Annotated in this window: 53 protein-coding genes, 1 pseudogene and 2 riboswitches (1 of these 56 running past the window's edge); of the genes and pseudogenes, 19 read left to right on the forward strand and 35 right to left on the reverse strand. The window is 70.9% G+C overall.

From position 1 onward, the window contains the following. Positions 1 to 68: the start of a hypothetical protein gene (locus tag ACIBAF_RS00780; RefSeq protein WP_399460932.1), read on the reverse strand. 283 nt of this gene lie to the left of the window's left edge; 68 of the gene's 351 nt are visible here — the first part of the coding sequence; its start codon is at positions 66 to 68; its stop codon lies off the left edge, out of view. Between the two features lie 52 nt (positions 69 to 120). Then, positions 121 to 232: riboswitch (TPP riboswitch) on the forward strand. Here ACIBAF_RS00780 and thiO point away from each other — a divergent pair. The 5 genes from thiO (at position 230) to ACIBAF_RS00805 (ending at position 5,436) form a co-directional block, all read left to right on the forward strand. Further along, the gene (gene thiO, locus ACIBAF_RS00785; protein WP_399460933.1) at positions 230 to 1,396 is read left to right on the forward strand and encodes a glycine oxidase ThiO; all 1,167 of its coding nucleotides are present in this window, start codon (positions 230 to 232) and stop codon (positions 1,394 to 1,396) included. (Overlaps the previous riboswitch by 3 nt.) After that, positions 1,393 to 1,593: a sulfur carrier protein ThiS gene (gene thiS, locus ACIBAF_RS00790; RefSeq protein WP_399460934.1), complete on the forward strand. Its 201-nt coding sequence runs from the start codon at positions 1,393 to 1,395 to the stop codon at positions 1,591 to 1,593. Before thiO ends, thiS begins: the two co-directional genes overlap by 4 nt. A 5-nt stretch (positions 1,594 to 1,598) precedes the next feature. Beyond that, the gene (locus tag ACIBAF_RS00795) at positions 1,599 to 2,393 is read left to right on the forward strand and encodes a thiazole synthase (RefSeq protein ID WP_399460935.1); all 795 of its coding nucleotides are present in this window, start codon (positions 1,599 to 1,601) and stop codon (positions 2,391 to 2,393) included. Positions 2,394 to 2,552: 159 nt separating this feature from the next. Further along, on the forward strand, positions 2,553 to 4,496 hold the full coding sequence (gene pknB / locus ACIBAF_RS00800; protein ID WP_399460936.1) for a Stk1 family PASTA domain-containing Ser/Thr kinase: 1,944 nt from the start codon (positions 2,553 to 2,555) through the stop codon (positions 4,494 to 4,496). 34 nt (positions 4,497 to 4,530) lie between these two features. Then, positions 4,531 to 5,436, forward strand: a complete 906-nt coding sequence (locus tag ACIBAF_RS00805) for a deoxyribonuclease IV (RefSeq protein ID WP_399460937.1) — start codon at positions 4,531 to 4,533, stop codon at positions 5,434 to 5,436. A 71-nt stretch (positions 5,437 to 5,507) separates the two neighbouring features. Here the strand turns inward: ACIBAF_RS00805 and ACIBAF_RS00810 are convergent, their stop codons facing one another. After that, the gene (locus ACIBAF_RS00810; RefSeq protein WP_399460938.1) at positions 5,508 to 6,140 is read right to left on the reverse strand and encodes a sulfite oxidase-like oxidoreductase; all 633 of its coding nucleotides are present in this window, start codon (positions 6,138 to 6,140) and stop codon (positions 5,508 to 5,510) included. A 185-nt stretch (positions 6,141 to 6,325) separates the two neighbouring features. Between ACIBAF_RS00810 and bfr the strand changes: the two genes are divergently transcribed. Further along, a complete protein-coding gene (bfr, locus tag ACIBAF_RS00815; protein WP_399460939.1) occupies positions 6,326 to 6,805 on the forward strand; it encodes a bacterioferritin in 480 nt (159 codons plus the stop codon). 8 nt (positions 6,806 to 6,813) lie between these two features. Here bfr and ACIBAF_RS00820 read toward each other — a convergent pair whose 3' ends face one another. Then, positions 6,814 to 7,068 (reverse strand): bacterioferritin-associated ferredoxin, encoded by a 255-nt coding sequence (locus ACIBAF_RS00820; protein ID WP_399460940.1) that lies wholly within the window; start codon positions 7,066 to 7,068, stop codon positions 6,814 to 6,816. A gap of 122 nt (positions 7,069 to 7,190) precedes the next feature. Next, a complete protein-coding gene (locus tag ACIBAF_RS00825) occupies positions 7,191 to 8,543 on the reverse strand; it encodes a class II 3-deoxy-7-phosphoheptulonate synthase (RefSeq protein WP_399460941.1) in 1,353 nt (450 codons plus the stop codon). 96 nt (positions 8,544 to 8,639) lie between these two features. On the opposite strand from ACIBAF_RS00825, the gene ACIBAF_RS00830 reads away from it, so the two are divergent. Next, positions 8,640 to 8,696, forward strand: coding sequence for a trp operon leader peptide (locus ACIBAF_RS00830; RefSeq protein ID WP_071528813.1), 57 nt, complete (start codon positions 8,640 to 8,642; stop codon positions 8,694 to 8,696). Between the two features lie 102 nt (positions 8,697 to 8,798). After that, positions 8,799 to 10,679 carry an anthranilate synthase family protein gene (locus tag ACIBAF_RS00835; RefSeq protein ID WP_399460942.1) on the forward strand — a complete coding sequence of 627 codons (1,881 nt, stop codon included), beginning with the start codon at positions 8,799 to 8,801 and terminating at the stop codon, positions 10,677 to 10,679. A 1-nt stretch (position 10,680) separates the two neighbouring features. On the opposite strand, the gene ACIBAF_RS00840 is transcribed toward ACIBAF_RS00835, so the two are convergent. The 4 genes from ACIBAF_RS00840 to ACIBAF_RS00855 form a co-directional block, all read right to left on the reverse strand. Beyond that, complete coding sequence (locus ACIBAF_RS00840; protein WP_399460943.1) at positions 10,681 to 11,709, reverse strand: 6-phosphofructokinase; 1,029 nt, start codon at positions 11,707 to 11,709, stop codon at positions 10,681 to 10,683. Between the two features lie 73 nt (positions 11,710 to 11,782). Then, positions 11,783 to 12,469 carry a response regulator gene (locus tag ACIBAF_RS00845; protein ID WP_399460944.1) on the reverse strand — a complete coding sequence of 229 codons (687 nt, stop codon included), beginning with the start codon at positions 12,467 to 12,469 and terminating at the stop codon, positions 11,783 to 11,785. Beyond that, positions 12,466 to 13,698, reverse strand: coding sequence for a MacS family sensor histidine kinase (gene macS / locus ACIBAF_RS00850; RefSeq protein WP_399460945.1), 1,233 nt, complete (start codon positions 13,696 to 13,698; stop codon positions 12,466 to 12,468). Before macS ends, ACIBAF_RS00845 begins: the two co-directional genes overlap by 4 nt. A 31-nt stretch (positions 13,699 to 13,729) precedes the next feature. Continuing rightward, positions 13,730 to 14,593 carry a lysophospholipid acyltransferase family protein gene (locus ACIBAF_RS00855; RefSeq protein WP_399461320.1) on the reverse strand — a complete coding sequence of 288 codons (864 nt, stop codon included), beginning with the start codon at positions 14,591 to 14,593 and terminating at the stop codon, positions 13,730 to 13,732. Between the two features lie 159 nt (positions 14,594 to 14,752). On the opposite strand from ACIBAF_RS00855, the gene ACIBAF_RS00860 reads away from it, so the two are divergent. Together ACIBAF_RS00860 and ACIBAF_RS00865 are read left to right on the forward strand one after the other, a co-directional pair. Next, on the forward strand, positions 14,753 to 15,541 hold the full coding sequence (locus tag ACIBAF_RS00860) for an alpha/beta hydrolase (protein ID WP_399460946.1): 789 nt from the start codon (positions 14,753 to 14,755) through the stop codon (positions 15,539 to 15,541). Then, positions 15,534 to 16,205 carry a hypothetical protein gene (locus ACIBAF_RS00865; RefSeq protein WP_399460947.1) on the forward strand — a complete coding sequence of 224 codons (672 nt, stop codon included), beginning with the start codon at positions 15,534 to 15,536 and terminating at the stop codon, positions 16,203 to 16,205. The genes ACIBAF_RS00860 and ACIBAF_RS00865 overlap by 8 nt, the downstream gene beginning before the upstream one ends. Before the next feature lie 330 nt (positions 16,206 to 16,535). Here the strand turns inward: ACIBAF_RS00865 and ACIBAF_RS00870 are convergent, their stop codons facing one another. The 6 genes from ACIBAF_RS00870 to ACIBAF_RS00895 form a co-directional block, all read right to left on the reverse strand. Further along, positions 16,536 to 17,282 (reverse strand): endonuclease/exonuclease/phosphatase family protein, encoded by a 747-nt coding sequence (locus tag ACIBAF_RS00870; RefSeq protein ID WP_399460948.1) that lies wholly within the window; start codon positions 17,280 to 17,282, stop codon positions 16,536 to 16,538. 87 nt (positions 17,283 to 17,369) lie between these two features. Continuing rightward, positions 17,370 to 18,323 carry an ROK family glucokinase gene (locus ACIBAF_RS00875; RefSeq protein WP_319671897.1) on the reverse strand — a complete coding sequence of 318 codons (954 nt, stop codon included), beginning with the start codon at positions 18,321 to 18,323 and terminating at the stop codon, positions 17,370 to 17,372. 67 nt (positions 18,324 to 18,390) lie between these two features. Continuing rightward, positions 18,391 to 18,897 carry a DUF5304 domain-containing protein gene (locus ACIBAF_RS00880; protein WP_399460949.1) on the reverse strand — a complete coding sequence of 169 codons (507 nt, stop codon included), beginning with the start codon at positions 18,895 to 18,897 and terminating at the stop codon, positions 18,391 to 18,393. 81 nt (positions 18,898 to 18,978) lie between these two features. Further along, the gene (locus tag ACIBAF_RS00885; RefSeq protein WP_399460950.1) at positions 18,979 to 20,169 is read right to left on the reverse strand and encodes an ArsA family ATPase; all 1,191 of its coding nucleotides are present in this window, start codon (positions 20,167 to 20,169) and stop codon (positions 18,979 to 18,981) included. A gap of 170 nt (positions 20,170 to 20,339) precedes the next feature. Then, the gene (locus ACIBAF_RS00890) at positions 20,340 to 20,783 is read right to left on the reverse strand and encodes an SRPBCC family protein (protein WP_334580846.1); all 444 of its coding nucleotides are present in this window, start codon (positions 20,781 to 20,783) and stop codon (positions 20,340 to 20,342) included. A 92-nt stretch (positions 20,784 to 20,875) separates the two neighbouring features. Continuing rightward, on the reverse strand, positions 20,876 to 21,631 hold the full coding sequence (locus ACIBAF_RS00895) for a metallophosphoesterase (RefSeq protein ID WP_399461321.1): 756 nt from the start codon (positions 21,629 to 21,631) through the stop codon (positions 20,876 to 20,878). A 346-nt stretch (positions 21,632 to 21,977) separates the two neighbouring features. On the opposite strand from ACIBAF_RS00895, the gene ACIBAF_RS00900 reads away from it, so the two are divergent. Then, entirely contained in the window at positions 21,978 to 23,774 is a 1,797-nt protein-coding gene (locus tag ACIBAF_RS00900; RefSeq protein WP_399460951.1) for an AMP-dependent synthetase/ligase, read from the forward strand. Between the two features lie 28 nt (positions 23,775 to 23,802). Here the strand turns inward: ACIBAF_RS00900 and ACIBAF_RS00905 are convergent, their stop codons facing one another. Together ACIBAF_RS00905 and ACIBAF_RS00910 are read right to left on the reverse strand one after the other, a co-directional pair. Further along, entirely contained in the window at positions 23,803 to 25,389 is a 1,587-nt protein-coding gene (locus ACIBAF_RS00905; RefSeq protein WP_399461322.1) for a GMC oxidoreductase, read from the reverse strand. Between the two features lie 104 nt (positions 25,390 to 25,493). Further along, entirely contained in the window at positions 25,494 to 26,636 is a 1,143-nt protein-coding gene (locus ACIBAF_RS00910; protein WP_399460952.1) for a glycosyltransferase family 4 protein, read from the reverse strand. A 78-nt stretch (positions 26,637 to 26,714) separates the two neighbouring features. On the opposite strand from ACIBAF_RS00910, the gene ACIBAF_RS00915 reads away from it, so the two are divergent. Beyond that, on the forward strand, positions 26,715 to 27,989 hold the full coding sequence (locus tag ACIBAF_RS00915; protein WP_399460953.1) for a glycosyltransferase 87 family protein: 1,275 nt from the start codon (positions 26,715 to 26,717) through the stop codon (positions 27,987 to 27,989). Positions 27,990 to 28,004: 15 nt separating this feature from the next. On the opposite strand, the pseudogene ACIBAF_RS00920 reads toward ACIBAF_RS00915, so the two are convergent. The 6 genes and pseudogenes from ACIBAF_RS00920 to ACIBAF_RS00945 all read right to left on the reverse strand — a co-directional run. Further along, positions 28,005 to 28,190, reverse strand: a pseudogene (locus ACIBAF_RS00920) (MATE family efflux transporter); the annotation flags it as partial. 52 nt (positions 28,191 to 28,242) lie between these two features. Continuing rightward, positions 28,243 to 29,433, reverse strand: coding sequence for a hypothetical protein (locus tag ACIBAF_RS00925; RefSeq protein WP_399460954.1), 1,191 nt, complete (start codon positions 29,431 to 29,433; stop codon positions 28,243 to 28,245). Between the two features lie 39 nt (positions 29,434 to 29,472). After that, positions 29,473 to 30,495 (reverse strand): NlpC/P60 family protein, encoded by a 1,023-nt coding sequence (locus ACIBAF_RS00930; protein WP_399460955.1) that lies wholly within the window; start codon positions 30,493 to 30,495, stop codon positions 29,473 to 29,475. Positions 30,496 to 30,741: 246 nt separating this feature from the next. Then, positions 30,742 to 31,782, reverse strand: coding sequence for an NlpC/P60 family protein (locus tag ACIBAF_RS00935; RefSeq protein WP_399460956.1), 1,041 nt, complete (start codon positions 31,780 to 31,782; stop codon positions 30,742 to 30,744). A 212-nt stretch (positions 31,783 to 31,994) separates the two neighbouring features. Then, a complete protein-coding gene (locus tag ACIBAF_RS00940; RefSeq protein WP_399460957.1) occupies positions 31,995 to 33,338 on the reverse strand; it encodes an NYN domain-containing protein in 1,344 nt (447 codons plus the stop codon). A gap of 37 nt (positions 33,339 to 33,375) precedes the next feature. After that, on the reverse strand, positions 33,376 to 33,615 hold the full coding sequence (locus ACIBAF_RS00945; RefSeq protein WP_319671884.1) for a hypothetical protein: 240 nt from the start codon (positions 33,613 to 33,615) through the stop codon (positions 33,376 to 33,378). Between the two features lie 315 nt (positions 33,616 to 33,930). Between ACIBAF_RS00945 and ACIBAF_RS00950 the strand changes: the two genes are divergently transcribed. Next, complete coding sequence (locus ACIBAF_RS00950; RefSeq protein WP_399460958.1) at positions 33,931 to 34,677, forward strand: rhomboid family intramembrane serine protease; 747 nt, start codon at positions 33,931 to 33,933, stop codon at positions 34,675 to 34,677. A 144-nt stretch (positions 34,678 to 34,821) separates the two neighbouring features. On the opposite strand, the gene ACIBAF_RS00955 is transcribed toward ACIBAF_RS00950, so the two are convergent. After that, complete coding sequence (locus tag ACIBAF_RS00955; protein ID WP_399460959.1) at positions 34,822 to 35,679, reverse strand: acyl-CoA dehydrogenase family protein; 858 nt, start codon at positions 35,677 to 35,679, stop codon at positions 34,822 to 34,824. 197 nt (positions 35,680 to 35,876) lie between these two features. On the opposite strand from ACIBAF_RS00955, the gene ACIBAF_RS00960 reads away from it, so the two are divergent. Further along, entirely contained in the window at positions 35,877 to 36,158 is a 282-nt protein-coding gene (locus ACIBAF_RS00960) for an Lrp/AsnC family transcriptional regulator (RefSeq protein WP_079662851.1), read from the forward strand. A gap of 232 nt (positions 36,159 to 36,390) precedes the next feature. Here ACIBAF_RS00960 and ACIBAF_RS00965 read toward each other — a convergent pair whose 3' ends face one another. The 6 genes from ACIBAF_RS00965 to ACIBAF_RS00990 all read right to left on the reverse strand — a co-directional run bounded on the left by ACIBAF_RS00965 (position 36,391) and on the right by ACIBAF_RS00990 (position 43,549). Continuing rightward, complete coding sequence (locus tag ACIBAF_RS00965; RefSeq protein WP_399460960.1) at positions 36,391 to 37,779, reverse strand: aminotransferase class V-fold PLP-dependent enzyme; 1,389 nt, start codon at positions 37,777 to 37,779, stop codon at positions 36,391 to 36,393. A gap of 182 nt (positions 37,780 to 37,961) precedes the next feature. Further along, positions 37,962 to 38,078, reverse strand: a riboswitch (SAM riboswitch). A gap of 74 nt (positions 38,079 to 38,152) precedes the next feature. Beyond that, positions 38,153 to 39,217, reverse strand: a complete 1,065-nt coding sequence (gene trpD / locus ACIBAF_RS00970; RefSeq protein ID WP_399460961.1) for an anthranilate phosphoribosyltransferase — start codon at positions 39,215 to 39,217, stop codon at positions 38,153 to 38,155. 142 nt (positions 39,218 to 39,359) lie between these two features. Next, the gene (locus tag ACIBAF_RS00975; protein ID WP_399460962.1) at positions 39,360 to 40,997 is read right to left on the reverse strand and encodes a cytochrome bc complex cytochrome b subunit; all 1,638 of its coding nucleotides are present in this window, start codon (positions 40,995 to 40,997) and stop codon (positions 39,360 to 39,362) included. After that, complete coding sequence (locus ACIBAF_RS00980; protein ID WP_399460964.1) at positions 40,994 to 42,055, reverse strand: Rieske 2Fe-2S domain-containing protein; 1,062 nt, start codon at positions 42,053 to 42,055, stop codon at positions 40,994 to 40,996. Before ACIBAF_RS00980 ends, ACIBAF_RS00975 begins: the two co-directional genes overlap by 4 nt. Then, entirely contained in the window at positions 42,052 to 42,864 is an 813-nt protein-coding gene (locus tag ACIBAF_RS00985; RefSeq protein WP_399460965.1) for a c-type cytochrome, read from the reverse strand. Before ACIBAF_RS00985 ends, ACIBAF_RS00980 begins: the two co-directional genes overlap by 4 nt. Positions 42,865 to 42,928: 64 nt before the next feature. Next, a complete protein-coding gene (locus ACIBAF_RS00990) occupies positions 42,929 to 43,549 on the reverse strand; it encodes a heme-copper oxidase subunit III (protein ID WP_327314500.1) in 621 nt (206 codons plus the stop codon). Positions 43,550 to 43,736: 187 nt separating this feature from the next. Here ACIBAF_RS00990 and ACIBAF_RS00995 point away from each other — a divergent pair, with 187 nt between their 5' ends. Next, entirely contained in the window at positions 43,737 to 44,141 is a 405-nt protein-coding gene (locus ACIBAF_RS00995) for a hypothetical protein (protein ID WP_399460966.1), read from the forward strand. A gap of 55 nt (positions 44,142 to 44,196) precedes the next feature. On the opposite strand, the gene ACIBAF_RS01000 is transcribed toward ACIBAF_RS00995, so the two are convergent. From ACIBAF_RS01000 to coxB, 4 genes are all read right to left on the reverse strand, one after another. Further along, on the reverse strand, positions 44,197 to 45,450 hold the full coding sequence (locus ACIBAF_RS01000; RefSeq protein ID WP_399460967.1) for an Ig-like domain-containing protein: 1,254 nt from the start codon (positions 45,448 to 45,450) through the stop codon (positions 44,197 to 44,199). Positions 45,451 to 45,581: 131 nt separating this feature from the next. Further along, entirely contained in the window at positions 45,582 to 45,980 is a 399-nt protein-coding gene (locus tag ACIBAF_RS01005; protein WP_099937520.1) for a cytochrome c oxidase subunit 4, read from the reverse strand. After that, entirely contained in the window at positions 45,977 to 47,713 is a 1,737-nt protein-coding gene (gene ctaD, locus ACIBAF_RS01010; protein ID WP_399460968.1) for a cytochrome c oxidase subunit I, read from the reverse strand. The genes ACIBAF_RS01005 and ctaD overlap by 4 nt, the downstream gene beginning before the upstream one ends. Continuing rightward, entirely contained in the window at positions 47,710 to 48,669 is a 960-nt protein-coding gene (coxB, locus tag ACIBAF_RS01015) for a cytochrome c oxidase subunit II (protein WP_399460969.1), read from the reverse strand. Before coxB ends, ctaD begins: the two co-directional genes overlap by 4 nt. Positions 48,670 to 49,001: 332 nt before the next feature. Between coxB and ACIBAF_RS01020 the strand changes: the two genes are divergently transcribed. Then, the gene (locus tag ACIBAF_RS01020) at positions 49,002 to 50,384 is read left to right on the forward strand and encodes a cysteine desulfurase/sulfurtransferase TusA family protein (protein WP_399460970.1); all 1,383 of its coding nucleotides are present in this window, start codon (positions 49,002 to 49,004) and stop codon (positions 50,382 to 50,384) included. A 1-nt stretch (position 50,385) separates the two neighbouring features. Here the strand turns inward: ACIBAF_RS01020 and ACIBAF_RS01025 are convergent, their stop codons facing one another. Next, a complete protein-coding gene (locus ACIBAF_RS01025; RefSeq protein ID WP_399460971.1) occupies positions 50,386 to 51,360 on the reverse strand; it encodes a carbohydrate kinase family protein in 975 nt (324 codons plus the stop codon). A 146-nt stretch (positions 51,361 to 51,506) separates the two neighbouring features. On the opposite strand from ACIBAF_RS01025, the gene ACIBAF_RS01030 reads away from it, so the two are divergent. Next, positions 51,507 to 51,731 carry a hypothetical protein gene (locus tag ACIBAF_RS01030; RefSeq protein WP_399460972.1) on the forward strand — a complete coding sequence of 75 codons (225 nt, stop codon included), beginning with the start codon at positions 51,507 to 51,509 and terminating at the stop codon, positions 51,729 to 51,731. A gap of 299 nt (positions 51,732 to 52,030) precedes the next feature. Next, positions 52,031 to 53,989, forward strand: coding sequence for a hypothetical protein (locus tag ACIBAF_RS01035; RefSeq protein ID WP_399461323.1), 1,959 nt, complete (start codon positions 52,031 to 52,033; stop codon positions 53,987 to 53,989). Positions 53,990 to 54,079: 90 nt separating this feature from the next. Here the strand turns inward: ACIBAF_RS01035 and ACIBAF_RS01040 are convergent, their stop codons facing one another. Next, positions 54,080 to 54,436 (reverse strand): iron-sulfur cluster assembly accessory protein, encoded by a 357-nt coding sequence (locus ACIBAF_RS01040; protein ID WP_030794551.1) that lies wholly within the window; start codon positions 54,434 to 54,436, stop codon positions 54,080 to 54,082. 244 nt (positions 54,437 to 54,680) lie between these two features. Between ACIBAF_RS01040 and nadA the strand changes: the two genes are divergently transcribed. Further along, positions 54,681 to 55,865, forward strand: a complete 1,185-nt coding sequence (gene nadA / locus ACIBAF_RS01045; protein WP_334580813.1) for a quinolinate synthase NadA — start codon at positions 54,681 to 54,683, stop codon at positions 55,863 to 55,865.

The following is a 55,865-nucleotide window of genomic DNA, read 5'->3' on the forward strand; positions in this document are numbered from 1 at the left end:
GTGCCGACCTGGCCCGGGGCCTGGTCGGCGACGGGGGCGAGGACGAGACCGTCGAGCGAACGGGGCACGGGCGGAGGCTCCCTTACTGAGACATACGGCATCGGGCTAGGGTGGCCAACCTAGAGCACTCGCGGGAGCCCGGACGCACCGGGCTGAGAGGGAGGCTGGCGGCCTCCGACCGTACGAACCTGATCCGGGTCATGCCGGCGAAGGGAGGGGCTGGACGCCCATGTCGTCTCCACGTACGTCAGACGTCCTCGTCATCGGGGGCGGGATCATCGGGCTGGTCACGGCCTGGCGGGCCGCGCAGCGCGGCCTCGCCACGGCGGTGGTCGACCCGGAGCCGGGCGGCGGGGCCGCCCAGGTGGCGGCCGGGATGCTGGCCGCCGTCACGGAACTGCACCACGGCGAGCAGACCCTGCTCGGCCTGAATCTCGCGTCGGCCCGCCGCTATCCCGACTTCGTGGCGGAGTTGACGGAGCTGACCGGCCACGACCTCGGCTACCGGCGCTGCGGCACCCTCGCGGTCGCGCTGGACGCCGACGACCGCGCCCATCTGCGCGAACTGCACGCCCTGCAACGCCAGTCGGGGCTGGAGTCGGAGTGGCTGTCGGGGCGCGAGTGCCGGCGTCTGGAGCCGATGCTCGCGCCGGGGGTGCGCGGCGGGCTGCGGGTGGACGGCGACCACCAGGTCGATCCGCGGCGGCTGGCCGCGGCGCTGGTGGCCGCGTGCGAGCGGGCGGGCGTGGTGTTCCACCGCGCGTGGGCCGAGCGGCTGTCCGTGGCAGGCGAGCGGGCCGCGGGGATCGTGACGCGGGAGGGTACGGCGCTGGGGGCGGGGCAGGTGGTCCTCGCCGGCGGCAGTCTGAGCGGGCGGCTGGCCGGGGTCCCGCAGGACGTGCTGCCGCCCGTGCGGCCGGTGAAGGGGCAGGTGCTGCGGCTGACCGTGCCGCAGCGGTACGCGCCGTTCCTGAGCCGGACCGTGCGGGCCGTGGTGCGCGGCAGCCAGGTCTATCTGGTGCCGCGGGAGAACGGCGAGCTGGTCGTGGGCGCGACCAGCGAGGAACTGGGCTGGGACACGACGGTGACGGCGGGGGGCGTGTACGAGCTGCTGCGCGACGCCCATGAACTGGTGCCGGGGATCACCGAACTGCCGCTGACGGAGACGCGCGCGGGGCTGCGCCCCGGGTCCCCGGACAACGCGCCGCTCCTCGGGCCGACCGGTCTTGAGGGGCTGCTGCTGGCCACCGGGCACTACCGCAACGGCGTGCTGCTGACGCCGGTGACCGGCGATGCGATGGCGCACGTCCTGGCCACCGGGGAGCTCCCGGACGAGGCCCGACCCTTCACCCCCCGGCGTTTCGGCGCCGCCGCACTCTCGGAGCAGCCCGCATGAACATCTCGGTGAACGGCGAGCGGCGGGAGCTCGCTCCCGGTACCGCTCTCGACAGCGTCGTACGGTCTCTGACGGCGGCGCCCTCCGGGGTGGCAGCCGCGCTCAACGAAACGGTCGTCCCGCGCGCGCGGTGGTCCGCGACGGCGCTCAGCGACGGCGACCGGGTGGAAGTCCTGACCGCCGTGCAGGGAGGCTGAGCGCCATGGCCGACGATTCCTTCGTCCTCGGGGGCACGTCCTTCTCGTCCCGGCTGATCATGGGCACGGGGGGCGCGCCCAGCCTGGAGGGGCTGGAGCGGGCGCTGGTCGCCTCCGGGACCGAGCTGACGACGGTCGCGATGCGGCGCGTCGACCCCTCTGTGCACGGTTCGGTGCTGTCGGTGCTCGAACGGCTGGGCATCCGGGTGCTGCCGAACACGGCGGGGTGTTACACGGCCGGTGAGGCGGTGCTGACGGCGCGACTGGCGCGGGAGGCGCTGGGGACCGATCTGATCAAACTGGAGGTCATCGCCGACGAGCGGACGTTGCTGCCGGATCCGGTCGAGTTGCTGGAGGCGGCGGAGACGCTGGTGGACGACGGGTTCACGGTGCTGCCGTACACGAACGACGATCCGGTGCTGGCGCGGAAGCTGGAGGATGCGGGGTGTGCGGCGGTGATGCCGCTGGGCTCGCCGATCGGCTCCGGGCTCGGCATCCGCAACCCGCACAACTTCCAGCTGATCGTCGAGCACGCGCGCGTGCCGGTGATTCTGGACGCGGGGGCCGGTACGGCGTCGGATGTGGCGTTGGCGATGGAGTTGGGGTGCGCGGGGGTGATGCTGGCGTCGGCGGTGACGCGGGCGAGGGATCCCGAGCTGATGGCGTCGGCGATGCGGGCCGGTGTCGAGGCGGGACGGCTGGCCCACCTGGCGGGGCGGATCCCCCGCCGCTACTTCGCCGAGGCGTCGTCCCCCACGGCGGGCCGGGCGGCGCTGGACCCCGAGCGCCCCGCCTTCTGACCGCCGGCCCACTCGCCCACGAAATCCGGCCACTCCGGCCCGCCCCAGGGGGATTCGGCCCGCTGCGCCTTCTCGCTCGCGTCACAGGTCGGCTGCAGTCAGGAGGCGATCGTGATGGAGGCTGCGGCGGTGTCAGTCCTGGCTCGTACACTCGCCTGCGTGGACACGACCCTTCAGGACCCTCTGGTCGGGCAGGTGCTCGACGGCCGGTATCGCGTCGAGGCGCGGATCGCGGTCGGCGGGATGGCCACGGTCTACCGGGCCGTGGACACCCGCCTGGACCGCGTGCTCGCGCTCAAGGTGATGCACCCGGCGCTCGCCGCCGACGGGGTGTTCGTCGAGCGGTTCATCCGGGAGGCGAAGTCCGTCGCGCGACTCGCGCACCCGAATGTCGTTCAGGTGTTCGACCAGGGTGCGGATGCGTCGTACGTCTATCTCGCCATGGAGTACATCGCCGGCTGCACGCTGCGTGACGTGCTGCGGGAGCGCGGGGCGCTGCAGCCGCGGGCCGCGCTGGACATCCTGGAGCCCGTGCTCGCCGCGCTCGGCGCCGCGCACCGGGCCGGGTTCGTGCACCGGGACATGAAGCCCGAGAACGTGCTCATAGGGGATGACGGGCGGGTCAAGGTCGCCGACTTCGGGCTGGTGCGGTCCGTGGACACCGTGACCAGCACCACCGGGGCCGTCCTCGGGACCGTCGCCTATCTCGCTCCCGAGCAGATCGAGCAGCCCGGCGCCGCGGATCCCCGCGTCGACGTGTACGCGTGCGGGGTCGTGCTCTACGAGATGCTCACCGGTGAGAAGCCGCACGACGGGGACTCCCCGGCGATCGTGCTCTACAAGCACCTCCATGAGGACGTGCCGCCGCCGTCGGCCCTCGTCCCCGGGCTGCCGTTCGAGCTGGACGAACTGGTCGCCTCGGCCACCGCCCGCACGCCCGCCGTCCGGCCGCACGACGCCGTCGCGCTGCTCGCGCAGGTGCGACAGGCCCGCGGCCCGCTCACCGAGGACCAGCTGGACGCGCTGCCGCCGCAGGCCGTCTCCGCCGGGCACGACATCGCCGAGGACCGGACGAGCGTCATCCCGCGCTCGCTGACGGTGCCACGGCCGCTGCCCGTCAACGAGGACGACCCCGCCGCCGACGAGGTCTCCCTGAACCAGACCTCCCGGTTCCACAGTCCGCCGCCCCTGCCGCCCCGGCGCCGTTCCGTGCCGCGGCCCCGGCGGGGAGTGCTCGCGCTCGTCACCGTGGCCCTGCTGGTGTTCGGCGTGGGCGCGGGCGTCTGGTACATCAACTCCGGGCAGTTCACCAGGGTCCCGGCGGTGCTGACGCAGAAGGAGGCCGAGGCCAGGACGCGGCTGGAGGCGGCCGGGATCGAGGTCGGCAAGGTCCGGCACGAGTACAGCGACACCGTCAAGCGCGGCACGGTCATGGACACCGACCCCGACCCGGGCGCCCGCATCCGCAAGCACGACTCCGTGACGCTCACCGTCTCCGACGGCCCCGAGATGGTGAAGGTGCCGGACGTGCAGGGCTCCCGGCTGGACAAGGCCGAGCAGTTGTTGAAGACGGACGGCCTGGAGCCGGGTCTGGTCACCCGGGAGTTCAGCAAGGACGTCATCAAGGGCTTCGTGATCAGCACCGACCCGCAGGCGGGGGCGAAGCGCCGCGCGGGCACCGCCGTGTCCATCGTCGTCAGCAAGGGCAGCCCGGTCGACGTCCCGGACGTCACCGGCGAGGACCTCGACGACGCCAGGGCGGAGCTGGAGGGGGCGGGCCTGAAGGTGAAGGTCTCCGCCGACGAGGTCAACTCCGAGTTCGACAAGGGCAAGGTCGCGGCGCAGACCCCGAAGGCCGACAGCGAGGCCGCCGACGGCGACACGGTGACGCTGACGCTGTCCAAGGGGCCGGAGATGGTCGAGGTCCCGGACGTCGTGGGGGCGAGCGTCGGCGACGCGAAGTCGCTCCTCGAGCAGTCCGGGTTCAAGGTCAAGGAGGACCGTGGGCTGCTGGGGCTGTTCGGCGACACCGTGAAGAAGCAGTCCGTGGACGCGGGCGACACGGCGCCCAAGGGGTCGACGATCACGATCACCATCCGGTGACCGGCGGGGCGGCCGGGCATGACACCCTGAACGGGTGAGTCCTGAAGCCCCCTGCCCCTCCCCCTCCGCCGCCTCCCCTTTCGCCTCCCGCAACCCCGTCGGCGGTCACGTCCCCGTGGCCGGCGGCCTGCACGACGTGGGCATGTCCTACGCCCATGACCTCAAGGCCGAGACGGTCCAGGTGTTCGTCGCCAACCCGCGCGGCTGGGCCACGCCCGTCGGGAACCCGCGGCAGGACGAGGCCTTCCGGGAGCGCTGCGCGGCGGAGTCGGTCCCGGCGTACGTGCACGCGCCGTACCTGATCAACTTCGGCTCGCACACCGAGGCGACGGTGGAGAAGTCGGTGGAGTCGCTGCGGCACTCGCTGCGCCGCGGGCGGGAGATCGGCGCGCTGGGCGTGGTCGTGCACACGGGGAGCGCGACCGGCGGCCGGGACCGGTCCGTGGCGCTGAAGCAGGTCCGCGAGCACCTGCTGCCGCTGCTGGACGAGCTGACCCACGACGACGACCCGTTCCTGCTGCTGGAGTCGACCGCCGGCCAGGGCGCCTCGCTCTGCTCCCGGACCTGGGACTTCGGGCCGTACTTCGAGGCGCTGGACGCCCATCCCAAGCTGGGCGTCTGCCTCGACACCTGCCACATCTTCGCGGCCGGGCACGACCTGACCGGCCCGGCCGGCATGCACCAGACCCTGGACCTGCTGGTGGACACCGTCGGCGAGGGCCGGCTGAAGCTGATCCACGCCAACGACTCCAAGGACGTGGTCGGCGCCCACAAGGACCGGCACGAGAACATCGGCGCCGGTCACATCGGCGAGGACCCGTTCCGGGCGCTGATGACCCACCCGGCGACCGCGGGCGTCCCCCTGATCATCGAGACCCCCGGCGGCAAGGAGGGACACGCGGCGGACGTGGAGCGGCTGAAGAAGCTGCGCGACGGCTGAGGCGGTCGGTCCTCGTTCTCCCACCCGCCGCGGAAGCCCCGCAGGTCAGCCGCGCAGGTCAGCCCCGCAGGTCAGAGCTCGGGCCCGTCCCCCGGACCCTCCTGGTAGGAGTAGCGCTGTTCCTTCCAGGGGTCGCCGATGTTGTGGTAGCCGCGCTCCTCCCAGAAGCCGCGACGGTCCGCGGTCATGTACTCGACGCCGCGGACCCACTTGGGGCCCTTCCAGGCGTAGAGGTGCGGGACGACCAGGCGGAGCGGGAAGCCGTGTTCGGCGGTGAGCAGTTCGCCGTCCTTGTGGGTGGCGAAGATCGTGCGCTCGGCGGCGAAGTCGGCGAGACGCAGGTTGGAGCTGAACCCGTACTCGGCCCACACCATCACATGGGTGACGCTCGGCGCGGGCGGCGCGAGCTCCAGGATGGTCCGGGCCGGGATCCCGCCCCACTCGGCGCCGAGCATGCTGAACTTCGTCACGCAGTGCAGATCGGCCAGGACGGAGGCGTACGGAAGGGCCGTGAACTCCTCGTGGTTCCAGCAGCGCTTCTCGCCGTCGGCGGTGGCGCCGAAGACCCTGAACTCCCAGCGCTCGGGCCGGAACCTGGGCACCGGGCCGTAGTGCGTGACGGGCCAGCCGCGCTGCAGTCGCTGTCCCGGCGGAAGCTCGGACACCGCTTCTCCTCCAGATTCGCGCTCCACCGGATGACCCATGACTCCATCCTGACAGACCCCGGACGGTGCACATGACCAGCCATGACCGCCCATATCCCGAATCGGGCAACTGCTACTAAGCATGCACTAACTTACTAAGTACGCACTTACTGGACGATCTTCGGTGCCGGTGAAATCATGCGGCGGCAACCTCCCCGATCCCCCACGTGGAAGGAGCCTCTGCGATGCAGGGCGACCCCGAGGTCATCGAGTTCCTCAACGAGCAGCTCACCGGTGAGCTCACCGCGATCAACCAGTACTTCCTCCACGCCAAGATGCAGGAGAACTTCGGCTGGACGAAGCTCGCGAAGTACACGCGGCACGAGTCCTTCGACGAGATGAAGCACGCGGAGGTACTGACCGACCGGATCCTGTTCCTCGACGGGCTGCCGAACTACCAGCGGCTGTTCCATGTGCGGGTGGGCCAGACCGTCAAGGAGATGTTCGAGGCCGACCGGCAGATCGAGGTCGAGGCGATCGACCGCCTCAAGCGCGGCATCAAGGTGATGCGCGAGAAGGGCGACATCACCTCGGCGAACATCTTCGAGTCGATCCTCGAGGACGAGGAGCACCACATCGACTATCTCGACACCCAGCTGGAGCTGGTGGAGAAGCTCGGCGAGGCCCTCTACATCGCGCAGCTGATCGAGCAGCCGGAGAGCTAGCCGAGGGGCTAGGCCGCTTCCTCGAGCTCGGGGAGCTCGGCGAGGGCCGGCTCGGCGAAGGCGGGCTCGCCGCGGTCGGCGACGGCGAGGTCCCGGCGCGGACAGGCGCCCCGGCCGAGGATCGCCTGGATCCGGCGGACGCAGGAGCCGCAGTCCGTCCCGGCCTTGCAGGCGGAGGCGATCTGGCGGGGCGTGCAGGCGCCGCCGTCCACGTGCTGCTGGACCTGCGCTTCAGTCACTCCGAAGCAGCTGCAGACGTACACGCGGATTCACCTCCCGCCGAGATCGATAAGGCTAACCTAACCTTACCCGGCGCTCGGAGACCGCAAAAGTGGAGTGGGGCGCGGATCGTATGTGATCCGCGCCCCATTGCCATGACCGACGACTACTGGTCCCGGTACATCTCCGCCACGAGGAACGCCAGGTCGAGCGACTGGCTGCGGTTCAGGCGGGGGTCGCAGGCCGTCTCGTAGCGCTGGTGGAGGTCGTCGACGAAGATCTCGTCGCCGCCGCCCACGCACTCGGTGACGTCGTCGCCCGTCAGCTCCACGTGGATGCCGCCCGGGTGGGTCCCGAGGCCCTTGTGGACCTCGAAGAAGCCCTTGACCTCGTCGAGCACGTCGTCGAACCGCCGGGTCTTGTGACCGGAGGCCGCCTCGAAGGTGTTGCCGTGCATCGGGTCGGTCACCCACGCCACGGTCGCACCCGACGCGGTGACCTTCTCGACCAGCTCGGGCAGCCTGTCGCGGACCTTGTCGGCGCCCATGCGGACGATGAACGTCAGCCGGCCCGGCTCCCGGTCGGGGTCGAGGCGCTCGATGTACTGCAGCGCCTCCTCGGCCGTGGTCGTCGGGCCGAGCTTGATGCCGATCGGGTTGCGGATCTTCGAGGCGAACTCGATGTGCGCGTGGTCCAGCTGCCGGGTGCGCTCACCGATCCACACCATGTGCGCCGAGACGTCGTACAGCTTCCCGGTGCGGGAGTCGACCCTGGTCAGGGCGGACTCGTAGTCGAGCAGCAGCGCCTCGTGCGAGGAGTAGAACTCGACCGTCTTGAACTCCTCCGGGTCGGTCCCGCAGGCGTGCATGAAGTTCAGCGCGTTGTCGATCTCACGCGCGAGCTGCTCGTAGCGCTGGCCGGACGGGGACGACTTCACGAAGTCCTGGTTCCAGGCGTGCACCTGGCGCAGGTCGGCGTAGCCGCCGGTGGCGAAGGCGCGCACCAGGTTGAGCGTGGAGGCGGACGCGTTGTACATCCGCTTCAGACGCTCGGGGTCCGGGATGCGGGCCGCCTCGTTGAAGTCGAAGCCGTTGACCGAGTCGCCCCGGTAGGTGGGCAGCGTCACGCCGTCGCGGGTCTCGGTGCCCTTGGAGCGCGGCTTGGAGTACTGGCCGGCGATCCGGCCGACCTTGACGACCGGCACGGAGGCCGCGTACGTCAGCACCGCGCCCATCTGCAGCAGCGTCTTCAGCTTGTTGCGGATGTGGTCGGCCGACACTGCGTCGAAGGCCTCCGCGCAGTCGCCGCCCTGGAGGAGGAACGCCTCTCCCTTGGCGACGGCCGCCATCCGGGCGCGCAGCTGGTCGCACTCGCCCGCGAAGACGAGCGGCGGATACGACTCCAGCTCCGCAACGACTGCGCGCAGAGCCTCGGTGTCGGGGTACTCGGGCTGCTGCGCCGCGGGCAGGTCTCGCCAGGTGTTGCCAGCGCTCGCGCTGGTCTTAGCGTTCACGGTCACGCCCTCAACATTACGGGGTCGTGTCGAGTCGTTTTCGCACGGCTCGACAGGTGAGACACGCTCCTGCTCACCTGCGCGTGGGGTAGGGTGCGTCGCATGTTCGCGCATTCGACCCAGAACTGGTGGTGGACCGCTCATCCGGCGGCCCACTGACTGCGCGTACGCAAGACTTCGCGAAGGCCGCCCGAGGGGGCGGCCTTCGGCGTTTGTCGGGGTCCGTTCCTCTCCACCTCACAGCGAGAAGGAAACGGACCCATGCAGCTGCTCGACCTGCTCGACGATCCCCGCCCGTTCGCCCTGCTGCGCCGCCGCACGCCCGGACACGACGAGAACACCGTCGAGGTGTTCCTCGGCCCGGTCCGCGCCTACGACCGGCTCGCCGACCTCCCCGACGAGGGCCTGGCGCTCGTCCCCTTCCGGCAGATCCGCGAGCGCGGCTTCGACGTCCGCGACGACGGCACCCCGCTGGCGTTCCTCACCCCCGAGGAGTCGCACGAGATCCCGCTCGCCGACGCTCTCGCCCAGCTCCCCGCTCACGACGTCGACGTGCGGGACGGCGGCTTCGACGTGGCCGACGAGGAGTACGCGGAGATCGTCGGGCGGGTGCTGCGGGACGAGATCGGGCGCGGCGAGGGCGCGAACTTCGTGATCCGGCGAACGTACGAGGGCGCGATCCCGGGGTTCGGCCGGGGCGACGCGCTCGCGCTGTTCCGCCGGCTGCTGGAGGGCGAGCGGGGGGCGTACTGGACGTTCGTCGTGCACACCGGGGACCGGACGCTGGTCGGGGCCAGCCCGGAGGTGCACGTCCGGATGTCGGGCGGCACGGTCGTCATGAACCCGATCAGCGGGACGTACCGGTATCCGGCCGAAGGGCCCACCCCCGAGCATCTGCTCGGCTTCCTCGCCGACGGCAAGGAGATCGAGGAGCTGTCGATGGTCGTCGACGAGGAGCTCAAGATGATGTGCACCGTCGGGGACATGGGCGGGGTGGTGATCGGGCCCCGGCTGAAGGAGATGGCGCATCTCGCGCACACCGAGTACGAGCTGCGCGGGAAGTCCTCGCTGGATGTGCGGGAGGTCCTGAAGGAGACCATGTTCGCGGCGACCGTCACCGGCTCGCCGGTGCAGAACGCCTGCCGGGTCATCGAACGCCACGAGCCGCTCGGGCGGGACGGCGTCGCACGGGGCTACTACGCGGGTGCGCTGGCGCTGCTCGGCCGTGACGCAGGCGGGGCCCAGACCCTCGACTCGCCCATCCTCATCCGGACCGCCGACATCGACGCGGCCGGACGGCTGCGGGTGCCGGTCGGGGCCACGCTGGTGCGGGGCTCCGACCCGGCGGGCGAGGTCGCCGAGACGCACGCGAAGGCGGCGGGCGTCCTGGCCGCGCTCGGCGTACGGCCGGGCCGGCCCCCGGCGGAGCACACCCGTCCCCTGCTGGCCGACGACCCCCGGGTGCGGGCCGCGCTGGACGGGCGCCGGGCCTCGCTGGCGCCGTTCTGGCTGCGGATGCAGGAGCGGACCGAGGAACTGACCGGGCATGCCCTCGTCGTCGACGGCGAGGACACCTTCACGGCGATGCTCGCGCACGTGCTGCGGTCGAGCGGCCTCGACGTGAGCGTGCGGCGGTACGACGAGCCCGGGCTGCGGGAGGCGGTGCTCGCGCACGAGGGGCCGCTCGTGCTGGGCCCCGGTCCCGGCGACCCGTCCGACCTGGCCGACCCGAAGATGCGGTTCCTGCGGGAGCTGACGACCCGCGTCCTGCGGGAACACCGGGACGGTGTCCTCGGGGTCTGTCTCGGCCACGAGCTGATCGCGGCGGAGCTGGGGCTGGACATCGTGCGCAAGGAGGTGCCGTATCAGGGGGCGCAGACCGTCGTGGACCTGTTCGGGCGGGCGGAGACCGTCGGGTTCTACAACAGCTTCGTGGCGCGGTGCGACGACGAGGCGCAGCGGGAGCTGGCCGCGCACGGCGTGGAGGTGAGCCGGGCCGCGAACGGGGAGGTGCACGCGATGCGCGGGCCGGGGTTCGCGGGCGTGCAGTTCCATCCGGAGTCGGTGCTGACGCTGAACGGGGCGTCGGTCGTACGGGAGTTGGTCGCGCAGGTGCGCGCGACGCACCTGCGCGCCCGGTAGGTCAGCCGAAGAACACGCCCACTTCCGTGTACAGCTTCGGGTCGACGGTCTTCAGCCTGGCCGTCGCCTCCGCGATCGGTACGCGGACGATGTCCGTGCCGCGCAGGGCGACCATCTTGCCGAAGTCGCCCTCGTGGACGGCGTCGACGGCGTGCAGGCCGAAGCGGGTGGCGAGCCAGCGGTCGAAGGCGCTCGGGGTGCCGCCGCGCTGGACGTGGCCGAGGACCGTCGTACGGGCCTCGTTCCCCGTCCGGCGCTCGATCTCCTTGGCGAGCCACTCGCCGACGCCGGACAGCCGGACGTGCCCGAAGGAGTCCAGCGAGCCGTCCTTGAGGACGACGTCGCCGTCCCTCGGCATGGCGCCCTCGGCGACGACCACGATCGGGGCGTACGACGCCCGGAAGCGGGAGGTCACCCAGGCGCAGACCTGCTCGACGTCGAAGCGCTGCTCGGGGATGAGGATGACGTTGGCGCCGCCGGCCAGGCCCGAGTGGAGGGCGATCCAGCCGGCGTGACGGCCCATCACCTCCACGACGAGGACCCGCATGTGGGACTCGGCGGTGGTGTGCAGGCGGTCGATGGCCTCGGTCGCGATGCCGACGGCGGTGTCGAAGCCGAAGGTGTAGTCGGTGGCCGACAGGTCGTTGTCGATGGTCTTCGGGACGCCGACGCAGGGCACCCCGAACTCGTCGTAGAGGCGGGCGGCGACGCCGAGGGTGTCCTCGCCGCCGATGGTGACGAGGGCGCCCACCCGCTGTTCGGCGAGGGTGTCCTTGATACGGCGGACGCCGTCCTCCTCCTTGAGGGGGTTGGTCCGCGAGGAGCCGAGGATCGTGCCGCCGCGGGGCAGGATGCCGCGCACGGCGGGGATGTCGAGGCGGACCGTCCTCCCGTCGAGGAGACCCCGCCAGCCGTCCCGGAAGCCGACGAACTCGTGGCCGTAGCTCTGGACGCCCTTGCGGACGACGGCCCGGATGACGGCGTTGAGGCCGGGGCAGTCCCCGCCTCCGGTCAGTACTCCGACGCGCATGGACGGGTCCCTTCGCCGTGAGTCACGACCGTGAGCCATGACTGCCTGACGAGGAGTCAGTGTCGCGCGCCCCTCACTCGTCGTCGAGACCTCGCTCAAGGGCGTACCGGACCAGTTCCACCCGGTTGTGCAGTTGCAGCTTGCCGAGGGTGTTCTGGACGTGGTTCTGGACCGTGCGGTGGGAGATGACGAGACGTTCGGCGATCTGCTTGTAGCTCAGGCCCTTGGCGACCAGGCGCAGCACCTCGGTCTCGCGGTCGGTGAGCCGGGGCGCGTCGGGTTCGTCGCCGGCGGCGGGACCGGGGTCGGAGGCGAGCCGGCGGTACTCGCCGAGGACCAGTCCGGCCAGACCCGGCGTGAAGACGGGGTCGCCGACGGCCGTGCGGCGCACCGCGTCCAGCAGTTCCTCCGTGGACGCCGACTTCAGCAGGTAGCCGGTCGCGCCGGACTTCACCGCCTCCAGCACGTCGGCGTGCTCGCCGCTCGCCGACAGCACCAGCACCCGCAGGGCCGGGTTGGCGGCGACGACCTCCTTGCACACCTGGACGCCCGGCTTCGCGGGCAGGTTCAGGTCCAGCACCAGCACGTCGGGCGTGGTGGCCCTGGCCCGGCGCACGGCCTGCTCGCCGTCGCCGGCGGTGGCGACCACGTCGAAGCCGGACTCCGCCAGGTCCCGGGCGACCGCGTCGCGCCACATGGGGTGGTCGTCGACCACCATGACCTTGATCAGGCCCTGTTCTCCGCGCTTGTCTTCACTCATCGCCGTCCCGCCTTCCCCCGCTTCACGTTCGTTTCCTTCGGCACCGTCAGCTCGACCTCGGTGCCCTGCCCCGGTGTCGAGACCAGCTCGGCGCTGCCGCCCAGGTCGCGCAGCCGGCCCCGGATCGACTGGGCGACCCCGAGCCGCCCCTCGCCCTCGGCCTGCGCGAGCCGCCCCTCCGGGATGCCGGGCCCGTCGTCCCGCACGGTGACGATCACTTCGTCCGGCTCGTCCTCGACCAGGATCCAGGCCCGGGCGTCCTCCCCCGCGTGCCGGCGGACGTTGTCCAGGGCGGCCCGGACGGCGGCGGCCAGCTCCCGTGCGGCGGGCGCGGGCAGCAGCACCGGCGCGCCGGGCTCGGCGAGGTTGACGCGGGCGGCGGCGAAGGGGGCGAGCAGCGTGCGCAGGTCGACGGGCGCGCTCGCGTCGTCGTCGGTGTCCTCGTCCACCACGCGGACGACGGCCCCCTCGGCCTCGTCCTCCGACACCCGGGAGACCGGCAGCAGCCCGCCGGAGACGAGCGTGCGCAGCGCGACCTCCTGCTCGCCGGCCATCCGGCCCAGTTCGGCCGCGTCGCCGCCCAGGACCGCGCCGCGCCGCTGCACCATCGCCAGCACCTGGAGCACGCCGTCGTGGATGTCCCGGGCGAGCCGCTCCCGTTCCCGCGTCGCGGCCTCGATCTCCAGGGCGCGGGCGAGGGTGCGCTCGGAGGCGCGGGCGACCTCGACGACGTAGCCGATGGCGATGGAGGCGACCCAGACGAGGATCACGTTGTGGACGGTGTCGCGGGCCGGGTGACCGCGCTCGATCAGGTTGGCGGCGGCGACGGGCGTGGAGGCGAACACGGCCCAGCGCCAGCCGCCCTTGATGGCGAACGCGAGGACCGACCCGGCCGTCCATATCGACGGCAGGGTGGGGCCGCCGTCCTGGATGTGCTGGGCGTTGGCGACCAGCGGGGTCAGGACGATCCCGATGAGCGCGACGGCGAGGTCGAGGGTGAGGAAGCGCTTGGTGCAGGCCGCCGCGTTCTGCACCCGGGGCAGGGTGGCGAGCGTCCACCCGAACAGGACGACGTAGTAGGCGATGGCGACGCCGGGCCGGTCGTAGTCGTCGAAGGCGGTGGCGAACAGGCCGACCGCGTACAGCATCGTCAGCACCCGGTAGGCGGCGAGCGCACGCCACAGCGGCAGCTCGACCGACATCCTCATGACTTTTTCGCGCCTGGCCATCCGTCCAGTCCCCCCGCCCCCGGAGCGCCGACTACCGCTCTTGTTCCTTCTCGGCCTGTGCTTCCCCGGCCTGTTCCTCGTCGGCCTGTTCCTCGTCGGCCAGTTCTTCCTCGGCCTGCGCTTCCTCGGCCCGTTCCATCTCGGCCAGTTCCTTCGCGGCCCGTTCCTTCTCGGCCTGCGCGAGGGCCGCCTTCGCGGCCTTCTCCGCTTCCTTGTCGGCCTTCGCCGCGTCCGCCATCTGCCGCTTCGCGGCGGTCGCGTACATGTCGACGTACTCCTGACCGGACAGCTTCATGATCTCGTACATGACCTCGTCGGTCAGCGCGCGCAGCACGAAGCGGTCGTGGTCCATGCCCTGGTAGCGGCTGAAGTCCAGCGGCCTGCCGATGCGGATGCCGGGCCGCATGACCTTCGGCAGGACCTTCCCCGGGGGCTGGATCTTCTCGGTGTCGATCATGGCGACCGGTATCACGGGCGCGCCGGTGGCGAGCGCCACGCGCGCGAGGCCGCCCGGCTTGCCGCGGTAGAGACGGCCGTCGGGCGAGCGGGTGCCCTCCGGGTAGATGCCGAACAGTTCGCCGCGCTCCAGCACCTCGATGCCGCTCCTGACGGCGGCCTCACCGGCGCCGCGCCCGCCCGAGCGGTCCACCGGGAGCTGGCCGACGCCCTTGAAGAACGCCGCCGTCAGCCGCCCCTTCACACCGGGCGTGGTGAAGTACTCGGCCTTCGCGATGAACGTGACCTTGCGGTCGAGGACCGCCGGCAGGAAGAACGAGTCCGAGAAGGACAGGTGGTTGCTCGCCAGGATCGCGGGGCCCTCGGCGGGAATGTTCTCGAGGCCTTCCACCCAGGGCCGGAAGGTGACCTTCAGCGGTCCCCCGATAGCGACCTTCATCGCGCCGTACAACAACCGAGTGCCTCCTGTGTGTGTCATCAGACCTTATCCCGGAGTCCCGGCAAAGGCTCCGACGACCCTGGTCGGTGTCAGTGGGGTCGCGTACGGTGAAGCACACGTCCCTCCCACGAAGAACAGACGAAGAACAGGAGACCGAAGTTGCCGGTCCTTCCTGGAGCCGAGCCGTACCGCCATGACGGCGGGGAGGTCGGGGTCCTCCTCTGTCACGGTTTCACCGGTTCCCCGCAGTCGCTGCGCCCCTGGGCGCGTCACCTGGCCGGGCAGGGCCTGACCGTCTCGCTGCCCCTGCTGCCGGGGCACGGCACGCGCTGGGAGGACATGGCGCTCACCGGCTGGCAGGACTGGTACGCGGAGGTGGACCGCGAGCTGCGCGCCCTGCGCAACCGCTGCACGCGCGTGTTCGTGGCCGGCCTGTCGATGGGCGCCACGCTGGCCCTGCGGCTGGCCGCGAAGCACGGCGAGGGCACGGGCGGAGTCGAGGGCGTCATCGTCGTCAACCCGTCGAACAAGCTGCACGGCCTGTCCCCGTATGCCCTTCCGGTGGCCCGGCATGTCGTGCGGACGACGAAGGGGATCACCAGCGACATCGCGAAGGAGGGCGTCCTGGAGACCGGTTACGACCGGGTGCCGCTGCACTCGGCGTACTCCCTGCGCACCTTCCTGCGCCTGGTCGACGCCGAGCTGCCACAGGTCACCCAGCCGCTGCTGCTCCTGCACAGCGTGCGCGACCATGTCGTGCCGCCGGCCGACTCGGCCCGGATCCTCAGCCGGGTGTCGTCGACGGACGTGACCGAGATCCTGCTGGAACAGAGCTACCACGTGGCAACGTTGGACCTCGATGCGGACCGGATCTTCGAGGAGAGCTACGCGTTCATCGCCCGGATCGCGCCCAGTGTCGGCAAGGAAGGGACGGCCGTAGGTGGCTGAGCACGACTCCGACCGCGAGGACCGGGAGAACCGGGACGAGCGGGACGGCCGGGAGGGCCAGGAGGGCCGGGAGGGCCGCGAGTCGCAGGAACAGAACGTGCCCTTCGACGAGGACGCCGCGTGGGCGGCGATCGTCGCGGGGTACGGCGAGGAGCCGCCGGACCCGCCGGGGGCGAAGCCGTTCAAGTCGATCGAGGACCTGGCGCTCCTCGAGGTCGGGACGAACGACGAGGAGTCCGGGGCGGACGCCGGCGCCGAGCCCGGCAAAGAGCCCGGCAAAGAGCCCGAGCAGGAGCCTGGCGAGGAGAAGGGGCCGGCCAAGCCGCTGGGCAGCTCGATCGCCTTCGCGCCCGGCGTCGGTCCGCGCGACTACACGGCACCCGAGCCTGCGGAGGAGGACTTCGACGAGGACGACGAGGGTCACTTCGTCCCGCCGGAGCCGCCGCCGCTGCCCGCCGCCGACACCACGGCCAAGTTCGCCTGGCTCGGGGTGATCGGCGGGCCGGTGCTGCTGCTGCTCGCGGTGCTGCTGGGCTGGGAGATGACGTGGTGGCTGTCCACCGTCGGCATCGGCGGCTTCCTCGGCGGGTTCGCCACGCTGGTGATGCGGATGCGGACGGACGACGAGGACGAAGGGGATCCGGGGCGGGGAGCCGTCGTCTGAGGCAGCCGTCGGACGGCGGTCGTCTGACGCGGGGTGTCAGGCGGCAGTCGTCTGACGCGGGGTGTCAGGCGGCGGTTGTCTGACGCGGGGCGGCTGACGCAGGGCGGCTGACGCAGGGCGGACGCAGGGCGGACGCAGGGCGGCTGACGCAGGGCGGCTGACGCAGGGCGGACGCGGGACGGCTGACGCAGGGCGGACGCGGGACGGCTGACGCAGGGCGGACGCGGGACGGCTGACGCGGGACGGCTGACGCGGGACGGCTGACGCGGGACGGCTGACGCGGGACGGCTGACGCGGGACGGCTGACGCGGGACGGCTGACGCGGGGCGGCTAACTGGTGGGGATTCTGAGGGCGGCGAGGACCGGGAGGTGGTCCGTGGCCGTCCTCAAGTCGCTCTCGGCGATGCCCGGCAGGCCGAGGGGCACCCCGCAGCCCAGTACCTCCACGCCCTTCGTCACGAAGATTCCGTCGATGCGGCGGGTCGGTCCGGTGGCCGGGAAGGTGCGCTCGGCGCCCCAGGGGGCGGCGGTGCGGCAGTCCCTCAGGGCGGTGGACAGGCGGGCGAAGGCGCGTCCCTCGGGTCTCTCGTTGATGTCGCCGCCCGCGACCGCGTGCTCCACGCCCATCCCGGCGAGCCGGTCGAGGAGCATGCCGCCCTGGTCGTAGCGCTCGTCCTCGCGGAGGCTGAGGTGGCAGCTGACGACGCCCAGGCGGGCGTCCCCGAAGCGGACCACGGCGGTGGCGAGACCGCGGCGGAACTCACCGGGGGTGAGGGGCAGCAGGACGTCCTCGGTGCGTTCGACGGTCGCCCGGAGCGAGCAGAGGATCGCGGGGCCCGCGGCCGTGCCGCCGCCGGTGAGGATCACCTGGCCGGTGGCTGAGGCGAGGCGGGCCAGTTTCTTGCGCCAGCGGAAGAAGATCGGGGATTCCTGGACGAGGACCAGGTCGGGGGCGCAGGCGGTGATGACGCGGGCGAGGGCGTCGGTGTCGTCCCTCATGGAGCGGATGTTGTAGCTCAGGACGCGGATGACGGCGGAACCGTCGGGCTCGGTGCGGGAGCTGGGGAGCAGCGTCATGGTGATCAATTTACGCCCGATGGCTGGAGGCGCGAGGTTGGTGTGCGGAGCCGCACGTTTGTACAACCCCGCGCCCCTGGGCGGCCGTCACATGATGGGGTCGGGCTCTCTTGCCAGGTCCGCTGCGCCGACCAGGCCTGCCTCGTTGCCGAGTTGGGCGGCGATCACCTCGGCGACCGGGCGCCAGTTGCCGCCGACCAGCCAGCGCTTGTAGGACTTGCGGATCGGGTCGAGGACCAGTTCGCCCTCGTCGGAGAGGCCGCCGCCGACGATGAAGGCGGACGGGTCGAAGAGGGAGGCCAGGTCGGCGAGTCCGGCGCCGGCCCAGCGGGCGAGCTCGCGGTAGGAGTCGACGGCGACCGGGTCGCCCTGGCGAGCGGCCATGGAGATGTGCTTGCCCTCGATGCCCTCGGGGCTGCCGTCGCCCAGGCCGAGCAGCAGCTCGGCGTTCTCCGGGGTGGCGTTGGCGCGCTGCTTGGCGTAGCGGACGAGGGCGCGGCCGGAGGCGTACTGCTCCCAGCAGCCCTGCGAGCCGCAGCCGCACAGCAGGCCGTCCGGCACCATGCGGATGTGGCCGAACTCGGCGGCGACGCCGAAGTGGCCGCGGCGCAGCTTGTTGCCGATGATGATGCCGCCGCCGAGGCCGGTGCCGAGGGTGATGCAGATGACGTTGCGGTGGCCCTTGCCGGCGCCGAACTTGTACTCGCCCCAGGCGGCGGCGTTGGCGTCGTTCTCCACGACGACGGGGAGGCCTACGCGGGCCTCGACCTTCTCCTTCAGCGGCTCGTTGCGCCAGTGGATGTTGGGCGCGAAGTAGACCTCGGAGCGCTGACGGTTGACGTATCCGGCGGCGCCGATGCCGACGCCGACGATCTGGTGCCCGACGCGTGCGCCCTCCACCGCCGAGGCGATGGCGTCCACGATGCCCTCCGGCGTGCCCGGGGTCGGCACCTTGTGGGTCGAGAGGATGTTGCCTTCCTCGTCGACCACGCCGGCCGCGATCTTCGTGCCGCCGATGTCGACGCCGATGGTGAGTCCCATGAATCCCTCAGTTTCGGTCGAGCCCCGCTACGGCCAACCGTACCCGAGGCCCTGCCGTGGGAGGGCCTCAGTCCAAGTCGATGCGCTGGCCGGGACCGGTGTCGTCGCCGCCGTCGCGGCGGGGGTCGTCGCGCGGGTCGTCCGGTCCGGTCGTCCAGCGTCGTTCCTGGGTCTGGACGGCGGAGCGGTACGCGGCGAGGAGCTCGGTGCCGGCCGCCGCGAGGTGGTCGAAGACGTCCGGGTTGCGCTCGATGACGGGTTCCACGGCGGCCTTGGCCTGCTGGACGACCTGGCGGACCACCTGCTGGGCGGCGGGCCCGGCGACCGCTCCGAGGAGCGGGGACTGGATCGACGACAGTTTCTCGCCGACCGCGTCGACGAGCCTGCGCAGTTCCTCGGCGGCCGAGCCCTGGGGCGGGCCGTACTCGGCGCGGCGGCGGGCCTTCTCCGCGGCCAGGTCCTCGGCGGCGGCGGTGGCCCAGGCGTCGGCGTCGCTCGCGCGAGGCCCGTCGTCGGTGTGCTCTGTTCCGGCGGGCTCCCCGGCGGCGTCGGGCGTGGGACGCTCTTCGCTCATGGCGGACTCCTGACGACTCCTGGTGGACGACGCCTGATGACGGCTCGTTCTTACGACGTTACCCGAACGGCGGTACGTCGTTCATCGTGCCGCGGTTCCTCGTGCCTGCGGCCACAGGTCGGGGTCGGGTGCGAACCGCACGCACAGCTCCCCGTCGCGCAGGGCGGCGCCGTCGACGGTGCAGCGGCGCAGGACGGAGGGCAGCGCGACGATGCGGCGGAAGGGGCCGGCGGCGACGACGAGTTCGTCGCCGCGGCGGACGAGGTCGAGGTCATCGCGTATGGCGCCGGGCAGCGGGAGGCGCCAGACGAGCACGCCGTCCTGCGCGAGCCGGTCGGCGACGGGCCACTCGACCGGGGAGGTCGCCGGGTTGACGGCGGGCGCCGCGAGCGCGGTGAGGTCGTCGGCGCCGCGGGGGTCGTGCCCGAGGTGGGCGACGGGCCGCGCCGTCCCGCCCCACTCCCCGAGGGCCTTGTGCTGCTGGGTGACGAGCCTGCCGAGGGGGCCGTCGTCGGCGGCCGTCTCCGGCAGGACGCGGTTGGCGACGAGGGACTCGACGGGCAGGGCGCGCAGGGCGAGGCCGAGCCGGGCGTCGCGGACGGCGTCGGCGCCGGCCGGTCCCGGCTCGGCGACGAGGCGGACGGCGGTGTCGGGGTCGGCGAGGACGGCCTCGACGGCGGCCAGCTCCAGGTCCCAGCGGGCGGTCGTCTCGTACAGCCACTCGGCGGGCATCGGCACGCCGGCGAGCCGGCCGAGCATGGGGCGCAGGGCGCGGGCGGCCTGCCGTTCCGGCGGGAGGAGGCGGCGCAGGTAGCGACGCAGCTCCTCCGGGAGGGCCAGCAGGGCGAGGGCCTGCGGGACGGGCGGCAGGTCGACGACGAGGAGTTCGTGACGGTCCTCGCCGTCGGCGAGGGCGGCGTCGCGCAGGGCGCGCAGGAGGGTGAGCTCCTCGGCGCCGGGGAGGGGGGTGACCTCCTCCGGGTCGAGCCGGGAGGCGCCGAGCAGGTCGAGGACGGTGGCGGCGCGGTCCTGGAAGCCGGCCAGGTCGTCCCGGAAGCCGGCCGCCGCGTCGGGCCGCCAGGCGGTGAGGTGGGGGGTGACCCTGGTGGGGTTCGCTCCGGTGCGCACGCCGAGCGCGGCGCCGAGGGTGTCGGTGCGGTCGGCGCTGAGGACGAGCGTGCGGGTGCCTCCGGCGGCTGCGTGGTGTGCGGTGGCGGCCGCGATCGTCGTACGGCCGCTGCCGCCGGGGCCGGTGATCAGGAGGGTGCGCATGGGGGTGAACGGTACCGGTCGTATCGTCCTGGGGCTGCGCCCCCAGACCCCGCTTCGGCCCTTGAGGGGCCTCGTCCTCAAGCTCCCCCGGAGGGGGCGCCCCCAGACGGGCTGATGGTGCTCGGCCGTGCCCCAAAAGGAACCGAAGAAGGAACCGAAGGCGGAGTCGCCTACTTCTCCCCCGACTCCACGCGCTTCTTCAGGCCTGCCAGGGCTCGGTCGATGATGACCTTCTCGGCCTTGCGCTTGATCATGCCCAGCATGGGGATCTTGACGTCCACGGTCAGCTGGTAGGTGACCTCGGTCGCGCCCGCGCCGGCCGGCTTGAGGAGGTAGGAGCCGTCGAGCTGGCGCAGCATCTGGGACTTCACCAGGGTCCAGGACACCTCGTGCTCACCGGTCCAGGTGTAGCCGAGGACCTGGTCGTCCTTGATGGCGCCGGCGTCCATGACGAGGCGGACCTGCTCGGCGCGGCCGCGCTCGTCCGTCTCGAGGACCTCGGCCTGCTTCACCTCTCCGGTCCAGTCCGGGTAGCGGGCGAAGTCGGCGATCACCGCCATGACGTCGGCCGGTGCCGCCTCGATCGTGATGCTCGAGCTGGTGTGTTCCGCCATCGCGGTGGCTCCTCCAGATGCGGGCCGGTACGTGTACGTGTGTGCAGCGTGAAGGCTACCGCGCGGCCGACCAGCCTCCTTCACCCGGAGTCTCACCACTCCAGCGCCCACGGCTTGCCGCTTCCCGCGAAGTGCCCCACGTTGACGCACTCGGTCGACCCGATGCGCATCCGGCGGGCGAGCGGCTGGTGGACGTGGCCGAAGAGCGAGTAGCGGGGCCGGGTGCGGCGGATGGCGTCCAGCAGGGCGCGGCTGCCCCGTTCGAAGCGGCGCGCCACGGTGTCGTAGACGAGTTCGGGCACCTCGGGCGGGATGTGGGTGCACAGGACGTCGACCTCGCCGACGGCCTCGATCTTCGCGGCGTACTCCTCGTCGCTGATCTCGTACGGGGTGCGCATGGGCGTCTTCAGTCCGCCGCCCACGAAGCCGAAGACGCGGCCGCCGATCTCCACGCGCTCGCCGTCGAGGACGGTCGTGCCCGGTCCGGCGAACTCGGGCCACAGCTGGGGGATGTCGACGTTGCCGTAGGTCGCATACGTCGGAGTGGGGAACGCCGTGAACATCTCGGCGTACTGCTTGCGGACGGCCTTCTCGATGAGTGCGGCCCGGTCGCCGCCGATGCCGCCCCACAGCCGGGCGCCGAGTTCGCGGGCCTCCTCGAAGCGGCGGGCGGTGCGCAGTTCCACGATGAGGTCGGCGTTCTCCTCGCCGAAGAGGTCGGGGAAGATGCCGCGCGAGTGGTCGGCGTAGTCCAGGAACAGCACCAGGTCGCCCAGACAGATCAGCGCGTCCGCGCCCTCCCCGGCCCGGGCCAGGTCGCGCGCGTTGCCGTGCACGTCGCTGACCACGTGAATGCGTGTTCTGTGGTTTCCGGACGGTGTGGATGCCATGGCGATCAAGGGTAGGCGTGTGCGGCATACGTGAACAGTGGCGGCCGGAATACCGGTTACTGGCCAGTCAGTAAAGCGGTGGACTACTGTCAGCCGGGAAACACCAATCTGTGTGACGCAGCGAACATCTCGTCGGACCCCCCTGTCGAAGAGGCCATACCGGCGGGTAACGTCCGGGCAGTCCAGTCGTGCTCTGGATTTCAACCACCGAGATCCACGAGTCCCGAGCACACGCCCGAGCCTTGGACCGCACCGTCGCATCGCACAACGTCGTGGCGCCGGCGCCCTATGAGGAGCAGCAGTCTTGCGCGAGTTCAGCCTTCCGGCTTTGTACGAGGTCCCTGCGGACGGCAATCTGACCGACATCGTCCGCAGAAACGCCGCGCAGCATCCCGACGTCGCCGTCATCGCCCGCAAGGTGGGAGGCGCCTGGCAGGACGTGACGGCCACGGCCTTCCTGGCCGAGGTGCACGCCGCGGCCAAGGGCCTCATCGCCTCCGGCGTGCAGGCCGGCGACCGGGTCGGCCTGATGTCGCGCACCCGCTACGAGTGGACGCTGCTCGACTTCGCGATCTGGTGCGCCGGCGCGGTCACCGTGCCGGTGTACGAGACCAGCTCGCCGGAGCAGGTGCAGTGGATCCTCTCCGACTCGGGGGCGACGGCGATCGTCGTCGAGCTGGACAGCCACGCGGCGGCCGTCGAGTCGGTGCGTGACTCGCTGCCCGCGCTGAAGCACGTGTGGCAGATCGAGGGAGGCGGCGTCGAGGAGCTCGGGCGGCTCGGCCAGGACGTCTCCGACCAGGCCGTCGAGGAGCGCAGCTCGCAGGCCAAGGCCGACGATCCGGCGACCATCGTCTACACGTCCGGCACGACCGGCCGGCCCAAGGGCTGTGTGCTGACGCACCGCAGTTTCTTCGCCGAGTGCGGAAACGTCGTGGAACGCCTGCGGCCGCTGTTCCGCACCGGTGAGTGCAGCGTGCTGCTCTTCCTGCCGCTCGCGCACGTCTTCGGCCGGCTGGTGCAGATCGCCCCGATGATGGCGCCGATCAAGCTGGGCACCGTCCCGGACATCAAGAACCTCACCGACGAGCTGGCGTCCTTCCGGCCGACGCTGATCCTGGGCGTGCCGCGGGTCTTCGAGAAGGTGTACAACAGCGCACGCGCCAAGGCGCAGGCGGACGGCAAGGGCGCGATCTTCGACAAGGCGGCGGACACCGCGATCGCGTACAGCAAGGCGCTGGAGCTCCCGGCGGGCCCGCCGCTCGCTCTGAAGATCAAGCACAAGGTCTTCGACAAGCTGGTCTACAGCAAGCTGCGCGCGGTGCTCGGCGGCAAGGGCGAGTACGCCATCTCCGGCGGAGCCCCGCTGGGCGAGCGCCTCGGTCACTTCTTCCGCGGCATCGGCTTCACCGTGCTGGAGGGCTACGGCCTGACGGAGTCCTGTGCCGCGACGGCGTTCAACCCCTGGGACCGGCAGAAGATCGGCACGGTCGGGCAGCCGCTGCCGGGCTCGGTGGTGCGGATCGCGGACGACGGCGAGGTGCTGCTGCACGGCGAGCACCTGTTCAAGGGGTACTGGAACAACCCGGGCGCGACCGCCGAGGCGCTGGCCGACGGCTGGTTCCACACCGGTGACATCGGCACCCTCGACGAGGACGGCTACCTCCGCATCACCGGCCGCAAGAAGGAGATCATCGTCACCGCGGGCGGCAAGAACGTCGCCCCGGCCGTGATCGAGGACCGCATCCGCGCGCACGCGCTGGTCGCGGAGTGCATGGTGGTGGGCGACGGACGGCCGTTCGTGGGCGCGCTGGTCACCATCGACGAGGAGTTCCTGGGCCGTTGGGCCGCCGACCACGGCAAGCCGACGGATTCGACCGCGGCGTCGCTGCGCGACGATGCCGACCTTCAGGCCGCCATCCAGTCGGCGATCGACGACGGCAACGCCGCGGTCTCGAAGGCGGAATCGGTGCGGAAGTTCCGCATTCTCTCCTCCCAGTTCACGGAGGACTCGGGCCATCTCACGCCGTCGCTGAAGCTCAAGCGCAACGTGGTGGCGAAGGACTACGCGGGCGAGATCGAGGCGATCTACGCCAAGTAGCGGCCCCTGAAAGGCTGCTGACGGAACGTCATGGCGCGGTGTCCTCGGCGAGGACCCGCGCCATGGTGCGTTCGGCGAGCGCGGTGATCGTGACGAACGGGTTCACCCCGATGTTTCCGGGCACCAGCGAGCCGTCGGTGACGTAGAGCCTCGAATACCCCTTCACCCGGCCGTAGTCGTCGGTCGCCTTCCCCAACACGCAGCCGCCGAGCGGGTGGTAGGTGAAGTCGTCGGCGAAGATCTTGTTGCCGGAGCCGAACAGGTCGTACCGGTAGATGGTGGAGTTCGCCGAGTTGATCCGGTCGAACAGTTTCTTCGCCATGCTCACGGAGACGGCGCTCTGCGCGGCGCTCCAGCCGAGCTTCACCCCGCCGGAGGCGGCGTCGTACGTGAACGCCGCCCGCTGCGGGTTCTTGGTGATCGCCAGGTAGAGGCTGACCCAGTGTTCGAGTCCCGTGGGCAGCGGGGCGATCTCCGCGAAGACCGGGTTGGCGGTGTTGGCCCAGTCGTCGATGCCCATGACCGGCATGGTCGACTGGTTGGCGCCGACGGTGTCCCACAGGTGGTTGGCCCGCCCGAGCATGACGTTCCCGTTGGGGCCCCAGCCGGCGCCGACGGATGCGTTCAGCGCGGGCAGTGTGCCCGTGTCCCGCGCCCGGACGAGGAGTTCGCTGGTCCCGAGGCTGCCGCCGCCGAGGAAGAGGTAGGTGCAGCCGTACTGCTTGGTCTCGACGACCTTGCCGGTGACGTCGATGCGGTCGGCGGTCAGGAGGTACGTGCCGTCGCTCGCCCGGCTGATCCCGCGCACCTTCTCCATGGTGTGGATCGTGACGTTGCCGGTGCCGAGCGCTGACGCCAGATACGTCTTGTCGAGGCTGCGTTTGCCGTTGTTGTTGCCGTAGATGACCTCCTGGCCGAGGGCGGACTTGACGGCGGTTCCGGCGGCTTCGCGCTGCATGTAGCCGAAGTCGTAGACGCTGGGCACGAAGGTGGTCTTCAGGCCGGTGTTCGCCGCGTGTTTCCGGGAGACGCGGGTGAACTGGTACCACTCGGTCGACTCGAACCAGGCGGGGTCGACGCTGTTGACGCCGAGCATGGCGCGGGCGCGCGGGAAGTACGTGGAGTACATCTCGCTCGCGTCGACGGTGGGGAACTGCTCGGCGAAGTAGGACTGGAGCGGGGTGACGGCCATCGAGCCGTTGACCAGGGAGCCGCCGCCGACGCCGCGGCCCACGAAGACGGACATGTCGCCGAAGTGCACCCGGTCCAGGACGCCGGGGTAGAGGCTGATGTCCTTGTTGACGACGTCCAGCCACAGGAAGGTGGCCAGGGGCGCTTCGGTGCGGGTGCGGAACCACATGGACCGCTGGTCGGGGTTGGCGGTGTTGCAGAAGACCTTGCCGTCGGCGCCGGCGGTGTTCCACAGCCGGCCCATCTCCAGGACGAGGGTGCGGATGCCGGCCTGGCCGAGGCGCAGGGCGGCGACCGCGGCGCCGTAGCCGGAGCCGACGACGATGGCGGGGGCGGATTCGACGGCGGCGGGCTCGGCCGCCTGGGCGGACTGGAGTCCTACGCGGGTGAAGCCGAGGGCAGCCGCCGTCTGGAGGGCGGCCATACCAAGGATTTGACGTCTCGTCAGCTGACGCTGCATCAGTTTGGCTGTCATGTGCGCAGCATCAGCGGATTTTCACCCTCCGCCTAGAGCAAAAGGAGAAAAGTCTAGAGCAATGTTCTCAGCTTCTCCGCGAGCAGGTCCCAGCGCCACTTCTCCTCGACCCACTGCCGCCCCCGCTCCCCCATCCGGCGGCGCAGTTCGGCGTCCCCGAGCAGCACGACGATCCGCTCGGCGGCCTCGGCGGGCGAGCCGCCCCGCACGACCCACCCCGTCTCCCCGTCGAGCACGGCGTCGGGCGCGCCTCCGGAGTCCCCGGCGACGACCGGCAGCCCGGTCGCCGAGGCCTCCAGGTAGACGATCCCGAGGCCCTCGACGTCCAGTCCGCCCCGCCGCGTCCGGCACGGCATCGCGAAGACGTCCCCGGCGCCGTAGTGCGCGGGCAGCTGCGACCAGGGCACGGACCCGGTGAACCGCACGGAGTCCGCCACCCCCGTCTCGTGCGCGAGCCTGCGCAGGTCCTTGTCGTACGGGCCGCCGCCGACGATCAGCAGGACCGTCTCGGGCTCGGCCGCCAGGATCCGGGGCATGGCGAGGATCAGCGTGTCCTGCCCCTTGCGCGGCACCAGCCGTGAGACGCACACGACCACCGGCCGGTCGGTCAGCCCGAGCCGCGCCCGCACCTCGTCGCCGCCCGAGCCCGGGTGGAAGGTCTTCTCGTCGACGCCCGGCGGCAGCTGCACCATCCGGCCGGCCGCCTCGGCGCTCAGCGCGGCCGCTATCCGCGAACGCGTGTACTCGCCGAGGTAGGTGATCGTGTCCGTGGCCTCGCCGATCCGGCCGAGAAGCTGCCGGGAGGCGGGCAGCTGCGCCCATCCGGCCTCATGCCCGTGCGTCGTCGCCACCAGCCGCTCGGCGCCCGCCCTGCGCAGCGCCGGCGCCATCAGCCCGAGCGGCGCGGCCGCCCCGAACCACACCGACGTGCACCCGTGCTCGCGCAGCAGCCCGACGGCCCGCCGACTCGCCCCGGGCGTCGGCAGCAGCATCGTCGTGGAATCCCGTACGACGGTGAAGGGCTGCTCGGCGTCGAAGGCGGCCATCGCCTCGACGCCCTCGCGCGAGCGCTTCCAGGTGGAGGCGTAGACGACGAGACGGTCCGGGTCGAGCCGGAGCGCCATGTTGTGCAGGAACGCCTGGATACCGCCCGGGCGGGGCGGAAAGTCGTTCGTCACGATCAGGGTCTTGTGCATCGCAGCCGACCTTATCCAAACGCCGTTCACAGCTGCGCGGGGCGGCGGCTCACAGGCCGGCGGGAGATCATGTGCGCCATGGAGACGACGGACGCGACGCGGCCCCTGACGGGTCTGCTGACGACCTGGGGCGTGACCCGGCTCGCCCTGCTGCTCTGCGTCTTCAAGGTGTTCCTCTTCCCCGGCCCGGACGTCACCGTCGACGTCTCGGTCATCTACCAGGGCTGGTACGACGTCCTGCGCACCGGCGCGTTCCCGGCGGCCGACGTCACCTGGCAGTATCCGCCCGCCGCCGCCCTCGCGATCCTCTCCCCCGCGCTGCTGCCCTTCCTCGACTACGCGTCGGCCTTCTTCGTCCTGGCCTTCCTCGCCGACCTGGCCGTCCTCATGCTGCTGCTGAACTCGGGGCTGCGCCCCGGCCGGTCCGTGCGCGGCGCCTGGCTGTGGGCGGCGGGCCTCCCGCTGCTCGGCCCCACCGTCTACTCCCGCTACGACGTGATGGTCACGGCGGTCGCGGTCGCCGCGCTGCTCGCCGGCGCCCGCCACCCCCGGACGATGGGCGCGCTGACGGGCTTCGCGGCGCTGCTGAAGGTGTGGCCGGTGCTGCTGCTGGCGGGCGCGGTGCGCAAGCGGGCGTGGGGCGCGGCGGCGGTGACCGTCGGCGCTCTGGCCGCCCTGTTCGCCCTCGCCATGCCCGGCGCCTTCGCGTTCCTCACCTTCCAGCGCGACCGGGGCACCGAGGTGGAGTCGCTGGGCGCCCTCGCCCTCCATGCGGCCCGGCAGTTCGGCTGGCGGGGCGAGGTGCTGCTCCACTACGGCTCACTGGAGTTTCTCGGCCCGTACGTGGACGTCGTCAGCGAAATGTCCCTGGGGCTGACCGCGGTCGCGTTCGGGTGGCTGCTGCTGTGGCGGCTGACGGCGCGACGCCTCGCCGCGCACACCCTCGCGGAGGCGGCCTTCACGGCGGTCCTGTCGTTCACGGTGACCAGCCGGGTGATCAGCCCGCAGTACCTGATCTGGCTGGTCGGCCTCGCGGCGGTCTGCCTGTGCTTCCGCGACAGCCGGATGACCGTGCCCGCCGCCCTGGTCCTGGCCGCGTGCTGCGTGACGGTCCTGGAGTTCCCGGTCTTCTTCGCGGACGTCGTGACGAGCACCCCCTTCGGCGTCACCCTCATGGTCCTGCGCAACGGCCTCCTGGTCGCCGCCACGCTCACCGCGGCCGTACGCCTCTGGCGCTCGACGGCGCCGAGGCCCGCCGCCCCCGTCCCCGACACCGCCCCTGTCCCCGATACCGCCGCCGACCCCGTCTCCGATCAGGCCGCCCGCGCCGGCGAGCCCGCCGTCTCCCCCTGACGCTCCCGCCACGCCCGCCGGCGCCAGACACACCCCCGGCAGCCCGAGCCCCGACAGCCCGTATCCCAGCGGCAGTCGGACGGCCGTGCCGAGCAGGGGCACCCGCAGCAGCACCGGTGCTCCCCCGCTTCCCTCGAAGACCGCGCCCAGCGCGATGCGGGCCACGCCGGGCCCGGCGCCGAAGGCGGCCATGATCCAGGGGGGCGGGCGAGGCGGAGCGGGCGTGGCTCAGGGAGGCCGTCGATGTACTGAGTCAGCCGAGCTGAGAGCGCAGATACGCCTGCCAGTCCGCCGTGAACTGCGGCAGGGTCGTGCCCAGCACGCTCTGCAGCGCGCCCTCCACCGCCCCCGGCCGCTTCTCGTGCTCGCCCACGGCCCGGTAGAACGCGTCCAGCTTCACCTCACCCCAGCGCCCGGCGATCATCCGGCAGGCCAGCCAGCCGCCCTCGTACGCCGCGGCCAGCCGGCTCGCGTCGCCGGAGAAGCCGAAGTCCCCGTCGGTGGGCAGCGCCGCCGGGACGGTCCCGCCGGTGACCGTGTGCTGGAGCTCCGGGGCGGCCTCGGCGGGGGTGCGGCCGGTGTCGCGGTAGCCGACCCAGTCGGCGTAGCCCTCGGACAGCCACAGCGGGGTGGCGGCGTTGGTGTGGGAGCGGGTGGCGACATGGGCGGTCTCGTGGGTGAGGACCACCTGCCGGCCGACGCGGCCGAGCATGCCGTACGCGTCGGGATTGACGATCACCCGGTCCGCGGGCGCCTTCGGCCCGCCGCCCGTCTCGCCCGTCGTCACCGCGGCGATCCCCCGGTAGGAGGAGGCGGGCGAGCCGAGCAGCCTCGCCATGCCGTCCAGCGAGTGCGGCACGAGGACGACGACGCGCCCGGCCCAGTCGGTGCCCCAGGCCGCCGACACCGCCGGGACGGCGTCGTCGGCCAGGTCCGCGAACGACCGCAGCCGCTCGCCGGCCTGCCCGACCCCCAGCACGAGGCTGTGCTCGCCCCGGACGACGTTCACCGTGCCCTGGTCCCACAGCTGTTCGCCGGTCTTCTTCGCGGGCTTCTCCGAGGTGACCGACCACCGGCCGTCCGCGCCTCGGATCAGGCCCAGGGTGCGGGGCGTGGTCACCGGGGCCTTGTCGTAGCCGTCGACCCGGTAGCTCAGCTCGGCGTCGGCGGTGGCCGAGTCGCCGTCCCGGTGGACGGCCGTCACGCGGTACGACCAGGCCGCGAGCGGGACGGCCCGCACGGCGGCGTACCCGGCCGCGGCGCCGGTGGCCGCGTAGGCGCTCGCGTCATGGCCGAGGACCGCGGCGGCCCGCCGGTCGAGGACCCGCTGCACGTCGGCCCGCACGCTGTCCGTCGTCGGGCGCCCGCCGCAGGCGACGAGCGAGACGAGCAGCAGACAGAGCCCCAGGACCCCGGATCCGCGCGCCCGCCTTCGACCAGCCATTCTCCCGATCGTACGGCGGCGGCCCCGCTCGGGCTGCGGTCAGGGCCTGGTGACGGACGAGACCGGCATCATCCCGACCGGGTCGTAGCGCACCGGCGCGCCCGGATAGGGGGCGTGGATGACCTGGCCGTTGCCGACGTACATGCCGACATGGCTGGCGTCGGAGCGGTAGGTGACGATGTCGCCGGGCTGGGCCTGGGACAGCGGGATGCGTCGGCCGGCGTGCGCCTGGGCCTGCGAGGTGCGCGGCAGGGAGACGCCGGCCTGCGCGTACGACCACTGCATGAGGCCCGAACAGTCGAAGCCGGAGGGGCCGTTGGCGCCCCACACGTACGGCTTGCCGAGCGCGGAGCGGACGGCGGCCAGGGCGGCGGCCGCACGGCCGGACGCCGGGACGGCGCCCGCGAAGTCGGGCAGGTCCTCGCGGCCGGAGCGGGAGGCCCGGTCGTACGCGGCACGGTCCGCGGACGGCAGTGAGTTGAGCAACTGCCGCGCCCTGGCGAGCTTCTGCTCCACGGTCCGCTTGTGACTCGCCACCGCCTTGCGGCTCTTGTCCAGCTCGGTGAGCTTGGCGGCGGCCTCGGCGCGCTCCTGGGTGAGCTCGCGCATGGCGCCCTGGAGTTCCTTGAGTTCACCGGCCTGGTGGGCGGTGATGCGGTCCAGGACGGACGCCTTGTCGAGGTAGTCCTCCGGGTCGTCGGAGAACAGCAGCGCCACGGAGGGGTCGAGGCCGCCGGAGCGGTACTGGGCGCCGGCCAGCGAACCGAGCTGCTCGCGCAGGCCGTTGATGCGGGCCTGCTGCCGCGCGATGTGGTCCTGGGCCTCGCCGACCTGCTTGCGCAGGGTGTCGGCGCGTTCGTCGGCCTTGTTGTAGGCCTCGGTGGCCTTCTCCGCCTCCTCGAAGAGACGGTCCACCTCGGCGCGGGTGCCGTCGTGGGGCGCGGCCGTGGCCGGCGCGGCGGAGACGGCGCCGAGTGCGGCGGCCGCGAGGGACAGCACGCTCAGGGCGCTGAGGGCGCCCCGGTCGAACCCGGACTGTGCAAGGCGGCGATGGGACCCCACGGGAAGCCGCGCTCCTTCCACTGGTGGACAGGGAAACGCGGCCGACAGTAGCCCCGCGGGAGGGGGCCGACCAAAGACCTCGGTGGGCACGCACAGTGACGCCCCGCCGCTGACGCAGGTCACCGGCGGGGCGTGGGGTCACTTCTCGTCGTCATGATTCGCCCGTTCGGGCGGCGTGGTGTCCTGATCTTGAGGTTGATCAGATCCCGATCCCGGGACGAGTCTGATCCCGATCCCGGGACGGGGTCAGACCCGGACGCCGAACATGAACGGGCCGCCGATGGTGCTCATCGACTCGTAGCGCACGACGGTTCCGGTGCGCGGGGCGTGGATGATCTGGCCGTTGCCCGCGTACAGACCGACGTGGTGCAGGTCGTTGAAGAAGAACACCAGGTCGCCGACCTTGAGGTCGCTCTGCGAGTAGATGCGCGTGCCGATGGTGGCCTGCGACTCCGAGGTCCGCGGGATGCCGACGCCGGCCTGCGCGTAGGCCCAGGAGGTGAGGCCCGAGCAGTCGTACATGGCGGTGCCGGTGGAGCCGTAGTGGTACGGCTTGCCGAGCTGGCTCTGCGCGGCCTGGAAGGCGGCCATGGCCCGGCCGGAGCCGACGGGGGCGTCGCCGAGGTCGACACGTCCGCCGGAGTCCCGGCTGGCGCGGGCGTCGGCGGCGGCGAGGTCGGCCTTCTCCTTGGCCGTCAGCGTGTTGAGGAGCTTGCGCGCCTCGGCGAGCTTGGCCTGGACTTCCTTCTTGTTCTTGCCCAGCGCGGCACGGGTGGTGGCGAGGTCCTTGAGCTTGGCGGAGGCCTCGGTCCGCTCCTGCGCGAGCTCGCGCTGCTTCTCCTGGATCTTCTTCAGCGCCTCGACCTGCTGGGCGCTCAACTGGTCGGCGGCCGAGGCCTTGTCCAGGAAGTCGTCCGGGTTCGAGGAGAGGAGAAGCTGCAGGGAGGAGTCTATGGACCCGGTGCGGTACTGGGCGGCGGCGGCCAGGCCCATGGAGTCGCGCAGCTCGTTGAGATCCGCCTGCCCCCGGGCCACGTTGTCCTGGATGGTGGAGATCTCCTTCTGGAGCTTCTCCTGCTTCTCCTGGGCGCCGTTCAACGCCTCGGTGGCCTGCTCCGCCTCTTCGTAGAGCTTGTCGACCTTGCTCTTGACCTCGTCCTTGGAGAGCTTCTCGCTGGGCGCCGCGTTGGCGGCCTGGGAGCTCAGCACGACGGCAGCGGCGGCTGCGGTGGTCAGCACGGTCACGCGCGCGCGACTGGGCTGCTTCGGTCGACGGTGGGACGCCACGGAGACGGGCTCCTTCTTTTGAGTGATCACCCGTGTGGAGGTTCGAGCACCAGACCTTAGTGACCTCGCCGTGATCAGTTCAAATCCTCAGGCGAAAAAATCCCATCACGCAACGCAGTTTTTTCGCATAACTCACGTGCAGTGATGCGCGATTGACACTACGTTGCGTGACGATAGCGTCAATTCGGTCATTAAACCTGCAACTTCGACCTTCAGGACAGTCGCTTCAGAAGTACCGCGGAAGCCACCGGCCGGGCGCCCGCCTTGGCGATCCCGTCAGCCACCTCGCGGTCGGTCGAGGCCACGATGACCGGCCGGCCGGGCGGCTCGGCCCGCACCAGCTGGCGGATCAGCTCGTCGGCCGTGACCCCCGGTTTGGAGAACAGCACCCGCACCCCGCGCGGCGGCGCCAGCAGCACCGGAGCGGCGAGTTCGGCCCCGTCGAAGACACAGGTGACCTCGGCGCCGGTCTGCGCGGCGAGCTGCGAGAGCTGCCCGAGCAGCCGCAGCCGCTGCTTCTCCAGGGGCATCTGCGGATAGCCGGTCTTGGTGACGTTGTAGCCGTCGACGACGAGATGCGCCTGGGGCAGCGCGAGGAGCTGGTCGAGAATGGCCGGATCGTGCTCGGACAGGGCGCGGGCGGCGATGTCCTTCGGGGTCATCCGCCCCGGTTCGACCGCGTCCACGGTCTCCGCCGGCCGCACCGACACCGGCGGCAACGCCAGTTCCCGGCGCAGCCCCTGGGCCGCGTCCAGCACGGTGTCCAGCAGCAGCCGCACCCGCATGTCCTCGACGCTGCGGCCCTCGCGCGCCGCCCGCCGGGTGGCCTCCAGGGTGGCCTCCACCTCGCCGAGCCGCCCCTTCAGCCGCCGGCTCTCGCTCTCCGCGGCGGACACCTGGGTCTGCGCCTCGGCACGCACCGTCTCCATCTCACCCTGCACCTTGCGCAGCGCGGCCTCGCCGCGCTTGACGTCGCTGAGGGCCGAGCGGAGCTTTCGGTGCAGCGACTCGGCCTCCTTCTTCGCCGCGTCCAGGTCGGCGCGCAGCCGCTCGGTGTCCGCCCGGGTCTGCTCACGGGCCCGGTCGAGCTCCTCGCGCAGCCGCTCCAGCTCGGCCCGGCTCTCCTCGTCGGCGCGTTCGGCGTCGGCCCGCAGGGCCTCCTCGCCGGCCGCGGTGACCAGCTTCACCCAGCCGGTGGGCCGCAGCACATAGGCCGCGGCCGCCACGTCGAGCGGGTCCGCGGCCGGGGTCGGCGAGCCGGAGTCGAGCGCGCCGGACAGTTCCGGCTGGGCCTCTCTGTACTTCTCGGCGATGCGTTGCCGGAACAGCGGATCGGTCTCCAGTGCGGCGGCCATCGCGTTGCCCGCGAACTTGGCCCGCCGGTTCGGGGCGAACCGGGCGTACTGCCGCAACTGGGCGGGCAGCTCGCCGACGGTCAGCCCGCCGAAGCCGTCGGAGACGATCGTGACGACTCTGCGCCGCACGCCGTCCGGCAGCGGACGGTCGAGCATCTCGGCGGCGCCGTCGCCCGGCCCCCCGCCTGCGCTCTCCACCATCCGTCACACCCCAATACCTGTGCGGGCCCGCCTCCCGTCAGGAGCCGGCGCCCGGCCGATCCACGAGTTCCACCTGGTCCACGGCGTTGCACCAGCGGCACCGCACCGACTCGATGGTCTCATCGACCACCTCGCGCTCCTCGACCTTCGGCTCGCCCGCGAGGTCGAGGTGCACGTACTCGACGACCTTCGACGAGCGCGTCACGTCGAACCGCGTGAGGTTGCCGCAGAGCGTGCAGCGCCACCGCGTCGTGGCGGTCGGCAGGGGAACCGTCATCGTGACTTTCCGCTTCCTTCTAGTGTGGTGCTTCCGTCGTGCTGCCTGTGTCCGGGTCGGGCCGGAGGCTCCCCCGTTCACATGGCTCGTAACCCTACGGCCTGGCGGGTACTCGACGCCCGTCCGTCCGCGGGGCCCGTGCGGCGGATCCCGTCGCAGACGCGGGGTGCGGCACACCCTCCCGCACCGGCCGACTCCGTCCTCCGCCGCGCAGCCGGACGCACCATACCCCGCTCACCTGCGCCGATGAGGCGCCGTCTCGCCCCTTCGACCCGACCCGCCCGACGGGCCCCGGCGGCGAGGCGGTCCGTGCCGATGCGTCCCGTTACGACATGCTCTGTGTTCGTGATCAGTGACTGGAGCGGGACCGTCCGCAGAGCCCTCCGCAGACCCTCGGCGCCGGTGACCTACGGAGTGATCGCCCTGTGCTGTCTGATCTTCGTGATCGGGCCGGCGTCGGGGCTCGATCCGGCGTACGGATCCGGTGACGAGCTACTGGCGGCGCAGCGGTCCTACTTCCGGCGCTGGGGCGTCGTGCCCGCCGAGCTCTTCGAGGGCTCGGCGCCCGGCGCCCTGACTCCGGCCACGGCGCTCTTCGTCCACGGCAGCTGGGTGCACCTGCTGGGCAACATGCTCTTCCTCTACGTCTTCGGGGCGATGACCGAGGACCGGATGGGCCGCGTCGAGTTCACGCTCTTCTACCTCGGCTGCGGCTACCTGGCCCTGCTGGGCTACGCCGCCGCCAACGCCGAGTCGTCGCAGTCCCTGGTCGGCGCTTCGGGGGCGATCTCCGCGGTCCTCGGCGCGTTTCTGTATCTGTTTCCCCGGGCGCGGGTGACCAGTCTCCTGCCGTTCCTGTTCTTCCTGCCGTTGCGCTTCCCGGCGTGGGTCGTGCTGCCGTTCTGGGCGGCCCTGCAGTGGGTGGCGGCGGGGCAGGCCGCCCAGGGGCCCGGGGTGGCGTACCTGGCGCACCTGGTGGGCTTCGGCCTGGGGCTCGTCTACGCCTGGGCCCGGTTCGGCCGCAGGACCACCCGGGTGGCGCCCGACTCCGGCGCGGGATGAGACGCGGACACCCGAAGAGGGGACATGCGAAGAGGGGGCACGCGAAGAGGGGGCACGCGAAGAGGGGAGCGTCGCCGCTCCCCTCTTACGTCTTTCACGTCCGACGCTTACGTCTCGCGCGTCTGCGGATGCCTCCGAGCGGGGTCAGAGCCCCATCGACTTGGCGACGATGGTGCGCATGATCTCGCTGGTCCCGCCGAAGATCCGGCCGGCCCTGTTGTCGGCGTACAGCCGGGTGATCGGGTGGTCCATGGTGAAGCCGAGACCGCCGTGCAGCTGAAGGCACTTGTCGAGCACCCCGGTCGCCGCCTCCGTGCAGTACAGCTTGGTCGCGGCCGCCTCCTCCGCGGTCAGCTCCCCGGCGTCGAACGCCTCCAGGGCCTGGTCGACGACCGCCTGCAGCGCGTTCACCGTGACCTTGCAGTCGGCGAGCACGAACTTGGTGTTCTGGAAGGCGGCGACGGGCTTGCCGAAGGCGGTGCGCTCGCGGACGAAGGCGGTGGCGAGCCGGACGGCCGCGGCGGCGTGGGCGTACGCGCCGACGGCGATGCCCAGCCGCTCCTGCGGGAAGATGCCGGCCAGACAGGCGAAGGCGTCGCCCGGCCCGCCCACCACGTCGCCGAGGGGGACGCGCACGTCCGTGAAGGTCATCCCGACGATGTCGGACGAGCGCAGGCCGAGCGTGGCCGGCTCCGAGTCGACCGTCACGCCCGGGGCGCGGGTGTCCACGGCGAGCAGGGACATGCCGCCGCGCCGGTCGGTCCCGTCGGCCGCGGTGCGGCAGGCGACGAGCACCAGATCGGCCTGGGCGCCCCCGGACACATAGGCCTTGCTGCCGTTGAGCACGTAGTGCGTGCCGTCCTCGGACAGTTCGGCCGCCGTCCGGATGCCGGCCACGTCGGAGCCGGCCTCCGGCTCCGTGATCGCGATGGCCGTCATCAGCTCGCCCGTGACGAACCCCGGCAGCCAGCGCCGCTTCTGCTCGTCGGTGGTGTAGTCCACCAGGGCGGCTATGCGGCGACTGCGCGAGACGCTGCGCGGATCGCTGACGGATCTGGCCCGCTGACGGATCCGGCCCGCTGACGGATCCGGCCCGCCGGCGGCGGCCGGGCGGGGGCGCCTCTCCCTTTGGTGAGCCACCCCTCACGTCATAGAGTGAAGCCCGCCCAGCTCCGGCCCCCCGAGGGAGAGAACCAGCCGTGATCACCGCGATCGTCCTCATCAAGACCAGCGTGGACCGGATCCCCGAGATCGCCGAGCGGATCGCCTCGCTGGATTCCGTGAGCGAGGTCTTCTCCGTCACCGGGACCTACGACCTGATCGCCATGGTGCGGGTGAAGCAGCACGAGGACCTGGCGGACGTCATCCCGGGCAGCATCAGCAAGATCCCCGGGGTGGAGGCGACGGACACGCACGTCGCCTTCCGCACCTACTCGCAGCACGACCTGGAGGCGGCGTTCGCGATCGGCCTGGACTCCTAGGTCGTGTCCGCAAAGTAGCGCCGGCTGCCCGGAGGGCAGGGCTCGCGGCGTCCGGTGCGTGCGATCGCAAGGCGGAGGGTCGCCCTCGTACCGGGTGTACGTGGGCGATCCCGACAACGCGGCGAGCGGGCGTGCCGGGCGTCGCGAGCCAGGCGGGACTTTGCGGACACGACCTAGGGCCTGGACTCCCAGGGCCTGGTCGTCAGCGCACCGCCTCCGGCGGAGCGAGCGCTCAGACCGCCGGGACGCAGCGGCCGTCTTCCGTGCGGTACTGCCAGCGCGCGCCGTCGGCCACCAGTTCCCGCACCGCGTTGACGAACCGCTCCACGTGCTCGTCGGGGGTGCCGGCGCCGAAGCTCACCCGGATCGCGTTGAGGGACTTCTCGCCGGGGGCCGCCTCGGGGGCGCCGCACTCGCCCTGGCTCTGCGGGTCGCTGCCGAGCAGGGTGCGCAGCAGCGGGTGGGCGCAGAAGAGGCCGTCGCGGACGCCGATGCCGTACTCGGCGGAGAGGGCGGCGGCGAAGTGGGAGCTGTTCCAGCCCTCGACGACGAAGGAGATCACGCCGACCCGCGGGGCGTCGTCGCCGAAGAGGGAGAGGATCCGGACCTCCGGCAGCTCGGCCAGCCCCGTCCGCACCTTCTCGATCAGGTACTGCTCGCGGGCCACCAGCGTGTCGAAGCCCGCCTCCGTCAGCGCCTTGCAGGCCGAGGCGATGGAGTAGGCGCCGATCACGTTCGGGGAACCGGCCTCGTGACGGGCGGCGCTCTCGTGCCACTGCACGTCCACTCCCCCGTCCTCGCGCCGGGCGACCTTGCGGCTGGCGCCGCCGCCCGCGAGGTACGGGTCGGCCGCGAGAAGCCAGTCGGCGCGGCCGGCCAGGACGCCGGAGCCGAAGGGCGCGTACAGCTTGTGGCCGGAGAAGGCGACCCAGTCGACGTCGAGGTCCCGCACCGACACCGGGTGGTGCGGGGCCAGCTGGGCGGCGTCCAGGACGATGCGGGCGCCGTGGGCGTGGGCCGCCGCCGCGAGCTCACGGACGGGCCACAGCTCGCCGGTGACGTTCGAGGCGCCGGTGACGCACACCAGGGCCGGGCCGTGCTCCCCTTCATGGGACACCGTCCGGTCGGCGAGGGCGCGCTCCAGGGTCTCGACGGCCTGGCGCGGGGTGCGCGGGGCGTCGAGGTAAGTGACGCGGTCGTCCTGCCAGGGCAGCAGCGAGGCGTGGTGCTCGGTCTCGAAGACGAAGACCTGGCAGTCGGCCGGGAGCGCCCGCGCCAGCAGGTTGAGGGAGTCCGTCGTGGACCGGGTGAAGATCAGCTGGTCGTCGGCGCGGCAGTCGAGGAACTCGGCGACCGTCCTGCGGGCGTTCTCGAAGAGGTCCGTGGAGAGCTGGGAGAGGTAGCCGGCGCCGCGGTGGACGCTGCCGTAGTACGGGGCGTAGGCCGCCACGTCGTCCCAGACGCGCTGGAGGGCCGGGGCGCTGGCCGCGTAGTCGAGCGCCGCGTAGGCGACCTCGCCGCCGGTGACGAGCGGGACGGTGACATCCCGGCCGAGAACGGGCAGAGCGCCCGGAAGGCCGGTGCGAAGGGTCTGGGCGGCGGCAGCGGTGGAGACGGACATGGCGAACTCCCGTGAGAGGCAAGGGGGAACCGCCGTGCGAGCGGGTACGGCTCAAGCACGGAGGAAGGTGAAAGGGGGATGCGGAGGCGGGGCTCTACGCCCTATCGCATTCGCTTGCTCACGGAAGACTCCCTCGTACGACCCAGGACCCCTGGGCTGTGCTCGCTCGAAGGAGCGTGAGGGGCCCGCGCTTGCCGTAGACCTCATTGCCTACGGCCTGGTCTTCACCCGGGGCACCCCGCCACGGAAGGAGGGTTGCCGGACAGTCGGCCGGGGCCTCATGACTGTCACTCATGACCTGGTACAAGAACGTACGTGACGTGATCGCGGTCCCGCAACCCGTGTCCGGATCGCGGGACCGCGTCACCGACGGCTACGCGTTGCTGGCGGCCACCCAGCGCTCCAGGGACCGCTTGGCGGCACCGGAGTCGATCGACTCGGCCGCCCGGTCCATGCCGGCCCGGATCTGCTCGGCCAGCGGCCCGGCGCCCGGGTCGAGGGCGACCAGCGCCGCCGCCGAGTTCAGCAGCACGGCGTCCCGCACCGGGCCCCTCTCACCCTCCAGGAGGCGGCGGGCCACCTCCGCGTTGTACGAGGGGTCCCCGCCCCGCAGCGCCTCCACCGGGACCAGGTCGAGGCCGACGTCCCGCGGGTCGAAGGTCTCCTCGGAGACCTTGCCGTCGCGTACGACCCACACATGGGACGTGGCCGTCGTGGTCAGCTCGTCCAGGCCGTCGTCGCCCCGGAAGACCAGCGAGGAGTTGCCGCGCTCGGCGAAGACGCCCGCGACGACCGGCGCCATGCGCGGGTCCGCCACCCCGACCGCCTGGCTGCGCACCTGCGCGGGGTTGGTCAGCGGGCCGAGCACGTTGAACACCGTGCGGATGCCCAACTGGCCGCGGGCCGCGCCCACATGACGCAGCGCCGGATGGAACTTGATCGCGAAGCAGAAGGTGATGCCGGCCTCCTGGGCCACCTGCGCCACCCGCGCCGGGGTCAGCTCCAGATTGACGCCGAGCTTCTCCAGGACGTCCGAGGCGCCGGACGCGGAGGACGCGGCCCGGTTGCCGTGCTTGACCACCGTGGCGCCCGCGCCGGCCACGACGATCGCCGACATCGTGGAGATGTTGACCGTCTTCGCGCCGTCGCCGCCCGTGCCGACGATGTCGACGGTCCGGCCCGGGACCTCGATCAGGTTGGCGTGCTCGTACATCGCCCGCACGAGCCCGTTGATCTCCTCGACGGTCTCGCCCTTGGCCCGCAGCGCCACCACGAACCCGGCGATCTGCGCGTCGGTCGCCTCACCGCGCATGATCCGGTCCAGCGCCCAGAACGTGGCGTCGGCGCCCTGGTCCTGGCCGTACAGCAGGCCGTTCAGCACCTCGGGCCAGGAACGGCCCGCCGCGGTGTCGCCTCCAGCGGGGGTCACAGCGCTCATAGCCGCTCCTGTGTGTCGTCGTGCGTCGCGTGGGTCGTCCGGACCCATGTGAACCCCACCCTATCCAGCCCGTGGGCGCGGCAAAGGGCCCCGTCCGAAGACCGGACGGGGCCCTTTGCAGGTGGCGTGGCGACGCCTGGGATCAGTGGTGGCCGTGGCCGCTCGTGATCTCCTTGTACTCCTCGACAGTCGGCTTCGGGATCTGCTGGTCCTCGCCGAAGTACGCGTTGCTGATCTTGGCGCGGAGCTTCTCCGAGCCCTTCACCTTGCGCTCGACGCCGTTCTCGTCGACGGTCGCGCCGATCGCGGCCGGCGCGTACTGCTCGTGCGCGGTGAGGGTGTGCAGCTGCTCCTGGCTGAGCGGCTCGTGGATCTCGATGAACTCACCGTGCGGCAGCCGCTTGATGGTGCCGGTCTCGCGACCGTGCAGCACCTTGTCGTGGTCGCGACGCTGCAGACCGAGGCAGATCCGCTTGGTGAGGATGTACGCGATGACCGGTCCGACGAAGAAGAAGATCCGGACGAACCAGGTGATCGAGTTGATCGACAGGTGGAAGTGGGTGGCCCACAGGTCGTTGCCACCGCCGACCAGCGTGATCATGTACATCGTGACCCAGGCGACGCCCAGCGCCGTACGGGTCGGCGCGTTGCGCGGGCGGTCCAGGATGTGGTGCTCGCGCTTGTCGCCGGTGATCCAGGACTCGATGAACGGGTAGGCCGCCATCGCGCCGAGGACCACGCCGAAGAGGACCAGCGGGATGAAGACGCCCAGGACGAGCGTGTGACCCCAGAGGTTGATCTCCCAGCCCGGCATGAACCGGATCAGACCCTCGGCGAAGCCCATGTACCAGTCGGGCTGGGCGCCGGTCGACACCTGGTCCGGACGGTAGGGGCCCATGGCCCAGATCGGGTTGATCTGCGCGATCGCCGCGATGGCCGCGATGACGCCGAAGACCAGGAAGAAGAAGCCTCCGGCCTTGGCCATGTACACCGGCAGCAGCGGCATGCCGACGACGTTCTTGTTGCTCTTGCCGGGGCCCGCGAACTGCGTGTGCTTGTGGTAGAAGACCAGGATCAGGTGGCCGACCACCAGGCCGAGCATGATGCCCGGCAGCAGCAGGATGTGGATCGAGTAGAACCGCGCCACGAAGTCGTGGCCCGGGAACTCCCCGCCGAACAGGAACATCGAGATGTACGTGCCGACGATCGGCATCGACAGGATGGCGCCCTGGGTGAAGCGGACACCGGTGCCGGAGAGCAGGTCGTCCGGGAGCGAGTAACCGGTGAAGCCGGTGAACATGCCCAGGACGAACAGCAGGAAGCCGAACAGCCAGTTGATCTCACGCGGCTTGCGGAACGCACCCGTGAAGAACACGCGCATCATGTGCACGAACATGCCGGCGAGGAAGATCAGCGCCGCCCAGTGGTGGATCTGCCGGATGAGCAGACCGCCGCGCACGTCGAAGGAGATGTGCAGGGTCGAGCTGAACGCCTCGGACATCAGCTGTCCCTGGAGCGGGACGTAACTGCCGTGGTACTCCACCTCGTTCATCGACGGGTGGAAGAACAGCGTCAGATACACACCCGTCAGGATGATGATGATGAAGCTGTACAGGCACACTTCGCCCAACATGAACGACCAGTGGTCGGGGAAGATCTTGCGCATGTTGGCCTTGGCCAGGGAGTAGATCCCGAGCCGGCCGTCGGCCCAGTCGGCGACGCGCTCGCCGGCCGGGGCCTTCCCGCGTGCGCGGGTCTCGGTGGTCTCTGTGGTGCTCATCCGCGCTCCCAGAAAGCAGGACCGACGGGCTCTTCGAAGTCGCCGAGCGCCTCGAGGTAGCCCTCGTCGTTCACACCGATGCGCAGCTGCGGCAGGGCGTGACCGGCGGGGCCGAAGATCACTCGGGCACCGTCGGAGAGGTCGAAGGTGGACTGGTGGCAGGGGCACAGCACGTGGTGCGTCTGCTGCTCGTACAGGGAGATCGGGCAACCCACGTGGGTGCAGATCTTCGAGTACGCCACGATGCCCTCGTGCGACCACTCGAGCTCGCGCTTGTCCTTGATGTTGTCCGGCTGCAGCCGGACGATCATCAGGGCCGCCTTGGCGATCTCGTTCTGGAAATCCTCGTCGTGCTCCTCCAGGCCCTCGGGCTTGGCGAAGGTGAGCGAACCGACGGCGACGTCCGAGGGACGCAGCGGCTCGTTCGTGTTCATGTTGACGAGCAGCTTGCCCTTGGCCCACAGCGTGTGCCGCAGCTTGTCCTCGGGCAGCGGGCCGAGGTCGCGCAGCAGCACGACACCGGAGAGCGGCACCAGGGCGACCGCTCCGAACAGCGTGTTGCGGATCAGCTTGCGACGGCCGAGCGCGGACTCCTTGGCGCCCTGCTTGAAGTCCGCGTGGACCTTCGCGCGGACCTCGGGGTCGGCCGCGATCGCGTGCCGCTCGTCGGCGACCTCCACGTCCGACATCAGGGTGCGGGCCCAGTGGACCGCGCCGGCGCCGATGGTGAACAGCGCCGTGCCCAGCGTCAGACCCAGCGCGAAGTTCAGCGCGCTGAGGTGACCGATCGGGAACACGAAGATCGACTTGTCGGCCGGGATCGTCACGTACGAGGCGATGAAGCCGACCGTGGCGAGCATCGACAGCGTGAACAGGAAGGCGACGGCACGCTCGGACCGCTTGGCGGCCCGCTCGTCGATGTCCTGGACGCGGTGCTCGTGGGGCGGCAGGCCGGGGTCGGCGAACGGGTTCTTCTCGTCCGCGACGCCTACCGCCGTACCGTGCGCGTGGCCCTGCTCAGCGGGCAGGTTCTCTTCTGGAATGTCTTGGCTACTCATGACTTCTTGGCCTTTGCGGTCCGAGCGGCGACCCAGACGGCGACCGCGATCAGGGCGCCGAGACCGAAGATCCAGGCGAACAGGCCCTCACTGACCGGCCCGAGGCCGCCCAGCTCCAGACCACCGGGGTTGTTCGTCTCGTCGCTGTTGACCGCGTGCAGGTACGCGATGATGTCCTTCTTGTTCTGCTCCGACAGGGTGGTGTCGGGGAAGGAGGGCATGTTCTGCGGGCCGGTCTGCATGGCCTCGTAGATGTGCTTCGGGTCCACGTCCTCAAGGGTCGGAGCGAACTTGCCCTTGGTGAGGGCGCCGCCCTTGCCGGTGAAGTTGTGGCACTGCGCGCAGTTGGTGCGGAACAGCTCGCCGCCCTTGGCGATGTCCGCGCCCTCCGGGCCGTACTCGGCCTCGGTCGGGACGGACGGGCCGGCGCCGAGGGAGGAGATGAACGCGGCGAGCTGGTCGATCTCGGCCTGCGTGTAGATGACCTTCTTCTTCGGCACCTGGGCGCCCTGGGAGGTCGCCGCCGGCATGCGGCCGGTGCCGACCTGGAAGTCGACGGCCGCGGCGCCCACGCCGACCAGGCTCGGACCGTCGGAGCTGCCCTGACCGCCGGTGCCGTGGCAGCTGGCGCAGCCTACGGCGAAGAGCTTCTTGCCCTCGTCGATGGCGAGGGACTGGGCGGTGTCGTCTGCCTGCGCCTTGCTCGCGGGCGCGAGCGCGGCGTACAGCCACCCTGTGCATGCCAGCGCGAGGACTAGGACGACGAGCGCCGCCAGCGGATGGCGTCGTCGTGCGGAGAGCTTTTTCACGGATTACCCCGGTGTCAGGATCTTCTGCGTCGATGCTTGCGGAGGTGCGGGAGAGCGGGCCCGGCTACTTGATCATGTAGATCGTGGCGAAGAGGCCGATCCAGACGACATCGACGAAGTGCCAGTAGTAGGACACGACGATGGCCGCTGTCGCCTGCTCGTGGGTGAACCTCTTGGCCGCGTAGGTGCGCCCGAGAACGAACAGGAAGGCGATGAGGCCGCCCGTCACGTGCATGCCGTGGAAGCCGGTGGTCAGGTAGAACACCGAGCCGTACGGGTCGGAGGAGAGCGAGAGCCCGTCCTTCTTCACCAGCTCCGTGTACTCGAAGATCTGCCCGCCGATGAAGATCGCACCCATGATGAAGGTGACGATGAACCACATCCGGAGCTTCTTCACGTCACCGCGCTCGGCGGCGAAGACGCCGAGCTGGCAGGTGAGCGAGGAGAGCACCAGGATCGTGGTGTTGGTGGCCGAGAACGGGAAGTTCAGGGACTCGGCCATTTCCTTCCAGTGATCAGGACCCGTCACCGATCGCAGGGTGAAGTACATCGCGAAGAGGGCCGCGAAGAACATCAGCTCGGAGCTCAGCCAGATGATGGTTCCGACGCTGGTGAGGTTCGGCCGATTGACCGACGGGTGCGCGTGCCCGGTTTCTACTGTCGTTGCTGTCGCCACGACCGACATTATGTCGGTCCCTTATCCCGCCCTCACTCCGGGGGGTGCCGTTCGGAGCGATCGCACCGTGTGTACTGCCCGTATGGCCCATCGAAGTCGCGTTCCAAGCGGTGTTGACGAGGTGTGCAAGGGGGTAGCATCCGCGGCATCGGTTCTGTCCGTACGACGCTTACGACGCTGATGTCACGGAGGAAGCATGCAGGCGACCGCCACGGTGCTGGTCTACAGCGACGACTCCAACACCCGCGAGCAGGTACGGCTCGCGACCGGGCGCCGGCCCGCTCCGGACGCCCCTGTGGTGGAGTTCGTGGAGTGTGCGACGCCGGCCGCGGCCGTCAGGGAACTGGACAAGGGCGGGATCGACGTCTGCGTCTTCGACGGCGAGGCCGTGCCGATGGGCGGCATGGGGTTGTGCCGGCAGGTCAAGGACGAGGTGTTCCAGTGCCCGCCGGTGCTGGTGCTGATCGGGCGGCCGCAGGATGCGTGGCTGGCCACGTGGAGCCGGGCTGACGCGGCTGTGACGCACCCTGTGGAGCCTGTGGAGTTCGCTGCGGCTCTTGCTTCCCTGTTGCGGACCAAGAGGCTCCAGCAGAGCGCGTAGCGCCCGAGGGGCGGGGGCGTCGGGTTGCACGGCGTCGCCCCTCGCCCCTGACGGCCTACACCGTCGCCGGGCTGAGGCGTGCTGTCTGCTGGGCTGTTTCCTGCTTGGCGCCTGTCAGAGCGCTGCCCTTGGCCCACTTGGCCCAGTCCAGGTTCCAGTCGCCGAAACCGTTGCCGAAGGTCTCCATGGTGTCGCCGTCGCTGTTGACCACCTGGACGACGTCGCCGGCGCGGACGTTGTTGAAGAACCACGCGGCGTTCGACGTGCTCATGCCGGTGCAGCCGTGGCTGACGTTCGCGTACCCCTGGGAGCCCACGGACCAGGGGGCCGCGTGCACGTACTCGCCGCTCCAGGTGACGCGGGTGGCGTAGTAGACGGGCAGGTCGTAGGAGTCCGAGGAACCCGCGGAGATGCCCACGGTGGTGCTGCGCATCCGTACGTAGTACTCCTTGCCGAGCACGACCTTGACGCCGTTGCGGGTCTCGAAGCCGGGCTTTCCGGTGGTGACGGGGATCTGGTTGATCTCCTCGTCGTTCTTGAAGACCGTCATGGAGTGCGCCGCCGCGTCCGTCACGGCGATGACCCGGTCGCCGATCGTGAGCCTGAGGTCCTTCGTGGGGCCGCCCCACAGACGGTCGCCGATCTTGATGCCGTCCAGGTTGCTGTGGGCGCGGATGACGGCGTGGGCGGGCCAGTAGTCCTTGGGGCGGTAGTGGAGTTCCTTGTCGTCCACCCAGTGCCAGCCGCCCGGCACGGCGGGCGTGGAGTCGACCTTGAGGGCCCGTTCGACGACGGCCCGCTGGGCGGGGTCCTTGACGGGCTGGTCCAGCTTGGCGGTGACGGGCTGGCCGACGCCGTACTCGCCCGCGTCGGGGCCGAAGGCGACCGTCAGGCGCTTCTTCGCGGTGGGCTTGCCGGTCTCGAAGGTGAGCATCCGGCGGCCGGGGGCGCCGTCGTCGTCCTCGGTGCTCACCCGGACCGTGTAGCGGACGCCTGCGGCCAGCGGCTCGGTGCTGTGCCAGCGGCTGCCGTCGGCGGAGAGTTCGCCCGCGACGTAGCGGCCTCGGCCGTCCACGGCGGTGACGTCCGTGATGCGGTCGTCGTCCTCGGCGGTGACCTCCAGGGGCTTGTCCGGATCTGCCTTCTTCGCGTCGTCCTCGAGGCCGTTGAAGGAGATCTGGTCCGTCGCGTCGTAGGGGCGCGCGGAGAGGGGGTCGCCGTCCGAGCCGCAGGCGCTTGCGACCGCGCCCAGGGCGATCACCAGCAGGGTGCAGCCGACGACGGTGCGGGGGCGGGGTTGGTGGCTCATGACTTCACGCTAGGGAGCCGCGTCAACCGCGGCGCGCTGAGTGACACGGACGGAGGACGCCCGGTACGCCAAAAGCGTGAGCCCGGACCCTCCTGACGGAGTGTCCGGGCTCTCGCCTCGTTCAGGGCGTGCTACTGGGTGCGGTTCTCACCGCGGTAGTACTCGAAGACCCAGCCCCACAGGCCGATGAGGATCAGCGGCAGCGAGAAGTACAGCAGCCACCAGCCGACCGCGACCCCCAGGAAGGCCAGGGCGCCGCCGATGCCGAGCGACAGCGGCTGCCAGCTGTGCGGGCTGAAGAAGCCCAGCTCGCCGGCGTCGTCCGCGACGTCCGCTTCCTTGTTGTCCTGCGCGCCGGCGTCGACCCGCCGGGCCGTGAAGCCCAGGTAGAAGCCGATCATGATGCACAGGCCGAAGGCCAGGAAGAGGGCCGTGGTGCCGGCCGGCTCCTTCGACCACACGCCATAGACGACCGCCATGGCGAGGACGAAGACGCTCAGCCAGACGAACATCTTGCCCTGGATCTTCACTTGCCGGCCTCCTTGCTGCCCGTGATGGCGCTGCCACCGTGGCCGGCGTGCTCCAGCTGCTCGAGCGCGGCGATCTCCGGGTGGTGCAGGTCGAACGCCGGGGATTCACTGCGGATCCGCGGCAGGGTGAGGAAGTTGTGGCGCGGCGGCGGGCAGGACGTGGCCCACTCCAGGGAGCGGCCGTAGCCCCACGGGTCGTCGACGCCGACCGGCTTGCCGTACTTGGCGGTCTTCCACACGTTGTAGAAGAACGGCAGGACGGAGAGACCGAGGACGAACGAGCTGATCGTCGAGATCGTGTTCAGGGCGGTGAAGCCGTCCTGCGCCAGGTAGTCGGCGTAACGGCGCGGCATGCCCTCGGCGCCCAGCCAGTGCTGGACCAGGAAGGTGCCGTGGAAGCCGACGAACAGCGTCCAGAAGGTGATCTTTCCGAGGCGCTCGTCGAGCATCTTGCCGGTGAACTTCGGCCACCAGAAGTGGAAGCCGGAGAACATCGCGAAGACGACGGTGCCGAAGACGACGTAGTGGAAGTGCGCCACGACGAAGTACGAGTCGGACACGTGGAAGTCCATCGGCGGCGAGGCCAGGATGACGCCGGTCAGACCGCCGAAGGTGAAGGTGATGAGGAAGCCCGTCGCCCACAGCATCGGCGTCTCGAAGGACAGCGAGCCCTTCCACATCGTTCCGATCCAGTTGAAGAACTTCACGCCCGTCGGGACGGCGATGAGGAACGTCATGAAGGAGAAGAACGGAAGCAGCACGCCACCGGTGACGTACATGTGGTGCGCCCACACCGTCACGGACAGACCGGCGATCGAGATGGTCGCGGCGATGAGGCCCATGTAACCGAACATCGGCTTGCGGGAGAAGACCGGGATCACTTCGGAGATGATCCCGAAGAACGGCAAGGCGATGATGTACACCTCTGGATGGCCGAAGAACCAGAAGAGGTGTTGCCATAGCAACGCGCCGCCGTTGGCGGCGTCGAAGACATGGGCGCCGAACTTGCGGTCCGCCTCCAGGGCGAACAGCGCGGCCGCGAGGACCGGGAAGGCCAGCAGGACCAGGACACCGGTCAGCAGCACGTTCCAGGTGAAGATCGGCATGCGGAACATGGTCATGCCCGGTGCGCGCATGCAGATGATCGTGGTGATGAAGTTGACCGAGCCGAGGATCGTGCCGAAGCCGGAGAAGGCCAGACCCATGATCCACATGTCGGCGCCGATGCCCGGCGAGCGGACCGCGTCCGACAGCGGGGCGTAGGCGAACCAGCCGAAGTCGGCGGCGCCCTGCGGGGTGAGGAAGCCGGCCACGGCGATGAGCGAGCCGAACAGGTACAGCCAGTAGGCGAACATGTTCAGCCGCGGGAAGGCGACGTCCGGCGCGCCGATCTGGAGCGGCATGATCCAGTTCGTGAAGCCGGCGAACAGCGGCGTCGCGAACATCAGCAGCATGATCGTGCCGTGCATCGTGAACGCCTGGTTGAACTGCTCGTTCGACATGATCTGCAGACCCGGTCGGGCTAGCTCGGCGCGCATGAAGAGCGCCATCACGCCACCGATGCAGAAGAACGCGAACGACGTGACCAGGTACAACGTACCGATGGTCTTGTGGTCGGTGGTCGTCATCCACTTGACCACGACATTGCCGGGCTGCTTGCGCCGGACCGGCAGCTCATTCTCGTAGGAGTCTTCAGCTGCCGCGGCACCCTGGGGTTCGTTGAGGATGCTCACAGGTTGTTCGTCTCCCGGTTCTTCTCGTGCGGCGTCTGCTCGATGCCCGCGGGAACGTAACCGGTCTGCCCCTTCTTCACGAGGTCCTTGAGGTGCTGCTCGTAGCGCTCCTGAGAGACGACCTTCACGTTGAAGAGCATCCGGGAGTGGTCGACGCCGCACAGCTCGGCGCACTTGCCCAGGAAGGTGCCCTCGTGGTTGGGGGTCACCTGGAAGGCGTTGGTGTGGCCCGGGATGACGTCCTGCTTCATCAGGAACGGCACCACCCAGAAGGAGTGGATGACGTCACGCGAGGTGAGGATGAAGCGGACCGTCTTGCCCTCGGGGAGCCAGAGGGTCGGGCCCGGGTTGTGGGTTTCCGGGTTCTTCTCGCCGGGGGTGCCGCAGGTGTAGGTGCCGCCCGCGTTGTCCGGGAAGTCTGCCTTGAACCGGTCCGGGATCGCGGCCAGGTTCTTGTCGGTCTTCGCGTTCCCGTCGGAACCTTCGACGTTCTCGATGTAGTTGAAGCACCAACTCCACTGGAAACCGACCACGTTGACCGTGACGTCGGGCTTCTTGTCGAGGCTCAGCAGCTTCGACTCGTCGCGTGCCGTGAAGTAGAACAGCACCGAGACGATGATGATCGGCACAACCGTGTACAGCGCCTCGATGGGCATGTTGTACCGGGTCTGCGGAGGAACTTCGACCTTTGTGCGGCTGCGCCGGTGGAAGAAAGCACTCCACAGGATCAGGCCCCACACCAGCACGCCGGTGGCCAGCGCGGCAGCCCAGGAGCCCTGCCACAGGGAGAGGATCCGCGGAGCCTCTTCCGTGACCGGGGTGGGCATGCCAAGGCGGGGGAAGTCCTTGTATGTGCAACCGGTGGCGGTCGCCAGGACCAGGCCCGCGGTCATTGCCTGCAGCAGCTTCCGCCGCATCGGGCGCCGCGGCGAGCGGTCGGAGCCGTTGGGACTCACGTAGCGCCTTCCCGAGAGTCTCGCCCGCGCGGTTGGCTGCGGCCTGCCTTCTCGCTGGTCGGTCGCCGCCCTGCGTCGGGCAGGGGTTTGGATGTTTATGCGGACCAAACCCTAGCCGACGCCCTCCGGGGGTTCGCGGGGAGGGTGGCATACGCGCCGCCGGTCACCCCGAAGGGGTGGGGACGGGCAGCTGATAGCGCCTAATAGCTCGTCAATGCGGCTTGTACGGCGAGTACGGGACCATCGTGACTGATCGCGCCCGCGCGGCGGAGCCGCAGCTCGAAACAGTCCCGAGCCCCGCGTGGAGCTGCCCCACGTCTTAACGTTGACGTGTGTCCTACTTCGACGCCGCCTCCGCCGCTCCCCTGCATCCCGTGGCCCGCCAGGCCCTGTTGGCCTCGCTCGACGAAGGGTGGGCCGACCCTGCCCGGCTGTACCGGGAGGGGCGGCGGGCGCGGATGCTGCTCGACGCCGCCCGTGAGGCGGCCGCCGAGGCGGTGGGGTGCCGACCGGACGAACTGGTCTTCACATCCTCGGGAACGCGGGCCGTGCACTCCGGCGTCGCGGGCGCGCTGGCCGGGCGTCAGCGGGTCGGACATCACCTGATCGTGTCAGCTGTCGAACACTCCTCAGTGCTCCATTCGGCCGAAGCGCATGAGCGGGACGGCGGCACGCTGACACGGGTGGCCGTCGACCGGGCGGGGGCGGTGGCCGTCGAGGCGTATGCCGAGGCCCTGCGGACCGATACCGCGCTCGCCTGTCTGCAGTCGGCCAACCACGAGGTGGGGACCGAGCAGCCGGTGGCCGGGGTGGCCGAGGCGTGCCGGGCGGCCGGGGTGCCGTTGCTGGTGGACGCGGCGCAGTCGCTCGGGTGGGGTCGGGTGGCGGGGGACTGGTCGTTGCTCGCGGCCAGCGCGCACAAGTGGGGCGGGCCGTCGGGCGTCGGGATGCTCGTGGTGCGCAAGGGAGTGCGGTTCGCCGTCCAAGGCCCGGCGGACGAGCGGGAGTCGGGGCGGGCGGCCGGGTTCGAGAACCTTCCGGCGATCGTGGCCGCGGCGGCCTCGCTGCGGGCGGTGCAGGCCGAGGCGGCGGCCGAGGCGGTGCGGCTGCGGGAGCTGACGGCGCGGATCCGGGCTCGGGTGGGGGCCGTCGTCCCGGAGGTGGAGGTCGTCGGGGATCCGGAGCGCCGGCTGCCGGGGATCGTCACCTTCTCCTGTCTGTACGTCGACGGGGAGGCGCTGCTGCACGAGTTGGACCGGGAGGGGTTCTCCGTCTCGTCCGGTTCGTCCTGCACCAGCAGCACGCTGACGCCCAGCCATGTGCTGAAGGCGATGGGGGTGCTGAGTGAGGGAAACGTGCGGGTTTCGTTGCCGGCGGGGGCGGCCGAGGAGGACGTGGAGAGGTTCCTCGCCGTACTGCCGGGGGCCGTGGCGGGGGTGCGGGAGAAGCTCGGGGCGCCCATGTCCGCGCAGGCAGCGGACGTACGGGGCGAGGAGCTCGTGGTGGACGCGCTGGGCAGGCGGTGCCCGATCCCCGTCATCGAGCTGGCGAAGGTCATCGGGGACGTGCCGGTCGGGGGCACGGTGCGGGTGCTGTCCGACGACGAGGCGGCCCGCCTCGACATCCCCGCGTGGTGCGAGATGCGGGGACAGGAGTACGTCGGCGAGGAGCCGGCGGACCGTGGCTTCGCCTACCTGGTCCGCCGGGTCTCCTGAGTCACGCCAGGTGCGTGCGGACCTCGTCCGCGGCCTCGTCGCCGTACGCCTTGGTGAAGCGGTCCATGAAGTGGGCGCGGCGGAGCTGGTACTCCTGGGTGCCGACCGTCTCGATGACGAGGGTGGCGAGCATGCAGCCGATCTGCGCGGCGCGCTCGTGGGAGACGCCCCAGGCGAGACCGGAGAGGAAACCGGCGCGGAAGGCGTCGCCGACGCCCGTCGGCTCGACCTTGGCCTCCTCCTCCGGGCAGCCGACCTCGATCGGGTCAGCGCCGGCGGCCTCGATGCGGACGCCGCGCGAGCCGAGGGTGGTGACGCGGTGGCCGACCTTGGCGAGGATCTCGGCGTCGCTCCAGCCGGTCTTGGACTCGATGAGGCCCTTCTCGTACTCGTTGGAGAACAGGTACGTGGCGCCCTCCAGCAGTATCCGGATCTCGTCGCCGTTCATGCGGGCGATCTGCTGGGAGAAGTCGGCGGCGAAGGGGATCGAGCGGGAGCGGCACTCCTCGGTGTGCCGGAGCATCGCCTCCGGGTCGTCGGCGCCGATCAGGACCAGGTCGAGGCCGCCCACCCGGTCGGCGACGGTCTTCAGCTCGATCAGGCGGGCCTCGCTCATCGCGCCCGTGTAGAAGGAGCCGATCTGGTTGTGGTCGGCGTCGGTGGTGCACACGAAGCGGGCGGTGTGCAGGGTCTCGGAGATGCGGACCGAGCCGGTGTCGACGCCGTGCCGGTCCAGCCAGGCCCGGTACTCGTCGAAATCCGCGCCGGCGGCGCCGACCAGGACCGGGCCGGTGCCCAGCTGGCCCATGCCGAAGGCGATGTTCGCGCCCACGCCGCCCCGGCGCACGTCCAGGTTGTCGACCAGGAAGGACAGCGAGACCGTGTGCAGCTGGTCCGCGACGAGCTGGTCGGCGAAGCGGCCGGGGAACGTCATGAGGTGGTCGGTCGCGATGGAGCCGGTGACTGCGATGCGCACGGCGTGGACTCTCCTGTGGGGAGGGGGATTGACAGTTCACGCTACCCGGTGACCCGGTGACCCGGTGACCCGGTGCCACTGAAGCAGCTGAAACTACCCGATAGTAGATCTTTCTTCGCGGGCCGTGGCGTGCATACGGTTCGGTTATGACGAACCTCAAGGTCCATGCACCCCTTCCGGCCGACCTCGACGGCGACCTGGCGTCGCTGCGCGGTGACTGCGCCCGGATGGCTCCGCACTGGGCCGCCCCGGAGAAGAGCGCTTCCCGTCCGGTCTCCCCGTCACTCATCCACGGCGTGAGCGTCCCGGCGAAGTCGGCGCGGCTGCTGGAGGCCATGCTGGACGACGTCGTACTGGATTACGGGAACTAGGGGGTTTTCCCTCGGTTTCTCTCGGCTTTCCTCGGTAGGGCGCTCGGAAGGGAACCGTGCGCTCCCCTGTCGCGTCCCATCGCCGTCCCCCGTAAAGGGGATGTGAGGTACGACAGCAGGGCAGCCGAAGGAGCGATGCGGTGAACACCGAGCGACCCGAGAACGACGACGCCGCGCGCGAGCCGGAGGAGACGGGCGCCGAGGGCGGTGCGGCGGAGACGGGCGCCGAGGGCGGTGCGGCGGAGGAGAGCGCCGTTCCCAAGGCCTCGCCGCTGCGCAAGGCGGGCGACGCACAGGGCATGCCCCCTGCTCCGGCCCCGGCCCCGGCCCCGGCGAGCGAGGTTCCCGAAGAGGCCCTGGCGAGCGAAGCTCCCGAGGAGGCCCCGGTCAGTGAGGATCCCGAGGGAGCCCCAGGCCGTGAGGATCCCGAGGGAACTCCGGTCAGTGAGGTCCCTGAGAAGACCCCGGCCCGTGAGGTTCCCGAAGAGGCCCCGGTCGGCGAGGTTCCCGAAGAGGCCCCGGTCGGCGAGGTTTCCCAGGAGACCCCGGCCCGCGAGGTTTCCGAGGCGGGCACGGCCCGCGAGGTTTCCGAGGCAGGCACGGCCCGCGAGGTTTCCGAGGCAGGCACGGCCCGCGAGGTTCCCGAAGAGGCCCCGGTCGGCGAGGTTTCCGAGGCAGGCACGGCCCGCGAGGTTTCCGAGGCAGGCACGGCCCGCGAGGTTTCCGAGGCAGGCACGGCCCGCGAGGTTTCCGAGGCGGGCACGGGCTGCGAGGTTTCTGACGAGGTCCAGGTGAGCGGGGTTGACGAGGAGGCCGCGGCCGGCTCTCGGCGGCGCTCCCCCGTGCTCATCGCCTCCGTCGCCGCCGCCGTGCTGCTCGTGGGAGGCGGCGGGGCGTACCTCACCTCCAGTGTCGTGAGCGGCTCGGGCGGCGGGTCCGGCGGGTCCGGTTCCGGGGCGCCCTCCGGGGACGGCGCCCCCGCCGCGCTCCCCCTGGACGACTACTCCGGGGGTACGGGTACCTCCGACGGCGGTTCGAACGGCATCGCGCCCGGCGAGCCGAACCCCTACGGGGTGACCTACAAGGCCGCCGGCACGCTTCCGGAGGGTCCGGCCTCCGCGCCCGCGTACTGGGCGAAGGGCGCGGTCACAAAGGACGAGGTGGCCCGACTGGCGAAGGTCCTGGGGGCCGACGGGACGCCCATGGTCGACGGGGAGGCCTGGAAGGTCGGCGCGGCCGACGGTTCGGGACCGGTGCTGCGGGTGAACCGGCAGGCCCCGGGAATCTGGACCTTCACCCGGTACGCGCCCGGCACCGACGACTGCACGGGCGGCACGGTCAAGTGCACCCGGGATCCCGCGGCCCCGGCCGGCGACGCGGTGAGCGAGGCGGTCGCGAAGCAGGCGGCGGCGCCGATCCTGAAGGCGGTGGGCCAGGACGACGCCAAGGTGGACGCGAGCCAGCTCATGGGCGCCCAGCGGGTGGTGAACGCCGATCCGGTGATCGGCGGTCTGCCCACCTACGGCTGGACGACCGGGATCAGCGTCAACGCGCAGGGCGAGGTCGTCGGCGCGAACGGCCAGCTGAAGGCGCCGGTGAAGGGCGACACGTACCCCCTGCTGAGCGCTCGGGAGGCGCTGGCCGCGCTGAACGCGGCGCCGGGGAGCGACCACCGGATGGGCATCGGCGGCTGCGCCAGCCCGGTGCCGCTGAAGGACCGGCTGGAGAGCCCGTGCGGTACGTCCACGGCGGCGCCGCAGCAGGAGACGGTGACGGTCGAGGACGCGGTGCTCGGGCTCGCCCCGCACACCTCGGGCGGCCGGCAGGTCCTCGTGCCGTCCTGGCTGTTCGACGTGAAGGGCGCGGGGGCCGCCGCCGGGTACACGGTGACGCAGCCTGCCGTCGAGCCGGCGTATCTGAAGTCCGCGACGACGCCCACGCCGACGCCGACCGGCAGTGCCCCGAAGACGCGTGACGTGCACCCGGACGGGTACACCGCCGAGGGCAAGGAGCTGACCGTGACCTTCACCGGCGGGGTGTGCGCCGACTACAAGGCGACGGCGACCGAGAGCACGGGCGAGGTGAAGGTCACCGTCACGGAGACGCCCTGGCCGGACAAGATCTGCATCTTGATCGCCAAGCAGTTCTACAAGACCGTGCAGCTGGACCAGCCGCTGGGCAGTCGGAAGGTGGTCGGCACGGACGGCAAGGCGATCCCTCTGGAGAAGCCGGGGGCGCGGCTGCCGCAGGCCCAGTGACGGCCGGCGCGGCGAACGGCGAAGGCGGCGGCCCCATCGGAGGGGGCCGCCGCCTTCGCCGTTCGCTTATGCCTTCAGGAACGACCGGAATCAGCTGAAGGAGTCGCCGCAGGCGCAGGAGCCCGTCGCGTTCGGGTTGTCGATCGTGAAGCCCTGCTTCTCGATGGTGTCGACGAAGTCGATGGACGCGCCGCCCAGGTAGGGGGCGCTCATGCGGTCGGTGACGACCTTGACGCCGTCGAAGTCCTTGACGACGTCGCCGTCGAGGGACCGCTCGTCGAAGAAGAGCTGGTAGCGCAGGCCGGAGCAGCCACCGGGCTGAACGGCGACACGCAGGGCCAGGTCGTCACGGCCTTCCTGGTCGAGCAGGGCCTTGACCTTCGCCGCGGCGGCGTCGGACAGGATGATGCCGTCGGTGACGGTGCTGGTCTCGTCCGATACGGACATCTACATCTCTCCCGGGTTGTACGGAGACTGCTTGCCGACGGTTGCAACCGCCGGGGCCGCGGATTCATTCCGGGCCGAGCTCTTGTCTTTTTCGTTCCCTTCTCATGCTCGCACACACGGTTGCGGGCGGAAAACGCCTCACCGGGATTCATGTCACATCGACGCTATGACCATCGTCAAAGTGACGTGAAGCGGGTTATGATAGATAACGTCAGATCGACGAAAAGTAGAAAGGGTGCGTGTCGTGACCACCGCCCAGACCACGGAGCTCGACGTACAGCCGTCTCCGCTCGCCCTGTTGCTGCTCGGCCGTGAGGCCGACCCGAGGAGCGAGCGGGGTGTCGAGTGTCCCGGCGACCTGCCCTCCCCGTCCGACCCGGACCTGGTGGAGCGGGCCCGCGCGGCCAAGGAGAAGCTCGGGGACAAGGTCTTCGTGCTCGGCCACCACTACCAGCGCGACGAGGTCATCCAGTTCGCCGACGTCACGGGCGACTCCTTCAAGCTGGCCCGGGACGCGGCCGCCCGCCCGGAGGCCGAGTACATCGTCTTCTGCGGTGTGCACTTCATGGCCGAGTCCGCCGACATCCTGACGTCGGACGACCAGAAGGTGGTCCTCCCCGATCTCGCCGCCGGCTGCTCGATGGCCGACATGGCGACGGCCGAGCAGGTCGCCGAATGCTGGGACGTGCTGACCGAGGCCGGCATAGCCGAGCAGGTCGTGCCCGTCTCGTACATGAACTCGTCCGCGGACATCAAGGCGTTCACGGGCAGGCACGGCGGCACGATCTGCACCTCCTCCAACGCCCAGCGGGCCCTGGAGTGGGCCTTCCAGCAGGGCGAGAAGGTCCTGTTCCTGCCCGACCAGCACCTCGGCCGCAACACGGCGGTGCGGGACATGGGCCTGTCCCTGGAGGACTGCGTCCTGTACAACCCGCACAAGCCGAACGGCGGGCTGACCGCCGAGCAGCTGCGCGACGCGAAGATGATCCTGTGGCGAGGCCACTGCTCGGTGCACGGCCGCTTCAGCCTGGAGTCGGTCGAGGACGTGCGCGCCCGGATCCCCGGCGTGAACGTGCTCGTGCACCCGGAGTGCCGGCACGAGGTCGTGGCCGCGGCGGACTACGTCGGCTCGACCGAGTACATCATCAAGGCGCTGGAGGCGGCCCCGGCGGGCTCGAAGTGGGCGATCGGGACCGAGCTGAACCTGGTGCGCCGGCTGGCGAACCGTTTCGCGCCCGAGGGCAAGGAGATCGTCTTCCTCGACAAGACGGTCTGCTTCTGCTCGACCATGAACCGCATCGACCTCCCCCACCTGGTGTGGACCCTGGAGTCGCTGGCCGAGGGCAACCTGGTCAACCGCATCGAGGTCGACCGGGAGACCGAGACGTTCGCGAAGCTGGCGCTGGAGCGGATGCTGGCGCTGCCGTAA

Source organism: Streptomyces sp. NPDC051677 (genome assembly GCF_044453465.1).
GTDB lineage: Bacteria > Actinomycetota > Actinomycetes > Streptomycetales > Streptomycetaceae > Streptomyces.

Bases quoted from the DNA above. Each gene is read 5' to 3' on its own strand.
- thiO (WP_399460933.1), top strand. From the start codon at position 230: ATGTCGTCTCCACGTACGTCAGACGTCCTCGTCATCGGGGGCGGGATC.
- thiS (WP_399460934.1), top strand. From the start codon at position 1,393: ATGAACATCTCGGTGAACGGCGAGCGGCGGGAGCTCGCTCCCGGTACC.
- ACIBAF_RS00795 (WP_399460935.1), top strand. From the start codon at position 1,599: ATGGCCGACGATTCCTTCGTCCTCGGGGGCACGTCCTTCTCGTCCCGG.
- ACIBAF_RS00810 (WP_399460938.1), bottom strand. From the start codon at position 6,140: ATGGGTCATCCGGTGGAGCGCGAATCTGGAGGAGAAGCGGTGTCCGAG.
- bfr (WP_399460939.1), top strand. From the start codon at position 6,326: ATGCAGGGCGACCCCGAGGTCATCGAGTTCCTCAACGAGCAGCTCACC.
- ACIBAF_RS00835 (WP_399460942.1), top strand. From the start codon at position 8,799: ATGCAGCTGCTCGACCTGCTCGACGATCCCCGCCCGTTCGCCCTGCTG.
- ACIBAF_RS00840 (WP_399460943.1), bottom strand. From the start codon at position 11,709: ATGCGCGTCGGAGTACTGACCGGAGGCGGGGACTGCCCCGGCCTCAAC.
- ACIBAF_RS00845 (WP_399460944.1), bottom strand. From the start codon at position 12,469: ATGAGTGAAGACAAGCGCGGAGAACAGGGCCTGATCAAGGTCATGGTG.
- macS (WP_399460945.1), bottom strand. From the start codon at position 13,698: ATGGCCAGGCGCGAAAAAGTCATGAGGATGTCGGTCGAGCTGCCGCTG.
- ACIBAF_RS00855 (WP_399461320.1), bottom strand. From the start codon at position 14,593: ATGAAGGTCGCTATCGGGGGACCGCTGAAGGTCACCTTCCGGCCCTGG.
- ACIBAF_RS00870 (WP_399460948.1), bottom strand. From the start codon at position 17,282: ATGACGCTGCTCCCCAGCTCCCGCACCGAGCCCGACGGTTCCGCCGTC.
- ACIBAF_RS00875 (WP_319671897.1), bottom strand. From the start codon at position 18,323: ATGGGACTCACCATCGGCGTCGACATCGGCGGCACGAAGATCGCGGCC.
- ACIBAF_RS00880 (WP_399460949.1), bottom strand. From the start codon at position 18,897: ATGAGCGAAGAGCGTCCCACGCCCGACGCCGCCGGGGAGCCCGCCGGA.
- ACIBAF_RS00885 (WP_399460950.1), bottom strand. From the start codon at position 20,169: ATGCGCACCCTCCTGATCACCGGCCCCGGCGGCAGCGGCCGTACGACG.
- ACIBAF_RS00890 (WP_334580846.1), bottom strand. From the start codon at position 20,783: ATGGCGGAACACACCAGCTCGAGCATCACGATCGAGGCGGCACCGGCC.
- ACIBAF_RS00905 (WP_399461322.1), bottom strand. From the start codon at position 25,389: ATGGCCGCCCTCCAGACGGCGGCTGCCCTCGGCTTCACCCGCGTAGGA.
- ACIBAF_RS00910 (WP_399460952.1), bottom strand. From the start codon at position 26,636: ATGCACAAGACCCTGATCGTGACGAACGACTTTCCGCCCCGCCCGGGC.
- ACIBAF_RS00915 (WP_399460953.1), top strand. From the start codon at position 26,715: ATGGAGACGACGGACGCGACGCGGCCCCTGACGGGTCTGCTGACGACC.
- ACIBAF_RS00925 (WP_399460954.1), bottom strand. From the start codon at position 29,433: ATGGCTGGTCGAAGGCGGGCGCGCGGATCCGGGGTCCTGGGGCTCTGT.
- ACIBAF_RS00940 (WP_399460957.1), bottom strand. From the start codon at position 33,338: ATGGTGGAGAGCGCAGGCGGGGGGCCGGGCGACGGCGCCGCCGAGATG.
- ACIBAF_RS00945 (WP_319671884.1), bottom strand. From the start codon at position 33,615: ATGACGGTTCCCCTGCCGACCGCCACGACGCGGTGGCGCTGCACGCTC.
- ACIBAF_RS00950 (WP_399460958.1), top strand. From the start codon at position 33,931: ATGCGTCCCGTTACGACATGCTCTGTGTTCGTGATCAGTGACTGGAGC.
- ACIBAF_RS00965 (WP_399460960.1), bottom strand. From the start codon at position 37,779: ATGTCCGTCTCCACCGCTGCCGCCGCCCAGACCCTTCGCACCGGCCTT.
- trpD (WP_399460961.1), bottom strand. From the start codon at position 39,217: ATGAGCGCTGTGACCCCCGCTGGAGGCGACACCGCGGCGGGCCGTTCC.
- ACIBAF_RS00975 (WP_399460962.1), bottom strand. From the start codon at position 40,997: ATGAGCACCACAGAGACCACCGAGACCCGCGCACGCGGGAAGGCCCCG.
- ACIBAF_RS00980 (WP_399460964.1), bottom strand. From the start codon at position 42,055: ATGAGTAGCCAAGACATTCCAGAAGAGAACCTGCCCGCTGAGCAGGGC.
- ACIBAF_RS00990 (WP_327314500.1), bottom strand. From the start codon at position 43,549: ATGTCGGTCGTGGCGACAGCAACGACAGTAGAAACCGGGCACGCGCAC.
- ACIBAF_RS00995 (WP_399460966.1), top strand. From the start codon at position 43,737: ATGCAGGCGACCGCCACGGTGCTGGTCTACAGCGACGACTCCAACACC.
- ACIBAF_RS01000 (WP_399460967.1), bottom strand. From the start codon at position 45,450: ATGAGCCACCAACCCCGCCCCCGCACCGTCGTCGGCTGCACCCTGCTG.
- ACIBAF_RS01030 (WP_399460972.1), top strand. From the start codon at position 51,507: ATGACGAACCTCAAGGTCCATGCACCCCTTCCGGCCGACCTCGACGGC.
- ACIBAF_RS01035 (WP_399461323.1), top strand. From the start codon at position 52,031: ATGCCCCCTGCTCCGGCCCCGGCCCCGGCCCCGGCGAGCGAGGTTCCC.
- ACIBAF_RS01040 (WP_030794551.1), bottom strand. From the start codon at position 54,436: ATGTCCGTATCGGACGAGACCAGCACCGTCACCGACGGCATCATCCTG.